The organism is Myxococcus sp. CA051A (assembly GCF_013336705.1).
In the GTDB taxonomy this organism is placed as follows: domain Bacteria; phylum Myxococcota; class Myxococcia; order Myxococcales; family Myxococcaceae; genus Myxococcus; species Myxococcus llanfairpwllgwyngyllgogerychwyrndrobwllllantysiliogogogochensis.
In genome coordinates, this window is sequence record NZ_JABUMS010000006.1 from 240,832 (window position 1) to 298,502 (window position 57,671).

A 57,671-nucleotide genomic window follows, 5' to 3' on the forward strand; every position below is an offset into this window, starting at 1 on the left:
CCGTGGCGGTGAAGACGGGCCGCAGCCACATCCTGAACCGCTACGACTTCCCCAAGGCGGGTCCGGTCGGCAAATGGCAGCTCACGGTGAACCGCATCCCCGGGACGGCGAGCCCCGCCATTCCGTACCAGCTCGCCGCCTATGTGCAGGAGAAGAGCCTCGACTTCCAGCTCTCGCTCGACAAGCTGCGCCACTCCGCCGGCCAGCCGCTCAACGTCGTCGCGCAGGTGACGTTCGACGGCAAGCCGCTGGAGAACCTCGACAACGGCGAGCTGACCGTCCTGGTGGAGACCCCGAACGGGGCGCTGGGCACGCTGATGCACGAGACGCGCGGCGAGGGACGCGGCGAGCAGAGTCCGGACCCGGTGTCGCCGTACCAGGGCAAGCTGGACACGCTGATGAAGGACCCCGAGTTCCTGAAGAAGATGGGGACCACCGTCGGCAAGGATGAGCTGGTGCTGAAGGAGACCGCGCCCGGCATCTACAAGCTGGAGTTCAAGGACACGCAGACGCCTGGCACGTACCGCTTCCATTTCCAGCTCTTGATGAAAGGCCCCAGCGGAGAGCCGCTGCGGCGCACGGAGATTCTCGAGACACAGGTGGACGTGCTGCCGTTTGGCCCGAAGACCGACGTCCAGGTGACGAAGGTCGACACGGGCAGCTACGTGCTGGTGCTGACGCCGCGTGACGCGCTGGGGAACTACGTGGGCCCGGGCTTCGAGGACCGCGTCGTCGTGCAGATCAACGGCAAGGGCCGGCAGGCCCCGGCCACCACGCCCAAGCTCGACGGCACCTACGAGGTCCGCCTGAGTGAGATTGGCGACGGCACTGAAATCATCGTGCTGGTGAACGGGACGCCCGTGGCCAAGGGGCCGGTGACGAAGCTGGAGCCGGTGGAGCCGCGGCCTCCGGACAACGGCACCGGGCGTGATGGCGGAACGGGTGGAGGGGATGGAGGCTCGGGACCTCCCGTGCCGCCTCCCGGGGAGGGCTGCCCGTGCAAGCACACGCGTCCGAGTGGTTCCACCGGTGTCCTGGGGCTCGTGGCCCTGGGGTTCCTGGCGAGCCGCCGCCGCAAGCACCACGACGGGGATTGACGTCTGGCTTCTGGGAGCCCCTGGCCACGGGGCTCCTGGCCCGGCCGGAAGCACACGCACATCACGAAGTGGAAGCGGACGCTGGTGTCGAACCCAAGAGGACGTCGCGACGATGCATGAGCAGGCGGCACGAGGCAGGACGGTCATCCAGCGGCTGCGGCTGCGCGGGGCGGAGCTGGAGCCGCTCTCGGCGCGGCTGCGGCTGGAGGCCGTGCTGGCGGGCGCCGACCTGCTTCCACCGGGGCTTCCTCCCTCCGCCACCGTGTGCATCCGCCGATTGATGGACCCGAAGCCCGGGGTGCTCCCCTTGAATCAGCAGGCCCTGCGCCCGCCCGCGGCGTGGAACGAGGCGCTGTCCTCGGTGCTGCGAGAGCAGGTGGCTCGTGCGGCGAGGCCCGCGCATGGCGTCGTTCCACCTGGCGCGGAGGCCGTGCTGTTCGCGGATCCCTCCGAGCTGCTGGCGTGTCTGGCGAGCGATGTAAGCCGGGGCCTCGCGAGCGCCCACTGGTGGTGGCGGGGATTGTTTTCCAACGCGGACCTGTCCCGCACCGTCGTCGCGGAATGGCTGCGCGCGCCCGAGTACGTCCCGAGCGCCCTGGAGTTCCTCACCCGGCGACGCGAGGTCCGTGCCGTGGTGTCGCTGTTCACGCCGCCGGAGGCCCGGGCCCTGCTCACTCGCGTGCTCCAGGTCCACGGGCTTTCCGCCGCCGCCCTCGACGCACCTTCGCGAGATGTGAGCGGTGAGCGGCCCACGGTCCCCGCGAGTCCCTCGAGCACGATGAAATCGGAGGGAACGGTGCTCGCGACAAACGCCCCATGGGAGTCGTGGGCACCTGAAGCGCGGACATTGAAGGACTCACGCGAGCACGGTGCGCTGCTCGGAGTCGCGCTCACGCTGCGTCGCGTTCCCGTGGAGGCACGTCGTTTGGAGTTCCTCCCCGCCGTGGGCATCTGGCGAGATGCTCACGAGGCGCTCGCGGTCCCCTCTCCCTTCGCACCCAACGAGGCTCGGCACGCGGCCCCGCCCGAACCTGTCGTGGCCAGCGTTCTCCCAAAGCCACACTCCGAAGCAGCTCCCGACGACACCGAATTCGCGCCCCCTGTCGACGACCTCCTGAAGAGGCCCGGTCTGGAGACATCTCCTTCCGAGGGCGCGACGACAAAGCAATCCGCATCCCGAGGCGAGGCAACGACGGCGGACGAGGGGGTCCTGGAGCGTACGGACACCCACGGCGTATCGAAGGCCATCGAGTCTCCGCCGAGCGATGAGCGCACGCTGCCTCGTCACGCCTCGCCAGCCTCCGCAACTGAAGACCTTTCGCGGTCCCCCGTGCACACCACGACACCACCGACGCCACTCCGAGAGCTCGAGCCACCCTCCGGACGCGCGTGGGGACTGCCCTTTTCCACCCGACTCGGCGGCCTCTTCTATCTGGTCAACCTGGGCCTGTTCCTGGAGCTGTACGGCGACTTCTCGATGCCGGCCCATCCGAACCTTCCCCTATCGCTCTGGGACTTCGTCACGCTCGTGGGCCGGCGCCTGTGCGTGGACCCGCGCCCCTCGGACCCGGTGTGGAAGGTGCTGGCCTTGCTCGCCGGCCGAAAGCCCGGAGCCCTTCCCGGCCAGGACTTCGCGCCTCCCGATGCGTGGCGAATCCCTCCCGCCTGGCTGCGCACGTTCCGCTCGGCGCGCGACTCCCACTGGACCTGGAGCAGTCACGAAGGACGGCTGCGCGTGAGGCACCCCGCGGGTTTCCTCGTGCTGGACGTTCCCTGTGATGAACAGGACGCGGATGTTCTCGTGAACAGCGAGCTTTCGCCCTACTCCGTCGGCTCGGCATTCACGCTCTCCCGAGGTGACGAGACAGGTCGGCTCGACACCGAGCCCCTGGAGCGCTGGCTCGGATGGCTGGTGCCGTTCTGTCGAGCCCGGCTGTGCCGCGCGCTGGGGGTGTCGTCAGAAGATGCGTCAGCCCTGGACGCGACACTGCTCGCACATGACGCGCGACTTCACGTGACGGAGGGGCATGTGGACGTGGTGCTGTTCCTGTCGCAGCTCCCGCTGGCGGTGCGCATCGCGGGCCTGGACCGCGACATCGGGTGGCTGCCCTCCGAGGGGCGACACCTCACCTTCCACTTCGAGTGAGCCCGAGGCGCGCCATGTCCATCTCCCAGCCTCCTCCCACCGAGTCCCAAGCACACGAGCACTTCAAGCTCTACTTCTTCGCCGCCGCGTCACGCGTGCTGGCCCAGGGTGCAAGCCTGTGCGGTGGCGAGGACTCCCTCCTCGCGCGTTTCCCCTTCCTGGAAGGCTACCGGGCGGAGCTCACCGAGCTGGGCATCGACCCACATGAAGTGTCGACCGGAGCAGGCCCGTGGGCCGAGGCGATCTCCGCATGGGAAGAGGACGTCACCGAACACCTCCCCCTGCGCGCGCTGCGCCGGGCCGCGCTGTTGGACCATGACACGCTGACGCTCCTGCTCGCGGTGGGCATGGTGGAAGAAGATGCCCGCTTCGGCGCGCTGTTCGCATCACTCCAGGGCACGCCCACGCTCCACCGTCCCACGCTCGGCCTGCTGAACGCGGGCTGGCGCGGCGATGAGGACCGGGGAGAGACACGCGCGCGGTTGCGCCGCTTGATGGAGCTGGGGCTCGTGGAGGTGACGGACCGCGAGGCCCCTCGCGCCGAGTGGGCGCTCCATGTCCCTGGCGCGGTCTGGGATGCGCTGCGAGGAGAGGCGCCCGACAAGCCCACGTCGTGGATGAAACACCACCCCTTGGAGCGGCTGGAACAGGACGAGCCGCTCATCATTCCAGAGTCACTCCGCGAGGCCCTGGAACGACTGCCCACGCTGCTCGGCTCCGATGAGGTGCGCGCGGTGGTGCTGCGGGGACCTCGTCACAATGGGCGGCGCACGCTGCTGCGCACCGTGGCCCGCTCGCTCGGACGCGGCGTGCTCGAGGTGGAAGGACTCCAGAAAGGCGAGGACCCGCGCTGGCGCGTCGTGGGCCCGCTGGCGACGCTGCTGCACGCGATGCCCGTGGCGGTGACGGACCCTCCTCCAGGCGAGGCCGCTGAGATTCCCGCGTTGGAGGGACTCGACGGACCGCTGGGCGTCGTGCTCGGCCGACTGGGCGGTGTCACGGGAGACGGTGTCGACCGCGCACTCACGCTGGACGTGGCGATGCCGGGCCCCGACGAACGCATGCTGCACTGGGAGCGAGGACTCGCCGGTCGCGCCTGTCCCGCCCTGGAGACGTTGAGCACGGGCTTCCGCCTCACCCGGGGACACCTCCGACGCGCGGCCCGCCTGGCCCAGGCGCACGCGGCACTCGCGGACCGAATGCATGTGGAACCCTCGGACGTGCGCGAGGCCACGCGTGCGCTCAATCGACAGGCCCTGGACACCCTCGCCGTGCGCGTGACGACGCCAGGGGATTGGAGCCAGCTCTCCGTCGCGAGCGAGACGTTGCGCGAGCTTCGCCTCCTGGAGACGCGCTGTCGCAACCGCGAGCGCATGGGCGCGGCGGTGGGAAGCGCACTGGCTCGACAGCTCACCGCGGGTGTGCGCGCCCTCTTCCAGGGCCCCAGTGGCACGGGCAAGACGCTGGCCGCGCGGCTCGTATCGGCGGCGCTCGGGCTGGACGTGTACCGGGTGGAGCTGTCCTCGGTGGTGAACAAGTACATCGGCGAGACGGAGAAGAACCTCGCGCGCATCTTCGCGCTCGCCGAGGAGCTGGACGTGGTGCTGCTCTTCGACGAGGGCGACGCGCTCTTCGCGCGGCGCACGGGCGTGGGCTCCTCCACGGACCGCTACGCCAACCTGGAGACGAACTACCTCCTCCAGCGCATCGAGTCCTACGAAGGCATCCTCATCATCACCACCAACGCAGCCGACGCCATCGACACCGCGTTCCAGCGGCGGATGGACGTGGTGGTGGACTTCCGCTCCCCGGACGCCTCCGAGCGATGGACGCTCTGGCAGCTCCACCTTCCTCCCGCGCACGCGGTGGACAGCCAGCTGCTTCGCGAGGTGGCCGCGCGCTGCCAGCTCAGCGGCGGACAGATTCGCAACGCGGTGCTGCACGCCTCATTGCTCGCGCTGGAGGAGCAGGCGCCGCTCGGCTCCGCGCACCTGGAGGCGGGCGTGACTCGCGAGTACCGCAAGGCCGGAGACGTCTGCCCACTGCGTCGGTCCACCACGCAGTCCCTGCGAGGCTGAGAGAGACCACCCATGCCTCCCGCCCGCGCACCCGCCCGAGCTGCCTCCCGCGCACCCGCGCGAGGAGCGGCGCCCGCGCGCGCGGGGGCCACGAGCGCGGCGGCACCAGGAGGCGCGGCCATCAAGGTCGGCGGTGACGCGGAGAAGGACCCGCGCTTCCGCAAGGTCATCGAGCAGCTCAAGAAGAGCTCCGACAAGACGAAGAAGCATCCCCCCGCGTCGCAGAAGGCCGCGGAGGCGCAGGCCGCCGCCGTGTCCCCGCCCACCGAGCAGCTCGCGGGGGCGAAGGGCAATCAAGTCGACGCCATGAAGGCGGCGGAAGCGCCCAAGACAGAGCCCAACGGTTTCCTCGCGATGTTGCGCGCGGAAATCGAGAAGGCGATGCCGAAGACGCTGGATGACGCCGACAGCTTCATGGAGGGCAACGAGACGGCGCAGGTGAAGGACAGCGTCGCCGGAGGCGTCAGCGAGTCGAAGCAGGCGGCCACGGGCCCCACGGAGGCCGCGACGGCGGCGGCTCCGGATCCCAGCAGCGTGCCCGCCCGGCAGTCCTCGGCGATGCCCTCCGAGCCCGCGCCCGAGTCGCTCCCGGTCAACGGCGCGGAGGCCATGCCCGCGCCCAAGCCGAACGCCACGGTGCAGGCGTTGGAGAAGGGCAAGCAGGACGCCGACCAGCAGATGAAGGACGCGGAGCTGACGCCCGACCAGCTCAAGAAGGCGAATGACCCGCGCTTCTCCAAGGTGATTTCGGAGAAGGGCCAGGCGGAGAAGACCGCCGGGGCCGCGCCCGGCAAGTACCGCGCGAGTGAGACGGGCACCCTGGGTCAGGCCAAGGCGAAGGCAGGCGGAGACGCCCGTGCCGGCGTGGCGCAGATGGCCGGCGTCCGCGTGTCTGGCAACAGCAAGGTGAAGACGCGCCAGCTCCTGGCGAAGCAGAAGGACGAGGCCCGGCGCAAGGAAGTCACCGCGAACATCGAGCGGATGTATCAGCAGACGAAGCAACGGGTGGACTCGCGGCTGTCCACGCTCGAAGCGGACGTCATGCGCATGTTCGACCTGGGCGCCGAGGCGGCCCTGGGGGACATGAAGTCCTATGCGGACCGTGAGATCGAGAAGTTCAAGGACGACCGCTACAGCGGCCTGACGGGCAAGGCGCGCTGGGTGGCGGACCTGTTCCGCCCCGTGCCCGAGGGCATCAAGGTCATCCTCGGTCAGGCCCGCGTGCGCTTCGCCTCGAAGATGGACGCGCTCGCGGTGCGCATCTCCACCGCGGTGGACAACCGGCTGGCCCAGGCCAAGGCCGACGTGGACAAGGGACAGGCCGCCATCAAGGCCTATGTCGACAGCCTCCCTCGCGACTTGCAGAGCGTGGGACAAGAAGCCCAGAAGGCGGTGGGCGAGCGCTTCGACGAGCTGAGAAGCGGCATCGACGCGAAGAAGAACGACCTGGCCCAGAAGCTGGCCCAGAAATACAAGGACGCGTTCGACAAGGCGGACGCGGCGCTCAAGAAGTTGGAGGAGGAGAACGCCGGCGCACTGAAGAAGCTGGCGGACGCCATCGGCGAGGTCATCAAGATCCTCACCGAGTTCAAGGACAAGCTGATGGCCCTGCTCCGCAAGGGCTGGGAGACCATCAAGCTCATCCTCGCGGACCCCATCGGGTTCCTGTCCAACCTCATCTCCGCCATCAAGCTGGGCGTCCAGCAGTTCCTGGGCAACATCAAGGCCCACCTGATTCGCGGCTTCATGCAGTGGCTCTTCGGAGCGCTGGCGCAGGCAGGCATCCCCATCCCCACGGACCTGACGCTGCCGAGCATCCTCAAGCTGGTGCTCGCGGTGCTGGGCATCACCTACGAGCGGATGCGCGCCAAGGCCGTGAAGCTCCTGGGCGAGCGCACCGTGGGCCTGCTGGAGAAGGTCTTCGAGTTGGTGCGCACCCTCGTCACGTCTGGCCCCGCGGCGATGTGGGAACAGATGAAGGAGAACCTCGGCAACCTGAAGGACATGGTCATCGAGGCGCTGAAGTCGTGGCTCATCGAGACCGTCGTCAAACAGGCCATCACGAAAATCATCTCCATGTTCAACCCGGCGGGCGCCATCATCCAGGCCGTCCTCGCCATCTACAACACGGTGATGTTCTTCATCGAGCGCGCCAGTCAAATCATGGCGCTCATCGAGGCCATCATCAGCTCGGTGCACGCCATCGCCACGGGAGCGATTGGCGGCGCGGCCAACTGGATTGAGCAGGCGTTGGGACGCGCGGTGCCCGTGGTCATCAGCTTCCTGGCGCGGCTCATCGGCCTGGGCGGCATCAGCGACAAGATCAAGGAGACCATCCTCAAGGTGCAGGGGATGGTGGACCGCGCCATCGACAAGGTCCTGGCGAAGCTGGTCGCCCTGGCGAAGCGGATGTTCGGGGGCGGAGGAGCCAAGGAGCAGCCTCCGGACAACAGGACACCGGCGGAGAAGCAACGCGACCTTCAGGCCGCACTGCGAGAGGCGAACGCCCTCCTCTCTCAACCCGAGGCCTCGGTCAATTCCGTCAACGGCAAGCTGCCCGGCATCAAGACGAAGTACAAACTGAAGACGCTCGAACTGAAGAAGACGGGGGGTACGAAGTACCGAGCCAAGGGCAAGGTCAATCCAGGCGACGAGACAGACGAGCACGACCTCAAGAAAGTCTCCAAATACGTCGACAAGGCGACGATGGAGATCACGCCTGGAATTGTCATCCGAGACCGGTTCTACAAGAAGAAGTTCCGGAAGCAGCCCCTGGCGAACATGCTCAGCCGCGCGCTCTCCCCGACGAAATCTCCCAGCGGAGCGCCACTCTATCGCTGCGAGAACACCGGCAAGTTGGGGCCCAACCACAAACCCCTGCTCCTCCGCTCGGAGATCGAGGTCGAGCACACCGAGCAGGTCGTGGACCAGTGGAACAAGCCCAGCGGGGGCAACGACATGCTTCAGGGCGAACGGAACAATTGGTATGACGACGACTCGCACCTCATCGTCATGTGCGGCTCTTGTAACGCGGGCAAGAACCAGGGCAGTTACAATCGTAAGGTGACGGAGCGGTTCCGTGGTCCGAAGGATCCGTAGCGCCACATAGCCGAGGGTCCCATGGAAAACTTCATTCTTTGGAATGCCGCGATGCAGGACGACGAACGGACGTTGGGCTTCGCGGTCTTCGCCACCGCCGTCAAACAACTCCACCAGGGGAGTCGGGAGATGGTGGAGCAGATGCTCAGCGACCTCGGAATACCCAACACCCCGTTCACCTCCTGGCGCGTGAGCCATTTCGCCACGAATTACCTGGCGGACGACCTCGACGCCGACGACTGGGAGGATATCTGGAACGACCACTGGCAAGTCGAGGTTCAGCTCGCGCAGCCACTCCAGCACACGTGGTCGGACTTCGAGCTGAGACGCAGCTTCGCGAGTGACTCCAGTTGGACAGGAGAGCCCTCACAGCCACCCATGGACTGTCTCGTCGTCGCGGACTTCCTGGATGGCGCGGCCATTCCCCATGCGGAGGTCGTACTCAAGCAGTTGGAGGCGCTCCGAAGTGGAGCCCTGACGCCCTCCGAGCTTCAGCGGGAGGTTGCCGAGGCCCCACCCACGCTCATCGCGGAGCTGGCCCAAGAGTTGGGGGCTTGGCCCGATGCTCGAATCGACGTGAAGCGGTGGGCCACCGAACCCGAGCGACTGCTCATCTCCCTGGGTCGATTCGACACGGACTTTTTCGAGAGCGGCGCGACCCTTGCCATCAAGGTCCAGGAACTTTGCCAGGTGCTTGGAGGTGTCACCACCTGGAGCGACCTGATGGAAACGCAGGACTAGGACCCGGGAGGTTTCCCGCATGCGAAACATCTTCGCCTGCCTTGTCCACGAGCGTCCCGACTGCGTCGTCGACCTCGTGCGCAACCTGCATCACCTGGACCCCAGCTCGCTCATCCTGCTCTACAACGGCGGGCACAACCCGAAGCTGCTCGAGGGTTTTCCCTTCGAGCACTTCAACGCCGTCATCCACCCCACCCCACGTCCGATGAAGTGGGGATGGCTGCACGACTTCGCGCTCGACTGCTTCCGCTTCGCGCGGGAGCACCATCCGTTCGACGCGATGACCATCGTCGACTCGGACCAACTGGGCCTGCGGCCCGGGTACTCCGAGCACCTGCGCGCGTTCTTCTCCGCGAATCCCGGCGCGGGCCTGCTGGGCAACGTGCAGGCGCCGCACGGCCCGGGAGCTCGCACGGCGCCCGCGGTCCATGCGCGGCGCGAAGTGGACCTGTGGCGTCCCTTCCTGCGCAGGTTTCCCAATGGCGAGTCGCAGTTCGTCCACTGGACGTTCTGGCCGTCCACCGTCTTCAGCGCCGACGCGGCCCAGGACCTCGTCTCGCTGTTCGAGCGCGACTCGCAGCTCCAGGACATCCTCCGCCGCTCGCGCATCTGGGCCACCGAAGAGGTGCTGTTCCCCACGCTTACGGCCCTGCTCGGCCACCGCGTGCTCACCAGCCCGTGTGACTACGAGGTGGTCCGCTACCGCGTCCGGTACTCCACCGCGCAGCTCGACGCCGCGATGGCCACACCCAACGTGTTCTGGGCACACCCCATCCCGCGCCAGCTCGACGACCCGCTGCGCACCCATGTGCGCGGACGCTTCGGCCGATATGAGAGCCCCTCCACGCTCGCGGGGATGCCTGACGCGAAGCCCCACGGCGAACGGAATGCCGTGCCGGACACGCGCGCCTCAAGCGAAGCCCCGGTGATGGACGCGGCACGCTCGGAGTCTTCCGGGCTGCTGCTCACGCGGCCCATCCTCGCGGAGATGCGCGAAGTCGAAGGCTGGCTCACCGACGACGAGGCAGACCTGCTCATCGCCGCCACCTCTCGCGCGCTGACCTCCTTGCCCGCGACGCATGCCGTGGTGGAGGTGGGGAGCTACTGCGGCAAGGCCACCGTCGTGCTCGGCCGCGTGGCGCAGGCGCTCGGAGTCGCGCCGCCCATCCACGCCATCGACCCGGGTGACGGTGTCGTGGGCGCTCGCGGAAGCAACCTCCAGAACATGGGCTCCACGCGCGCGAAGCTCGAACACACCCTCCAGCGGACCGGGCTCGCGGCGCGCATCCAGGTCCACCACCAACACGCGCCCACCGTGGCGTGGAACGAGCCCATCTCCCTGCTCCTGGTGGACGGGCTCCACGACTACGCCAGCGTGTCGGCCGACTTCCTCCACCTGGAGCCCTGGCTCGCCGTGGGAGGACTGGTCGCCTTCCACGACTGCGCCGACTACTTCCCCGGCGTGAAGCGGCTCGTGCGAGAGCTGCTCCATGAGGGTCGCTACCGCGCGCTCCACACCGCGGGCACCCTGGTCGTGCTCGAAAAGCGCGCCATGGCCACCCGTCAGGAAGTGGCTCCCAGCCCGACGCCACCTCCAGCGCGGACGCAAGAAGAGGCGAAGCCCACGCTCACCCTCGCTCGTGCCGCCGCCGCTCTCGGCACCGATGAGCCACGGCTCACGGTCCTCCCGTCGCGTGACGAAGCTCGGCCCACGGTGTCCTGCATCATGCCCACGTTCAACCGGCGCCAGTTCGTCCCGCTGGCGGTGCGCTGGTTCCTCGCGCAGGACTGGCCGGAGAAAGAGCTCATCATCGTCGACGATGGCACCCAGGCCGTGGAGGACTTGCTGCCCGAGGACCCGCGCATCCGCTACCTGCGACTGGAGCGCCGACACTCCGTGGGAGCCAAGCGCAACCTCGCCTGTCAGTCCGCGCGTGGAAAACTCATCGTCCACTGGGACGACGACGACTGGTCCGCCCCTCGACGCCTTCGCTATCAGGCCACGTCACTGCTCGACGCGGGCGCCTCCGTCTGCGGGCTCACGCGCGTCTACTACCACCAACCCGCGACGGACCGCTCCTGGCAGTACGTCTATCCCGCCGGCCAGCGCCCCTGGGTCTCCGGCAACACGCTCTGCTACACGAAGTCCTTCTGGAGTCGGAACCCATTCCCCGACATCAACATCGGAGAGGACGCGCGGTTCCTCTGGAGCGACCCGTCCCGCAAGCTCCTCGTGCTCGACGACCCGTCCTTCTTCGTCGCGTGCATCCATGACGCGAATGTGGACCCCAAGCGCGTTCACCATCGCTACTGGCACCCCCATCCCACCGACACGGTGCGCTCGCTGATGGGCGATGCGTTCGACGCCGTCCACGCCCTCCTCGCGGCCTGAACCCGACATGACGCCCGCCCTCAACTTCTGCTTCCACGGTGGAGCCTTCCGCCCCACCGTCGTCGCGGCCATCCGCTCGGCCATGAAGCACAATCCCCAGGCCCGGACGTTCGTCTACTGCGATGAGCAGAGCATCCACCGCTATCAACCCCTGCTCCCCGGTGCCCGCTTCGAGGACCTGGCGCAGCTCAGCGCCCAGTTGGGCACGACGCGGCCGGAGGTCGCCTCACGGCGCATGCGGGCCTTCGCGCTCCATCAGAACGGCGGTTGGTACCTGGACGCGTTCGACACCGTGACGCTGCGCCCGCTGCCCGACGTGGAGCGCTTCACGATTGGCGAGGAGTGTTGGGACTCGCGCCGCCGCTGCGCTGGGGTCTGCGCCAGTCCCCCAGGAGACGCCTTCGCCCGGCACTGGCTCTCCGCGATGATGGCCATCCCCGACGAGGCGTGGGACCACTGGACGGACCAGACGGTGTGCAACCGCCTCATCAGCACCCATCACCGCCTCGTCGAATCACTGCCCACCGGGCGACTCAACTGGCCCTCCGAGAGCGGCTTCACCGGCGAACTCCGCCTGTCCGAGGACCAGGTGGCGTGGCTCCTGGAGAATGCCTGGGTCATCCACTACTTCGGCCGAGGCGCGAGGGGCGTGCCGTACAAGGAAATGGACCTGTCCGCCTTGAGACATTGTCGCAAGCTCGGCGGATGGCTTCCCCGACTCATCCTCCATCACACCCAGGGCCTCTCCGCTCCAGCCCCCGCGGAATGAGGCCTGTGACGCGCCCTGCCTTCCCGAGACATTCACTCTGAGTGAACACGTCGGCCGTGGATTGCTCGACTGCTAAGAGGATGTGAAAGTGGGGCCTGTCGAAGAATCAGCAGGCACGCCTTCTCGACCCCCTCTCGAGGACCCACAGTGAGCGCCCCACCCGCTGTACTTGGTGTCTCCTTCGCAGTGTCCGTGGAGCAGGGAGTTCCCTCCGCGCTGCCTTCCCGGGCCATCGAAGTGGACGTGGGGGTGGCGCTGCCCACCGCCTTTGGGGGACTGAGGAAGGTCCTCCGTGCCTGCGAGGAGACCGCTCCCGAGGTCGTCCGCGCCGTGGCCGCCGCGCATCCCTCGGAGTGGAACCGGCTGTTTCCGGGCGCCATCCAGGGGGCCGCCGACCTGGGTGACCTGGCGCTCTCTCCCTCCGAGCGTCGGCTCCACCGCGAATCCGAGCAGGCGTTCTGGATTCTCACCGTCGCCGCGCGCGCCATCGTCGAGACGCTGCGCGTGAGCGGCCGTCCCCTGGTGCTCCACGGCGCTGGAGAGTGCGACCTGGTCAGCCTGCGCGCGGTGATGCGCGCGGCCGAGTGGGCACGGCTGGACGGACTGGACGGGACGCTGCTGTTCACCGGCTGGAGGATGCGGCGTCCCCATGGCGCAGCCGTCTTCGAGTCACGGCGGCAGGCCTACCTGGATGCGCTGAGCGACAGGCTGCGAGTCCCCCACGCGTCGGGCCCGGGTCCGGTGTCCTCGCGTCGGGAAGAGCCGGCGGTGGACTTGGAGGGCCGCTACCTGCGGCTCGTGGTGGATGGCTCGGAGTCGCGTGAGTCGCGCGTGGCGGCGGCCATCCTCGCCATCCGTCAGTGCTTCTTCACCACGAACTACGAAGGCGCCTTGCTGGCCGCGGAGCACGGCCTGGCGCTGCTGGACGGAGACCCGGACTCGCACCTCGCCTCGCGCGTGGCCCAGGCGTGGGACGTGCTGGACACGGGGTTCTCCACCCCCGCCATCGAAATCGACCGGAGCAGTCTGGGCGACGTGGACGAATTGAAGGCGCTGCTCCACCGCAGCATGGGCGTGGTGCATGTCTTCACCGGCGCACACGACGCGGCGATGGAGGCGTTCGGCCGAGGCCTGGAGTGCCACATCCCTCCGGAGCTGGTGGCGCGGCTGCACATGTTCCGCGCGCTGACGTTGACCAAGCGCTTCGGCCAGCTCCCCAATGCGCGCGTCGAGGTGGAAGCGGGCGTGGCCGCGCTGGCGAAGAGCACCGCGCCGGACCGCGCGCTCCAGGAGGGCTGGCTGCGCAACGTGTGCGCGCTGACGTGGTTCCAGGAGCGCAAGCTCGACAAGGCACTGGTGGAGGAGAAGCTCGCCATGCGCTGCGTGGGCGACCTGCACGACGCGAGCGCCACGCATCTGAAGATCAACCTCATCTCCAACGCCAGCTACCTCCAGGAGTCGGCGCGGCAGTTCTCCGACGCCATCGCCACGTGGCGGCGCTTCGAGGGCATCAGCGAGAAGTGGGGCGTCAACTTCTCCAAGCACCATCGCTACCGGCTGGCGGGGCTGGAGTTCGCCTCGGGAGCACGCGCGGAGGCGGTGGAGCACTTCACACAGGCGTATGCCAGCGCGGAGGCCCTGAAGGACTCCTTCCACCGACAGGTCATCGCCTCGGAGCTGGGGCGCATGTTCCTGGACGACGGGAAGATGGACTCGGCGGTGGACTGGTACGCGCGCGCGGAGCAACACGCGCGCGAAATCGGCGAGCCACTCAAGGCAGCGGAGAGCCTCGCGGGGCTGGCCCTGGCCGCCGGACGCTCGGACTGGTCCGAGGCCCTGCGCTGCGCCCGCGCCAGCTCCACGTGGCCCAAGGAGACGCAAGCCCTGGTCGACGCGCTGGGACGAGGCGACGCCGCGGCGGTGCAAGCCCTGCTGCCCCGCCCCCGGACGAAGCTGAACCGGCCTTTCGACTCGGTCAGCCTGTACTAGCGACGCTCTTCGACGACGGCGTTCAACGACGACGCCCTGCTCGGCGCGAAGGGCGCGGCGATTTCCGTTCGTCCCCACGCGACCAGCTCCACGAGCACGGTCGCCGCGTGGGCGCCGGTGAGGATGCCCTGCCCTCCCAGGCCCGTGGCGACGAAGGTGCGCTGAGTGCCCGGGTAGCGGCCCAGGTACGGGCGACCATCCGGCGTCACCGCGCGCAAGCCCGCCCAGGCGCGCACGAAGCGAGCCTCCCGCAGACGCGGCGCGAGCTTCGCCACGGTGGCGCTCAGGTGCAGCAGGCCCGCGGGCGTCACGTTCTCCACGAAGCCGACGTCCTCCTCCGTGGCGCCGACGACGATTTCTCCCGCGCGCCAGGGCGCCAGGTACGTGGGCCCGGAGACGACGCGAGAGAGGGACAGGCCCGGCTGGTGCACCACCAACATCTGCCCGCGCACCGGCTTGAGCGGCAGCGGTGGCAGCCCCGGGAAGGTCGATGACCACGGCCCCGCGCTGACGATGAGCTGGTCCGCGCGCAGCGTCTCGCGGTCGGTCCGCAGCACCACGGCGTCGGCGGTCTCCTCCACGGACCGCGCGGACTCACCGAGCCGCAGCCGCACACCCGCGCGCAGCGCCGCGCCCAGCAGCGCGTTGACGTAGCCCTCCGTGTCGACCATGTGGCCCCGCGCGGACTCGAACGCGCCCAGCAGCGGCGTTCCCTCCAGCGCGGGCTCCAGCTCCACCAATCGGGCCGCATCCACCCACGTGCCCAGTTCGTCCGGATGTCGGGCCGCGCGCTCGGCGAGCGCGTCACGCCCCTTCGCATCCGCGGCGATGCGCAGGATGCCCTGGCCCCGGCGCAGCAGGTGGCCCTCCGGAAGAGAGGCCAGTTCGTCCGCCAGCGTCGCCCTTCCCGCCTGCGAGAAAGCGAGCATGGCCGGGTCGTCGTAGAGGCGCACGGACGGAATCGCCACACCCGCGGCAGCGCGGGAACCCCTGCCGCCGGGGTCCACTGCGTCCAGCACCGTCACGCGCGCCCCGGTGGCCGCCAGCCGCCTCGCCGCCGACAGCCCCACCACACCGGCACCCAGGACCACGACATCCGAGCTGGAACTCATCCGCGAGACTCACCAAGGCAATGCGAGGGGTTGCCCCTTGAATACACGAAGGGCGCCGACCCTGCTTCAGGGTGCGGCGCCCGGGGGGGAGGGCGAAAGTGAAGTCGACCGCGTGAATCAGGCGACCGCGGTCTCGGCCATGCGCTTGGCGAACAGCTCCTGCGCGTTCTTCAGGCTCTGCTCCGACAGGCCCTTCTCCGTGTTCGCCTTCATCACGTCGGTGAGCAGGTCGGTGACCTGGCTCGGCTTGGAGACCTTGTCGAGCAGACCGCTCACCAGGCTGTTGCCGCCCATGCCCTCGAGGAGGGACTTACCGGGGAAGTTGTTCAGCAGGTTCTTCGCGACACTCGCCCCAGGGAACATGTCCATGGCGGCGCCGAGGCCGGCCTGGAGGGGGTTCTCGCCCTTCATCAGGCCGCTGACGAAGCCCGCCGCGATACCGAGCGCGGGGTTGATGGCCGTGAGGGCCGGCTTGATGATGTCCAGCGCCTTGCCGAGAACGTCCTTGAAGAGCCCCATGGTCGCTATCTCCCGAGGTCTGGCATCGCTCCGCGTCCGCCGCGAGCCAGCCTGACAGTGGAGTTATCGGTCCACCGCTCCCGAAGTTCCGTGGGGCCTGGAACAAATCCCACCGTCCGCCAAAGTCCCCGGGATTCCGTGGGTTTACATCCCACCTTGTCGGCACCCGGGGAGAAATGCCGCCGATAAATCAGGCGATCAACCCTTCCGGGGGTCCTGGGGCGGAGGCGTTCCACTGCGGGATTCCGGGGCGCCCTTGAGGACCGCGTCCGAGGCGAGCGCGGCCTTGTAGCGGTCGTCACCCTGTCCCGCGCTGAAGCCGTCCCGCATCTGCGCGCGGCTGATGATCACCTCGCCGCTGATGAGCTTGTCCAGATGGTCTTGAATCTCCGCCACGGTGGCGGCCTTGGGGTCCTTGGCCTTGAGGTCACCGTCGAGGGTGATTTGCAGCGGCATCTGCTTCTGCGGGTGCTGGGCGTAGTCGAGGATCTTCTCGACGTAGGCCTCGACGGAAATCTGGAGGAGGCGCGCCTGCTCCTTCACGTCCGCGTCGACCAGCAGCTCCGCGCGAATCTCCTCCACGGGGCGCTTCAGCTTCCGAGTCTCAGGAACGACGGTGTTCTCTCCGGACATGGGCTCTCCAGGGTGGCTGGCCGTGGCTTTGCCCCATTCTGTTCGCGGACGCGCCTCGGATGTCAAAGCGGAGGGGTGCCCTCGCTCCAGCGAGTGAACTGCATGCGCAGCTCACAGGTGTAGCGACCCCGGGCGTCCTTGAGCCAGAGCTGCGCGGGGGCCGGGTACATCTCCTCCACCGACAGCCGCTCGGCTTCGCGCGACAGGTGCGAGAGCAGGTCCAGGGCGAAGGGGCTCGCGGTGTCGATGAGGTAGGGCTTGCGCTCCTTGGAGCTGCGCATGAAGACGAAGCGAGGCCACCCGCGCGTCCGCCGCTCGCGCTGCGCGGCGAGGAAGAGGTCGAAGCCGGTGGGGCGCGCCAGCTTCTCCGAGGTCAGCTCCCAGCGTTCACGCTGGTACACCGCGCCGCCGATGCTCAGCCGCGGCAGGTGGCTGCCCTTCGTGCGCAGCGGGGCATGGAGCACCTGGGGATGCGCCAGCGCGGCGAAGGGCGGATAGGACGAGAAGTCATCCAGGGGCAGGTACAGGTGCAGCCGCTCACCCTTCCCGTCCACCAGCACCGGCCCTTGCGACGTCGGAAGAACCTTCACGTCGGCTGGCGTCATCGCGCCGTCCTCGACGTCCAGTACGTCCGACACCGCGTACACGAGGCGCCGGCCGGGAAACACGTAGAAGCCCTTGTTGCGACGGCGGATGGACAGGCCCACCAGTCCACGTGCCGCGGGGTCCGCGTCCAGCCACCGCGAGGCCACCGCCGAGTACCGCTCCCGCGACGGGAAGAAGGCGCTCAGCCAGCTTCGCAGCATCAGGTGGTGGTGCACGCGCGCGAGCATCACCTCGAACCCGGCGTCCTCCCCCTTCGACGCGAGGCAGACATCCGGCAGCGCATACCGGCCGCCCGGCGTGGACGTGCCCAGGAAGTCCACCGGCAGCGAGCGCGCCCGTGAGGAATCCTCGTCCAGCAACACCGGAGGCACGGGAGAGAAGCGGCTGCCCGTGACCTGGTCGGGACGCAGCCGGACCGCGTACTCCAGGAGGTCCACCGGCCGTTCGTCGGTGCCGAGCGCGTCGCGGACCTGCTCGCGGAAGCCCTGCTGCACGCGCTCGCCGTAGGCCGCGGACAGCTCCAGGGGACCGGTGAGCGCGGACTCGAGTTCCTCCGTGAAGCGTTGGCCGAAGCGCAGGCGAAAAGGAGAGCTGGCCTCCTCGTAGATGATGAGCCGGTCCGCGTACACTTGGCCATCACCGCGCCGCGCGGGCTTGCCCGTGGCCTCCGTGAAGAGGGCCTCCAGCTCTGGCAACAAGGCGCGACGACGCGTCAGGTTCGCGGTCTCGAACTCGGCCTTCAGACGCGAGAGTGTGTCCAACCGCGCCAACCAGAGTGCGCGGGCCTCCAGCTCCGGCAGGGCCGCGACGGAGTCACGCACGCTCTCGAAGGTGGTGAAGTCGTTGGGCCGGAACGGCAGCCCCCACAGCAGCAACGCGCCCTTCACCAGGGGCAGGGCCGCGCGCATCACCTCTTCGACCGCGAGGCCCAGCACCTGCGCGGCGGCGGCGGGTGTCGGATGCGCTCGCAGCACGGCCAGGAGCTTCTCGGCGCCCTCGGCCAGCGGAACCTCCAGTTGCAGGGCTTCGCACGCGGCGCGGCCCGGGGACACCGTGAAGAGGGGGTTGAGGCGCAGTGGCAGGTGAGGCCGCAGCGTCCGCTCGCGCCCCACCGCGCGCGCCAGCTCCGTCACCGCCCAGAAGGAGAAGAACGTCCGCCGGCTCGTGTCGCCGCTCGCCACCGTGCGCACGTCAAAGTCATCCGCGTCGGTGCGCTCGCCGTAGGAGATGGGGCCGAAGAAGCTGGTCGTCTCGTTCTTCGCGCAGAAGCGTTGGAGGTACGTGTAGACCTGTCGGTCCACGCGGCGAGCGTCGGACGTGTCCTTCTGCTCGCCCCCTCGCAGGTAGCGGGCCCAGACGTTGTCGAACATCGCCGGACTGGAGAGGAACACGGCCTCCTGGATGGCGGGGTCCGCCGCGCGCTCTCGCAGCTTCAAGCGAAGGTCCGTGCGCTCATTCGCATACCGAGTCTGAAGGGCTTCGCGCCTCACGCGATAGCGCTCCAGCGCGTCACGACTCGTCTGGCCGTGGCGGGACTTCAGCGTGGGCACGCGGCCCTGCTCGAACGAATCCTGGAGTGCCTTCGCCCCCGATTCGTCGCCCTCGGCGCGCACCGCGTCCAGGAGCGCCCGCTCGTCGTCGAGCAGCAGGTTCGCCTCGCCCAGCACCTCATCGGAGAACCCGAGCGACTCCAGCCAATCGAATGGGAAGCCGGCGTGCCGGAGCACGAACACCTCGCCCAAGGTCCAGCGCTCGCTCATCCGTGCGTCCTCTCCAGGATGGACTTCGTCACCAACGTCTCGACCAGCTTCGCTCGCTGCGCTTCCGGCACCGCGCCCAGCGCGACCGACACGGTGGTGGGCGCCGTCAGTCGGGACAGCACCGGCGCGAGGCGCGCATCCATCGCGAGCACGACACCGGTCCGCAGGTTCGCCGCGTACCACGTGGGCTTCGGGGCGCCATCGAGCGATGCCGGCAGCCGCACCACCGCGCAGTCCGCGTCCAGCCGGATGAGCGCGGCGGCTTCGTGCGCGGTATTCGTCGCGGGTGCTGGCGCTGAGGGTGTGGCAGCTCCGTGCGCGGTATTCGTCGCGGGCGCTGGCGCTGAGGGTGTGGCAGCTCCGTGCGCGGTACTCGTCGCGGGCGCTGGCGCTGAGGGTGTGGCGGCTCCGTGCGCGGTACTCGTCGCGGGCGCTGGCGCCGGAGGCGCGGCGGCTGCATGCGCGGTGTCTTTGCTTGGCACTGAAGCTGTGGGCGCGAGCATGAAGGCCGCCGCGACCCGGCCCGGACTGAGCGGGGCGCGACTCAACAGGCGGCTCGCCAACGAGGCGAGCACGGAGGGCAGGCGTGCCCCGGGAATCGTGCCGGGCTTTTCAATGGGGCGACTGCGGGACAAGTCCCGGTCCGCCGGAGGGTCACCAGGATGTCCCCACCATCGCCCCAGGTCACGAACTCGAGCGATGCGCTCCACCGACGCGTGGAACGGGCGCACCCCCGCGAGTTGGTCGAAGAAGCGCGCGCCCTCCAGCGCTGCCAGCGTGACGTCCAGGGACTCCTCGTCCACACCCGGCGCGCCCACCCACCACTCCGCGACGACCCGCACGCCCGCAGCCTTCAGGGCTTGATAGCCCTGGACGAGCTGCTCCACCGGAATGAACCGGCGGTCGATGTCCATCACCCGGCCGTTCTCGATGAGGCAGAAGCCCACCACCACCGTCTGGCAGCCGCTCTCCACGAGCACGTCAGCCGCCAGGAGTGAGCCAAGCGACACGTGGCCCGCCCAGCGTGCCCCCCCGGTGAAGGCGCGCACATCCTTCAGAAAGCAGGCACCGAGCCAGCCCGCGCTTCGCCGCGCCTCCGGTTCCGCGTCACCGGCGGGCGGTGCCTCCAGGTATGCCCAGTCCTGCTCATCGCCCCATGGGTAGGGAGCGATGACCTCCAGCCCCAGCCCATCGGGGACCCACAGGACATCGTCAGCGCCAGGGGCACCGTCCAGCGGAACCACCCGCCAGCTCAGCGGGGGCACGTGTTCTGGAAACGCGGCGCGCCGGAAGGCCGGCATCCGCGCCAGCACCTTGCGATGCGCCCAGCCGAAGGGCCCCGCGACCTCCAGGGCGACGTGGGCCGGACACGCCTGCGCGAGTGTCACCGCGGCGGGAAGCTGGAGGTCTCGCTCCAGCCACACGCGGACACACTCCGCTTCCTCGAAGCGCGCGAGGACACCCGCCACGTCATCCGAGTACGACGCGGGCAACCCCGCCACACGCTGGACATCCCCGCTCCGCTCCGTCGTGCCGGACTCCAGCTCCACATCATCCAACCGCAGGTGGACACCGTGAGGCGGGCCGGAGATGGCCGTCAGCACCGCGCCCAGGGCCCGCAGCTCCGGGATGGGGCCTCTGTCGCGAAGTCCCTGCGCGACTCGCAGCAGGAGCAGCTCGCGCATCGCCTGCGGTGACGGGGGCGACGACTCGCGGGCCAGGGCCTCCGCCTCCACCGACTCGGCGGAGAAGACCCGGCGGACGAAGTCCCTCGCCAGGTCCAATAGGTGCCACCCCTCGGGGACTTCCGGAACGAGCGTCACGTCCCGGTGTGGCGGTAGCACCAGCCACTTCATCTCCCCTCCTCCAACGTCGGAGGTGCGCCGGCCCTCGGGCCTCCCCACATCAACGTGCAGCGAAGCTCCACGGTGTGGCGCCCTCCAGGACCTCTGAGCCAGAGCTGCTCTGGCCCGGGCAACATCTCCGAGAGGATGACCTCTTCCTTCTGCTCCAGCAGGTTGAGGAAGACGCGCAGCAAGGGCGGGCTGCGCACGTCCACCAGCACGGGCTTTCGCTCCCCCTTGAACTTCGCGAAGACACACTCGGGAAGGCCCCGTGCATCCCACAGGCCCACGGCGACCCGCAGCCTCGAGCGGTCATCCTTGCACGCGAGCAACACCTCACACGCCGCTGCGTCCAGCCGCCACTGCTCACGCTGCACCACCACCCCACCGAGCGTCACGCGGGGCGTGTGCGCTCCCAGCGACACCCGCAGCGGACGGATGCGCGGGAGGGAGAACGCCGTATGCACCGCGCTCTCCAGCTCGCCGTTGTAGAGACACACCTCGGAGCCGAGCCGCTTCGACACCAGCCGCGCGCTCTTCCCGTCGCTCTCCACGAACAGGTCATCCAGGGGAATCCGCCACGCGGAAGCGCGGGAACTCACCCCGCCCAGCTCCACCACCGGCCCTGGAAACTCCGACGGCAACAGCCCCGTGCGACGCGAGGGCAGCACCGTCACCAGCGGCATCGCGCGAGGAAGCGCACCGAGCGCTCTCACCATCGCGCTCTCCACCTTGCCGCGCGCGGGATGGAACTGGAGCGCCCAGCCCCACACGAGCGCGGTGTCGTGGATATCTCCCATCACCAGCGTGTAGTCGCCCTGCCCCCACGCCTCCACGTCCTTCGCGCCAACGAGCAGATCCACCGACGTGACGAGCGGCAGTGCGCGAGCCATGTCCCAGGCGGGCGGCTCCACCGCACCCAGCTCGACGGTGCGCGCGTCCGCGCTCGGAATCGACTGAGCGAGCAACTCCGCCATGGAGGTGTCCAGCGGCACCGGCAGGTCCGCGCTGGCCGCCGCCACCTTCCAGAAGGGAACCGTGCGCGAGCCCACCTTCTGCGCCACCGCCGCGCGGGCCGCGTCTCGCGTGCGCCAGGCCGCCTCGGCCATCCACGCCAGCGCCGGCTCCATGCGGGTCCCCAGCTCCCGGGCACGCTCGCCGCCCACCTCGAGCCGCAAGTCGCCTCCGCACTCCTCCCGAAGCGCGAGCCGGTCCTGGTAGAAATTGTGCGACTCGGACGCGGGCCCTCGCTCCGTCGGAGGAGCCACGCCCCACTGCTCCTTCGCCCGCCTCGCGAAGGCATCCTGGAGCGACATCTTCCCGCTCGCGTCCGCCGCGCCGTAGCGCCCCATCAGCTCCAGCAGCGCGCTCAGTCCCTCGACGTGACGTCGGGCCCCCCCGCTCGGCAGGGCGGCGACACGTTCGGCCAGGTCATCCACGGGATGGTGCACCGCGGAGGGCACCTCGAGTTGGTGCGTGAGCAGCGACTTGTCACAGCCCAACCGCAGCGCCTCGCGGGCCAGACCGGGCGCCACGCCCAGCGACGAGGCCAGGGCCGCCAACGTGCGCGTCCCATCCGCCAGCTCCACCAACCGAGGCAGCAGCTCCTCCGCGCTCTCCGGCGTGGGGCCCGACTTGCGCGCGGGCATCTCCGCGAATGCCTTGCGGCGCGGCACCAGCCACGAAGCGATGTCGGGGTCGAACGCGATGGCTCGCACCAACCCCTGCACCAGCCACGAGGCCGCGAAGGTGTTGCGCCCCACCAGCGTCTCGGGACCGGACCAGCGCAACGTCACGCCCGTGGGAGCGGACGGGTCCACACGGCCGTAGTTGATGGGGCCAAAGAAGCCCATCGTCTCGTTCTTCGCGCACAGCCGCTGCAGATAGCTGGCGACCTGCCGTCGGAGCCGCGAGCCTTCTCGTCCCGCGAGCAGGTCCTTGGCCACCGGCGGACTGGAGCTGGCCACGGCCTCCAGGAAGCGCGGCTCGCGACACAGGGCCACGGCCTGGGCCTCCACCGCCGCAAGCTCGCGCTCCATCGCCTCCGCGAAACCCGCCTCGGCCTCCTGGGCCGCCGCCGCGCGGACATTCCACTCCGCGAAGCGCTCGGGAGACTCCAGGCCCTCCGTGTTGACGGGTCGCCCCGCCTTGAGCGCCGCCAGCAGCTCTCGCGGAGGGCGGCGCACGCGAGGCCCCTGGGCTCGCAGCGCCTCCAGCCCGCGCCGCTCCGCTTCGAGACGACGCGCCCACGCCGCCGACTCCGGGCATCCCAACCGCTCCAACCAGTCGAATGGGAAACCCGTCGTCCGCACGACGAGGTGAGGAAAGAAGGTCCAGCCCTTCATGGGTCACATGCCCTTCAACCTCGTGGGGCGCCCGAAGGCGGCCCGAGGCCAGCCGTTCAGTCGTGCTGCTGAGCCGTCAGGACAATCTCCTGCCCCGGCACCGCCAGCACCCACTGCTTGCTCGCGGCGCCAGGACAACTCACCACCACCTCCAGCTCCCTGCCGGCCTCGATGGAGGCCTTGTTCACCGGCGTGCGGTTGGGCAGCGGAGCACCATCCACCTGGACCTGGCAGCCCGGAGCGCTGCTCGCCACGCTCAGCACCCCGCGAGTCCCCGGCTGGGGCATCGCATCCGCCAGCGTGCGCACGTCGATGTCCTCGCGCAGCTGCGTGGTGCCGAACCGCCGCAGCTTGCCGTCCACCGCCGTGGCGATGAGCAACGGCCCCGAGGGCGGTGCCGGCAGCGTCTGCGCGCCAGACTCCAGGCGCACGCCGCCGACGTACACGTGCTCGCCCTCTTCCAGGTTGCGGAACATGGAGTCGGAGCCGCGCAGCAGCACGACCGCCACCACGGCCACCACCAGCAGCAGGCCGCCACCCATGGCCGCCCACTTCAGCGACGAGCGCCGCTCCGACTCGTCCGCCGCCGCGGGCACCGCGTGCACCTGTACCGGAGGTGGAGGACGCGGCGCGGCGACAGGACTCTGATGCGTCGGTGAAGAAGGCCTGGGTTGCCCGGGGCGAGGCGCCACACCCGCCGCGGGCACCGTCGTCGAGGAAGGCCGCTGGGGCGCGGGCACCGCGGTGTGTCCCGGCTGCGACGGACGCGGCGCGGGGGCCGGCCGGGCAGGCGCGGGAGGCGGCGGCACATTCCCCTGCAGCAACACCACCTCGGTCCGGTCCGAGGCATCAAGCTCCGGGAGCATCGGCAACGGCGGCGTCAGGGCTGGAGGAGGAGGCGGAGGACGATGCGCCACGGGAGGCGGCGTCGGAGGACGCGGGGCCACGGGAGGCGGCGTCGCGGGCCGGGGGGCGACAGGCGCGGGACGAGGGCCGCTGGACGAAACGGGCGGCGCGGACACATTGCCGCTGCCCGTCCCCGTCGGACGCGGGATGTTGCCGCTGCCCGCGGTCGTCGGCTTCGGGCCACTGCTCGTGCCCCGGTTCGGCGTCTTCCCATCGCTGGGGGCCACCATGTCGCCACTGCCGACGTTGCCACTGCCCGTGCCGGTGCCCGTGGGGACGGGCTTGGGATGGCTGCCCGTTCCCGACGCGGACGAGGGCGCGTACTCCACCAGCCGGTCGCCGAGCGTGTCCTTGAAGAACTGGGCCACCGCCGCCGGAGACGAGTTGAGGCGGTGATGCGCCATCACCGCTTCGATTTCCTCACGCATCGCCGCGGCGGACGGAGTGCGGCGCGCCGGGTCCTTCACGAGCGCGCGCAGGACGAGGTCGGAGACGTCCTGCGGAATCTGCGGACGCAGCTGCGAGGGGACGGGCGCGGGGTCTCGAACGATGGCGTTGAGCGTGGCCGCGTCGTGGTCCCTGCGGAACGGCAGCTGTCCGGTGAGCAGTTCGAAGAGCACGACGCCGAGCGCGAAGACGTCGTTGCGCGCGTCCAGCGTACGGCCCGACGCCGCCTCCGGGGAGATGTACGAAATCTTCCCCTTCAGCACGCCCGCCTGCGTGTTCTCCTCGCCCGCCACCTTCGCGATGCCGAAGTCACTCAGCTTGATGGCGCCGTCCAGGGAGATGAGGACGTTGTGGGGGCTGACGTCCCGGTGCACCACCGGGTGCGGAATGCCCGCCGGGTCCACATAGGCGTGCGCGTAGTGAAGCCCCGCGGCCACTTCCGCGACGATGCGCAGCGCGTGCTCCAGCGGCAGCGCCATGCCCTTGCGGCGCAGCTCATTCACCAGCCGCTTCATGTCCGGCCCGCGCACGTACTCCATCAGGATGTACGCGACGCCGTCGGACACGCCCACGTCGAAGGTCTGCACGACGTTGGGATGCGTGAGCCGCGCGTTGGCGCGGGCCTCCGCGAACAGCATGTCCACGAACTCGGGGTTCTGCGCGAACTGCGGGAGGATCTTCTTCATCACGACGAACTTCTCGAAGCCCTTCACGCCCACCTGCTTGGCGAGGAAGACCTCGGCCATGCCGCCCTGGCCCAGTCGTCGGATGATGTTGAGCTTGGTGCTGCCCAGCGAGTTGGAGATGTCGGTGGGCGAGCCCTTGTTGGCCTGCGGGTCGATGTTGGTGGACCCGAACAGGTACTGACTGAGCGCGCGCGGCTCCAACGCCTCGATGTCCTCCAGGGGCCGGTCCGTCAGCTGCACGCGCGCCAGGAACCCCTGGAGCTGTGGCATGTGCGGCACCTGGGCGCTGCCGCCGCAGATGGGGCACTCGATGGAGATGGTCGTCTGGTGCGCACGCAACTGCGCCAGGTACTCGTGCGCCTGGATGCGCTGGTGGCTCACCTGGCCGCAGTTGCGGCACTCGCACGGCAGCCACAGCGTGGCCAGCCGGCCCGGCATCAGCTTGGACGAGCGCGCCAGCACCGCCAGCACCGGCGGAGGCACGCGGCAGAGCACCACCTGGGCGCCCTGCGCCGCGGTGTCCAGCACCTGCTCCAGCTTGGGCAGCGCCTCCGGCTCCACCTTGCTGACGTGGCTGAAGTCGAACGCGGCGCGCCCCTCCAGCCCGGACGCGAGCCTGCGCACGTTGAGGTCGCCCTTGAGCGTGCTGGCCAGCGAGATGAACGTGACGTCGTCCTGGACGATTTTCAGGTGCTGCGGGAGCTCCGACTGCTCCGTCGGCATGCTCGCGCGCAGGTAGCGCATCACCACCGGGTCCACGGTGCCGAACTGCTGACGGCGCGCGTAGTCGAAGAACTCGCTCGGCAGGTCCGCGAACTCCAGCGGGTTGGAGCAGACGGGACAGGTGTGCTCGGGCGCGCGCTCCTCGGCGATGACCTGGGCCTCGTCCACCAGATTCACCACCCGCATCCGGTCTTCGTTGCAGGTGCGACAGGTGTACGGGGCGAGGACGGAGAGCACGCGTGCGACGCCCGCGAAGCCCTCCACCATGTTGAGCTGATCCACCACGACGGGGGGCGCATGAACGACGTACAGCCCCAGCGCGCCCGGAGGCAGCTTCGCGGCGAATTCAATCCACCGACGGACCCCGAAGGAGCTGATGCGCTCCACCCGGCCGAGGTCGACCACCAGGAGCCCCGTGAGCTCCGGATGGGTCGACGTCAGCGGGAAGGTCTCGTCGATGACACCAGCAATCCGGACGTGGGTGATGGTACCCACGCGGAGCCGGCTGATGATGGCGTTGGAACCCTGGCTATCCACCGGCCCTGACCTCATGCAGACAGAACATCAGTGACTTGGGCTGGGCCGCGCGGCGGCGCGCGTCTCCCAGGTCCACCACGCACACGACTCGCGACTCCCGGCCAGCGGTCACCCGGACCGCCACCGTGTCGCAGTGCTCGAGGATGCGACGCAATCCAAGACCCGCTCCACCACCAGACGCATCCACCTTCACGCGCTGTCCCCACCCTTCCAGCGCCCGGGCGAACGAGCCCGGCCGCAGGCCGCCGAAGCGGTCCGCCACTTCCAGCCACATCCGGCCGTCCTCCACCGCGAACACCAGCTCGCAGGCGTCCTCCGCCTCCACTTCGCGCACCTCGGTGCGGCGGTGCGCGTAGCGAGGCTCGCCCCGCGCATCCACCGGCGCATCCAGGAGCGCGTTGACGGCGATTTCATGCACCACGTCCGCCACCAGCCCCGCCGAGACGCGGCTGCCCTGCGCGTCGCTCACCGCCACGGCTGCCGCCGTGGCCGCCGTGTTGATGTCCACCATGCGGCGCAGCGGATGGCGCGACACCTCCGCCTGCTCCGGCAGCAGCGAGCCCTCTTTCCAGAGCGCGCCCAACAGCCGGACCTCCCACATGGAGGGCCCGCCGTCCCGCTCGCGCGTGGCCAGGAGCAGGGCGGGAGGCTCGTGCCGCAGCCATTGCGCGTGCTCGGGCTTGAGCACCCCGTCGAACAGCACCAGGGCGCCCTGCCCTCCCACCCCACCCTGTGCCAGCAGAGGCACCGCCTGCTCGAGCGCGGTGGCGGGCAGGGATGCATCGGCGATCAGCAGGAGGCCCCCGGCCTCCAGGTGGGGAGCGGTACTCAAACGCGGTGCCTAATAGCGTACCTTGACTTCACTGAAGAAGGATTGGGGCGGCGCGGGGAAGCCGTGAGACTCCTCGTAGGCCGCGTTGAAGAGGTTGGAGCCGAGGAACGACACGGCGATGCCGTCGTAGACGTTGAAGCCCACGCGGGCGCTGGCCGTGAGGTAGCTGGGCAGCTGCACGCGGGAGGTGGGCAGGCCCGTCGCCTCGTCCACCTGGAAGCCCGGGTCGAAGCGCGGCCCGACGAAGAGCGCGTACAGCTCCACGAAGGCCACCTTGCCAATGTTGGTGCGGCCACGCGCGTAGATGCGGTGCGTGGGCGCGTAGTCCAGCGGCGTCTCCGGGCTGTCGTCGAAGGGCACGTTCTTCGCGTCGAGCAGCTGGTAGGCCACGTCGAACGACGAGTTGATGGACGGAATCTGCGCCGCCGCCTCCAGCTCCAGGCCGGCGATGCGCGCGTCGCCCATGTTGCGGAACTGGGACACCGAGCCGAAGACGAGCTCCTGATTGATGAAGTTCTTGGCCACATTGTAGAAGCCCGTCGCCGTCAGGCGCACGCGCCGGTCGAAGGGCCAGAAGTCCACGGAGCCCTCGAACGTGTCCAGCGTCTCCGCGCGAAGCTCGGCGTTACCCACCAGCGTGGACGCGTACATCTGCTGGTTGATGGCCAGCTCCGCCAGGGTGGGCGCGCGGAAGGCGCGGCCGTAGTTGGTGCGCAGCGTGAGCAGCTCCGGCACCGCGTGGAAGACGATGCTGGCGCGCGGGGAGATCTGGTCGGTCCGCTCGCGCCAGACGACCTCGGGAATCTGGTAGCGGTCATACCGGGCGCCTCCGCTCAGCACCAGGCGCTCCGTCAGGCGGTACTCCGCGTCCACGAAGCCACCGAGGATGGTCTGCTTCGTGTCGTCCATGGACAGGCCCGGCAGCACGTTGGGCACGTTGACCTGGTCCAGCTTCAAGTCGCCACCGAACGTCACCGACACCGGGCCCGCCGAGTACAGCGCGCGAACCTCGCCACCCAGCCGGCGGCGCTTGCCCAGCGCGCGCGTGGGGTCGCCACCGAAGGCGTTCTCCAGCACCACGTCGCGGCGCTTGAAGAAGCCGTACGCCTGACCGAACAGGCGCAGGTTGTCCGTCACCTGCTGATCCACCTGCGCGGAGGCGTTGAAGTTCTGGACGGACTCCTCGTCGTTCGGCGTGTAGTGGCACCGGCCGCAGTTGCCCACGGTGGAGATCTGCGTGTGCGAGCCACCCGGACGGCCAATGGTCGCGTCCGTGAAGTCCGCGTCCAGCGCCAGGGGCCCCACGCGCACCTTGCCGTTCACCTGGTGCACCATCGAATCCTGGTTCGTGTCCACCAGGCCCGTGGCGGGGTCATTGAAGAGCTGAGGACCATCCGAGCCATAGCCGTAGTAGCCCAGCAGCGCCTCCACGGGGCCGCCGCGACCGGCCACGTTGCCGTGCAGGCGCCACGTCTGGTCCTGGCCCGCGAGGATGCGCGCCTCGGCGCCCACGTTGCGTCCCGGAGCGATGAGGTCCGCCGGCTGGCGCTCGATGATGTTGATGACGCCGCTGAAGGCGTTGGAGCCGTACAGCGAGGAGCCCGGGCCCCGGATGACCTCCACCTGCTTGAGGTTGACGAGCGGCGTCGTCTCGTCCGCGTAGAACTGGCCCGTCCACGGGTCCGTCAGCGGGCGGCCGTCCTTGAGCAGCAGCAGCCGGTTGGACAGGTAGTTGGAGCCCAGGCCGCGCGCGCTCACCGCCGCCTTGCGCATGGACCCGCGCCGGCACTCCATGCCGGGGAAATACTGGATGGCCTCGCACAGCGAGAACTGGCCGGTGCCCTCCAGCTCCTCGGCCGGAATCCAGGACACGGTCAGCGGCACGTCCGCGATGCGCTGCTTGCGCTTGGAGGCCGTCGACACCACCGCCTCGCTCAGCACGCGGTTGACCGACTCCTCCAGGGCATCCGCGCCGCCCAGCGGGTCCTCACCGGGCAGGCTCGCCAGTCCGGACGGGGGCGGCATGGGCCGGTCCGTGGTGGGCTGGGCGAAGGGCGCGCTGATGGGGACGTTGTCGGTGGCGACCGGCGCGTGCGGCTCGCGGGTCGTCGCGGGCAGCACCGCCCCGTGCGAAGGGGACGGGGTGCCCAGCGGATCCTGCGTGGTCGCGGTGGGGCTCGCCACCGGAGCGGCGGGAGGACTCGCTGGGGGGGACTCCACGAAGGGCGAGGGGGCGACCGGCACCGGCGGCTCCGCCGTGACGGACTCTCCACCCTGGGACGGATCATCCGTCTCGGGGCCAGCGCCCAGCACCGGAATCTCCGAGTCGGGGATCGGCGCCTCCACGGGCCTGGTGGACTTGCGCGTCTTCGGGGGCTTCTTGGCCGAGCGCGGGGGCTTCGTCGCGGGCGTCTTCGTCGCTCCTGGGACTTTCGTTCCCGGCGCGGCGACGCGCTTCTTGCGCTTCACCTTCGGCGGCGACTCGGCCGCTGCGTCGGCGGCCTGGGCCTGGGCCACGGACGGATGGGCCAGGGCCAGCGCGAAGAAGAGGACGGACACCACCATGGCGGCGCGGTTACCTTGGCGCCCCGCGTAAGCTCCCACCGCACCTCGCAGCGGATCAGCAGACACTTTCGAGTGCATCGTTCTCACATCCGCGGAATGGGAGGAGCCCCCGCGGTCCTGTTCGCCCCTGTTGGCGGGCGCGGCGCCAGGGCAATCGGTCTTTGGACGAATTCGCTCACCTGCACGCTCGCGCCGTAGGAAAACAAGCTACCCCAGAGGACCTGCTGGGCCAAGTCGGTGATTCTCATTCCCTGAAACTCAAGAGTGTTTCGGGCTGGCGCGTCCAAGGTTGCGTCAATTCAGTCATCCGGCTGTTCGGCGGCCACGGCGAGGTCGCCCGCGAAGGACGGGAGGGAGGGTCCCAGTTCCTCGGCTCGGACCAGGACTTCCGCGTCCACGCGCAGGTCCGGCGCGTCGGCGAAGACGGGCTGGCGGCGGGGCGGACCCTGGGTCACGAGACGTCGGAAGTCCTCGAAGTCCTTACCCTGGACGCGGGCGAAGGGCTCGAAAGGAGCCACGGCGCCCACGGAACCGAGGGCCGCGTCCAGCGCCGCCTTGTGGTTGCGCAGGTCGACCAGGACGGCCCCCGGAAGCCGGGCGCTGCGGAAGAGGATGCGCAGGTCCTTGTCCTTGGGGACGTGGGACATGGGCACCAGGGCTGCCTCGGCGCCCTTGGCCTCCAGCATCTTCAGGGCGGACTCCACGTTGGGGACGGGGGCGAGCTTGAAGTGCCGCTGGGCGTCCAGGTCCCCTCCCAGGACGGCGTGGGTGACGAACTTGGGATCCGCGGGCCCCGCGCCCTTCACCAACGCCAGGCGCTTGCCGGCGAGGTCCTTCACCACGCCCTTGTGGGTGGAGACGATGGCCCAGCGCTGCTGCGACTCGCCGGGACGGGACGCCCAGGCCAGCGGCGTGGCGCGGGCGCCGAGCTGCACGGCGGCCCACCCCTCCACCACGGCGAAGTCCACCAACCCATCGGCGATGGCGCGCGAGAAGTCCTCGTAGCGGCCAAAGCTCTTGGCGGCCACCGGGCGGTCCATCGCCTCGGTCAACTTCGCGGCCAGGGCCTCCGCGTACTGGAAGCGCTCCTGGCCGTCGCTCAGCGTCGTGGCCAGGAAGACGCCAAGCGTGGCCTTCTTCGGGGCCGCGCCAGCGGGGGTGACGAAGCAGAGGGCCAGCGCGAGGCTGGCCAGGACGAAGCGGAGCGTCTTCATGGGGTGGTCTCCTCCGCGGTGGCTCCGGTCGGCGCCGCGCCCGAGGGCTCGGCGAGGCCATGGAGGCTCTGCAGGCGTTCCTTCCACTCACGCACCTGGGCCTGGCGGGGGCCGGGGCCGGAGGCGAGATAGCGGCGCCAGGCATCCACGGCCTCGGCGGGTTCGTGACGGCGCTCCTGGGCGTCGATGCCCAGGTTGAGCGAGGCGACGGCGACGGCGGACTCCAGGCGACGCCACGTGGCCAGGGCCTCGGACGACTTGCCCTTGCGCCAGTCGACGCAGGCCTGGTTGTGCTGGAGCAGCACGTCCTCGGGCTCGGCGGTGAGCGCGGCCTTGAGGGCCTTCTCCGCGCCCTTCATGTTGCCGGAGGCGTAGGCCAGCGAGGCCTCGCGCCGGTGCAGCGCGCCCGTCAGCGACGCGAGCCACCGGGGCTGGCCCGGCATGGGCTTCTTGGACGCGGCGGTCAGTTGCTTGCGCGAGGCCGCCACCTGCCCCTTCTTGTAGAGGACGAAGGCCTCCGCCAGGGCGCGGGTGTTGGGCCAGGCCCAGGGCTGCGCCGGGGTGAGGGCCTTCTTCAGCGCGGCGCTGGCCTCCGCGTGGCGACCGCCCTCCGCGCGCGTCAGCCCCCGGGCGAAGAGGACCAGCTTCGTCAGGTCCGTGCGCTTGCCGGTGCCCAGCTTGTCCACCGCGTCCAGGTCCCGGTCGGCGCCTTCGACATCTCCCGTCTCCAGGCGGGCCAGCGCGCGACGCACCAGCACGCGCGGCAGGTTGGCCTGCGCCACGCTCGCGGCCGTGCGCGACGGCCCCACCTCGGTGAGCCGCTGCACGGCGGCGTCCACCTGTCCCAGCTCCACCTCCGCGAGCGCCGCGCCCACGGACGCTTCCGCCTGCTGGTCCGGCTCCTCCGTCTGCTTGCCGGCGCGACCAAAGGCCTCCAGGGCCGCCTGCGCGTCGCCGGCGCCCAGCCGCGCGTAGCCCAGCAGCAGCTGCTCCCGCCACGTCGCGCCCGGCAGCGTCGCGCCCTGCTCCATCACCTTGCGCGCATCCGCGTAGCCGCGCGTCTCCATCAACGCCGCCGTCAGCCTGCGGGCCATGAGGGCGCTGCGGTCCAGGTCGAACGCACGGCGCAGGTCGCGCACGGCGTCGTCCGCCCGCCCCGCCCCGCCCCTGTCCCGGGCACGGTGCGCGAGCGCGCGGGCCAGCCACTGCTTCGCCCCGGCGTGCGTGGGCTCCACCTGGAGCGCGTTGCCGTAGTCCTCGATGGCCTGGTCCCACTGGCCGGTGGCGAAATGGTCCGCGCCCAGCAGCATCCAGCCCAACGCCTGCCTCGGCACCATCTCCACGACGCGCCGGTGCACCTCCACCGCGCGCTGGAAGCGGCCCGCGCGGCGGTTGACGGAGCCGAGCGATGCCCACAACTCCACGCTGCTCGCGCCCGAGCGCACCGCGGCCTCCAGGAACTGGATGGCCTCCTCGTGCCGGCCCTGCGCCTGGAGCGCCTTGCCGACCGCCATCTGTCCCAGTACCAGTCCGGGCTGCAGCTCCAGCACCTTGCGGTACGCCTCTTCGGCGGCGGGGGCCTGCTTCTGCGCCAGCCGCACGTCACCGAGCAGCAGGTACGCGGAGGGCGACGCCCCCAGCTTCACCATGGCCACCGCCTGAGCCTCAGCGCGAGGCACCTCGCCCGAGGCGAGGTACAGCCGGGCCAGCTTCTCCTTCGGCTCGGCCACCTGCGGGAAGCGCGTGGTGACCCCCTCGAGCAACGTCCGCGCCTCGCCCAACTTTCCTTCCAGCTCCAGCACGCTGGCGAGCCCCTGCTGCACGGTGGGCGACTCCGGCCGGCCCGCCTGCGCCTGGGTGAAGGACGCGCGAGCGGCCACCGCGTCCCGGCGCAGCACGTGCGCCCGGCCCAGCAGCTCATGGACCTGGAAGTCGTTGCCAGCCAGCTTCGCGGGACGCAGCGTCAGATACTTCTGCAACCGTGTCACCGCCGCGTCGCCCTGCTGAGCGAAGAGGTAGTAGCTGGCCAGGTAGTAGTGGACGATGAGGTGCTCGGCCTGGTCCGCGCCGGCCACCTGCTCCAAGAGAGGCACCGCCTCCGGGAAGCGGCGCAGCTTGAAGAGGGCCACGCCCAGCGGGTACGCCAGGGACAGCTCGGACGCATTCGCCGCCTGCACGGGCTTGACCCGGTCCACAGTGCGCGCCCAGTCCTGGAGCGCGTTGGCGGCGGAGCCTACGCCCGCGGCGGCGGCGACGGAGCCCGGCTCGGCGGCCAGGGCCTGCTCGAAGAGGGCCAGGGCCTTGCGGTATTTCTCGTCCGCTTCCTTCTTGTCACCGGAGGCGCTCGCGGCGCTGGCGGACACCTGGGCCGTCTCGCCGTCCTTCACCAGCCGCTGCGACTCGGACATGGGTGGAGGGCGGTACTGCGCCAGGGCGGGAGGGCCGGCCAGCGAGGCCAGCAGAGCGAGCGCCGGGACGAGGCGTCGCATGGGGGTGTGGGGTGTGCGGCGCATGCGGGTGTCGTCCAGGGGTCAGGCGGGGCTGTACTCGGCCACGACGACGGTGATGTCATCGCGCTGGGGCTGGCCGGCGCTGTGCGCGCGGGCGTCCGCGAGCAGCGCATCACGCAGCGCCTCCGCGGACAGGTGGGCATGGGCTTGCACCGCCGCGGCCAGACGCTGGGTGCCGTACATGCGCCCCGCCCCGTCCCGCGCTTCGGTGATGCCGTCGGTGTACCAGACGATGATGTCCCCTGGCCGCAGCTGCGCCTGGCGGGACGAGAACTGCGACGTCACGGACGCGCCGAGCAGCGGCCCGCGCGCGGGCAGCGAGGCCACCTGCCCGCTGTGCTTGTTGAAGACGAGCGGGCTGGGGTGCGCGCCCGCCGCGTAGTCCACCAGGCCGTTGGACACGTCGATGACGGCCAGGGCGCTGGACATCTGGTGCTCGCCGCGGCCCACGTTGGCCAGCGTCACGTTCAGCGCGGTGATGAGCATCTGCGCGTTGACCTCGGTGGGCTCGCGCAGCGTCATCGCGGAGGCGAAGCCGCTGGTGGCGCTGGTGGCGACCAGCGAGGTGGACAGGCCGTGGCCCGTCACGTCGCCAATGCCGATGACCACCCGCTGCTCGTCCAGCACCGCGCGGAACCACCAGTCGCCACCACACGCGTCGGCGGTGACGACGAGGCCGGCGATGCGCAGCGGCCCCACCTGCACGGCATCTCGTCCGGGCAGCAGCGTCTCCTGCACCGTGCGGGCAAGGGACACCTCGCGCTCGAGCTGGGCCTTGGCGCGCACGTCGTCCAGCAACACCTTGATGCGCTCGGCCATGTGGTTGAACACCACGCCCAGCGTCTTCACCTCGCGGCCAGCGCCGGTGGCGGACTGGGTGCGCGCACCCAGGTCTCCGGCGGCCAGCTGCATCACCTTGTGGGTGAGCACGCCCAGCGGACGGGTAATCCTGCGGCTCTGGAACGCGGCGACCACGCCCGCCAGCACCACGAAACCCACCCCCAGGGCGAGCATGCGCCAGGTGTTGGTCTCCATGGTGGCGCGCTTGTCACGCTCCAGCTCCCCCAGCTGATTCTGGAGGGCGCGCAGCGAGTAGCTGATGACCACCAACCCCATGCCGCTGCTGGAGCCGTAGTTGATGGGCTCGTGAATCTCGTACACCGCCTGGTTCTGGAAGAACGCCTGCACCAGTCGCTGCTCGACGACTCGCTTGGCGGGCGCATCATCGGAAGCGCCATCGGCGGCGGGCTTGTCGGGCGCATCGGCGGCCTTCGGCTCGCTGTCCGCCATCACCACGCCCTCCGGGTCGATGATCTGCACGCGGAGGATGTTGGGGTTTGCCCCGACCATGGAGCCGGCCACGCCCTGCAGGAAGTCGTAGTTGTTGTCGCGCAGGTTGGTGACGGAGGTCAGCGCCAGCGTCCTGCCCACCGTCTGCCCCAGCTCGCGGGCCTGCTCCTGGATGCGCTCGGTGGAGCGGCGCGCGGTCTCCTCGAACTGGGACTGCGTGGAGGCAACGGACAGCGCCGCCACCATGCCGACGATGACCACCACCAACGCGGTGGTGGTGAGCAGGAGGATCTGGTCCAACCGGAGGCCACGGATGGCCGCCACATTGGGCAGCTCCCCGGCTTCCAGCGGAGCGATGAGCGTGCCCGTCGCCTCGACGTGGGGCAGGCCCACGTTGGACGTCAGCCGCGTGGCGGTGGACTCGCGGGTGCCGGTGATTTCCCGAGAGCCCGTCCGATCGGCGGGCGACAGCGTGCCGCCGGGGGACGTGCCAGGGGACGTTCCGGGCTCGGGTGTGGGGTTCAGACGCGTGTTCGTGCTGGACAAGGACACACCCGGAAGGCCACGCCAAGGCGCGGCGGGGAGCGGGAAAGAGTCGCGACTCTAGCGCACTTCTCCTGCTTCGCGAGACCTTGCCCCCCACGGCACGTCACGTCGGGCCCTCGGGCCGAGGCTTCCCACGAGGTGTGGTGCGCGGGTTGGCCTGGCGGACACTTCACATCCGGTGCGAAGCGGAGCACCGGGCCTTCACCGGGCGTCCGCTCGAAACGCCGGTTAGCATCCCGGACGCATGAAGCCCCACTTCCACGTGTCCGGGTTTCCCGTCCGCGTCCATCCGCTCTTCTTCCTCACGACCGTGGCGACGGGCTGGAGCTTCGCCTCCGGGCTGGCCCACCTGGCACTGTGGGTCGCGGTGGTGTTCGCCTCGGTGCTCCTCCACGAGCTGGGCCACGCGTGGGCGTTCCGCCACTTCGGCTCCACAGCGAGCATCTCCCTGCACGGGATGGGTGGAACCGCGCAGGGCACGGACCAGCTCACGCACCGCCAGTTCGCGTGGGTGAGCTTCGCGGGCCCCGGGGCGGGCTTCCTGCTGGGCGGGCTGGTGTGGGCGGCCTCGGTCGTCACGCCGCTGGGCGAGCAGGGCGGGCTGGTGGGCCTGGCCGTGCGGCAGCTGCTCTGGGTGAACCTCGGCTGGGGACTCTTCAACCTGCTGCCCGTGCAGCCCCTGGATGGAGGTCACCTGCTCGCGTCGCTCGTGCGAGCGCGCAAGGGGTACCGGTATGAGCGGGCCCTGCACCTCGTCGGCATCGTCACGGCGGTTGTGATGATGGGGCTCGCCGTCTGGCAGCGCACCGTCTGGGTCGGGGTGATGGCCCTGATGTTCGGGGTGATGAACCTGGAGCAACTGCGACAGCTCCCCCGCGAGGTCCGCTTCCAGCCCGCTTCACCCCCTCGCCGCGTGGCCCCGCGACGCGCGTCGACGGTGGGCGCCGTCACCCTCGACCAGTTGCTGGGTCGAAGCCCCGCCCCACCCTCCCCCACCGCCACCAACGAAACGGCCACCACCGCCGAGGCCCCCGTCCTCGCCCGACGTCCCGAGCTGGAGGACACCGGACCGGAGGCCCCGCACGACCCTGCCGCGGTGGGACAGCTGCTTTTGGAGAGCGGCCTCGCGACCCTGGCGGTGAAGCCCCTCCAGGAGGCTTTCTCCCGGACGCCCTCATCCCACACGGGACATGCCCTGGTCCTCGCGCTGCTGGAGGCCGGACGCACACCGGAGCTGACCGCGCTGCTCTCGGGGCCTCGGGCCGCGAACCTGTCCGACGAGACGCTGGAGACCATCTCCGTGCGAGCCGGCGCCGACGGGGCGCTAACGGACCGCGTCACGGCCCTGCGACGGGCCGCCACTCCTAAGTTGGATGAGCAAGGCTGATTGCCGCGCCGCGCCACCGGGCGCCCTTTGACCAGGGGGCCGACAGGAGGCCATCTGCACGCTTGAGAAAAGGGGGCGCATCCGGGTTATAGGGGCGTCCCCTCCAGCCAGAGGAAGCCCGCGCGTGTCTCGACCCAGACTCATCAAAGAATCGTCCGCGCCGCTCCCGCTCGACAGGGAGCTGCTGGTTCGTATCCACGACCTCATGGTCAAAACGCGCGTCCTCGAGGAGCGCCTCATCCAGATGTACAAGCAGGGCCACGGCTACTTCTGGATTGGCGGTCCCGGTGAGGAGGCGTTCAACGTCCCGCTCGGCCTGCTGATGAAGAAGGGCCAGGGCCCCGAGTACGACTACCTCCACGCCCACTACCGCCAGTCCGGCACGCTGCTCGCCCTGGGCGAGGAGCCCATCGGCGCGCTGCGGCAGATGAAGAACACGGCGTCGGACCCATACTCCGGCGGCCGCAACTTCGCGGGCCACTTCTCCCTGCGCAAGTACAACGTGGCCCCCGTCAGCTCGCCCATCGAGGTCCAGTACTCCATCGCACCGGGTACGGCCATGATGCAGAAGCGCGTGGGCGGTGACGCCATCACCATCGTCACCGGCGGCGACGCCGGCACGGCCGAGGGCGATTTCGCCACCTGCCTCATCTGGAGCAGCCGCCCCGCCAACCCGCTGCCGGTGCTCATCATCGTCACCAACAACAAGTGGGGCATCTCCACCTCGGCGGAGGGCCAGCACGGCGAAACGCGCGTGAGCGAGCGCGGCAAGGCGTTCAACATCCGCTCCAAGACCATCAACGGCAATGACCCGGTGGAGGCGTACACGGAGCTGAAGGAGGCGATGGAGTACGTGCGCACCGAGCGCAAGCCGTTCCTCCTGGAGGCCAACGTGTCGCGCCTGTACGGCCACTCGTCCGCGTCCGGCGCCAACTACGTGTCCGAGGAGATCGACTGCCTCAAGCAGTTCGAGACCCGGCTGGAGGCCGACGGCGTCCTGACGCGCCAGCAGATGGACGAGCTGCGCAACCGCTACACCGAGGACATGGCCGCCGCCGCCCGCATCGCCCGGGACGAGCCGCTGCCAGCCCCGGAGACCATCTGGAAGCACATCTTCGCGGAGGACAAGTAACCCATGGCCAACATGGCACAGGCCATTCGCATGGCCCTCCACTACGCCGAGGAGAACCTCGGCGTGACGGACATCTTCGGAGAGGACGTCGGCGCTCCGCTCGGCGGCGTCTTCACCTGCACGCAGGGTTTGAAGACGGCGTGGAACTCGCCCCTGGACGAGCGCGGCATCATCGGCGCGGCCATGGGAATCTCGCTGGGTGGCGGTCGGCCCGTCGCGGAGATCCAGTTCTGCGACTACGTCTACAACACCATCGACCTGCTCAAGCTGGCGGGCAACACCTGCTGGGCGAGCAACGGCGACTGGAACCTGCCCATGGTGGTGCGCACCCCGGTGGGCAGCGGCATCCGCGGGTCCATCTACCACTCGCACTCGTTCGACGCGACGATGACGCACATCCCCGGCTGGAAGGTGGTCATGCCCTCCACGCCGCTGGATGCGTACGGGCTGCTCATCTCCGCGTGCAAGGAACAGAACCCCGTCATGTTCCTGGAGCCCAAGGCGCTGTTGCGCGTGAAGGGCGACGAGCGCATCCCCGGCGAGCCGGACGACGACCGCGCGCTGTCGAAGATGATCGACGCGCCCCTGGGTGACCGCTCGCAGTGGAAGCCCCAGTGGCCCGCGGAGCTGGAGGCGTTCGCCATTCCCATTGGAAAGGGCAAGCTCCTGCGCGAGGGCACGCAGCTGACCGTCGTCAGCTACGGCCGCACCCTGCCCCTGTGCGCGCGCGCCGCGGCGACGCTCGCCGACGAGGGCATCAGCGTGGAGGTCATCGACCTGCGCTCGCTGTGGCCCTACGACTGGGAGATGATCAAGACCTCCGTCCAGAAGACGGGCCGCGTCCTGTTCGTCAACGAGGACACCGAGGTGACGAACTTCGGTGAGCACCTCTTGCGCCGCACGGTGGAGGAGCTCTTCTACTCGCTGCTCGCTCCGCCCCGCCTCGTGGCCGGCAAGTTCGTCCCCGGCATCGGCCTGGCCGACACGCTGGAGATGGCCTCCGTGCCCCAGCAGAACGACATCACCGACGCCCTGCGCTCCCTTGCTGGCGAGCAGCCGTAAGCGTCGCACCCACAAGTACGCCGTGGTTCCCGCACCACGGAAAGTTCCGGGCCGCCGTTCCTCTTTGGAGGAGCGGCGGCCCTTTCGTTAGACTCCCAACTGCCTTGTCACAGCCAATCGTCCGGACCGTCACCCCCGCGGGAACAGATGCCCCCGCCTTTCGCATTCGCCGCGCCCGTCGGGGCGACGCGGAGGCAATGGCCTTGCTGCTTCGCGAGCTGGGCTATCCCCAGGGCACGGACCAGCAGACCGTGCACTGGGTGGTGAGCCATCCGGAGATTGAAATCTTCGTCGCGGGCGACCCCCAGGACAAACCGGTGGGCATGCTGTCGTTCTCGCACCGGCCGCAGCTGCGGCTGCGCGGACGCGTGGCCACCATCGACGAGCTGGTGGTGACGGAGACCTGGCGGCGTCGGGGCGTGGGCCGCGCGCTCATCAAGCAGATCCTGGAGCGCTGCAAGGTGCTCAGCGCCCGTCAGCTCCAGCTCGTCTCGCCCATGGCCATCACCCCGGAGGCACGCAACTTCTATACGGCGTGCGGCTTCTCCGAAATCGATGCGGGCGTGTTCCGCCATGTGGAGACAGAGGGCCGCCACTAGGGCCGGCTCCATCGTGTCTCCACCGGACGTCAGCGCTTCTTGAAGCTCTCCACCACCCGGTGGAGCCGCGCGCGGTCCTCGTCGCTCACGTCCGTGAAGCGCACGCCAATGGCCTCCTCCTCATCGCGCACCCACGCGATGATGCCATTGAGGTGGAACTCCTCGCCCGCGATGTCCATGGACAGCCGCACCTGCGAACCTACGTCGTAGGCCTTGCGCGTGCGCAGGCACAGGCCGCCCGCCGACACGTTGATGGAGAACACGCGCAGCGCTCGCGCGGCGTCCTCCGTGTGCTCGAAACGAACCGCGAACTTCGCCGCCACGCGCTCATCGGTGCGACGGTTCGCGTACGCGGAAGGATCTCCTGGTGCCATCTCTGCTTCCGCCACCTTGCTAGTCATGTGCACCCGCTACCCCCTGGCCACTGCTGGCGACCCGCTGCCATCCCAACCTCAGGGATTCTGACGCGCCGAGCCACCCCTTGGGCATCGGTCATCCGGCAAGTGTCCGCTGCTTTCCAGGCACGATTCAAGTGGGCCCCCACGAATGAACTCCATCAGGTAAGTCCCCGCTGACTTCGATTCGGGAGCGTGGGATGCGCGCGTGGCTCGCGGTGTTGACGGGGACCCTCTTCCTGGCGCTCTTGGCGCCTGGATGTGATGACGATGACAACAAGCCCGCGCCCAACGGTGAAGACTCCGGGGTGCCGGGGGACCCGGATGGCGGCGGGCATCCGGGAGACGGCGGGCCGAGCCCTGACTTCGCATGCAACGTCGCAAGGCAGGAAGGCTGTGGAACGGGCCAAAGCTGCCACTTCGCGGACCTGGGGAGCGGCAAGACGGGCAGCCGGTGCTTCGCGGCGGCATGCGACGTCGTCCAGCAGAACTGTGCGCAGGGTCAGCGCTGCACATACGTGAGCGCGGGCGCGACGACGGAGCGGCGGTGCGTGGAGGCGGGTGCGAGCGCGGAGGGCGCGCGGTGCACGCTGGCGCCCACGGATGGCGGCGTCGAATACGACACGTGCGCCGCGGGCCTGTTCTGCAAGGACGAGCGGCAGGACGACGGCGGCACGGGCTTCTTCTGTCGCCGGCTGTGCCACGCGACGACGCAGTGCGGGGATGCGGGCGAGTGCAACACGGTGCTGCGGCTCGCGGGCACGTCGGAGCTGCCGCTGCTGTGCGGGCCGCGCTCGCAGGCGTGCGACCCCTTCGCCCAGGGCTGCACCGCGCCGCTGAGCTGCTATCCGGCCTCGTCGGGCCCCGTCTGTGCGGGCAGCGGCACGCGCGGCACGGGCGAGACGTGCGACTTCAGCAACCAGTGCGCGCCGGGCAGCGCGTGTGTGAATACGGGGCGTGGGCTCAACTGCCGGCCGCTGTGCCGGCCCTCGGGCACTTCCGCCTGTACCGCCGGGACGTGTCGTCCACTGAATGACAATCCCGGTGTGGGCGCATGCATCCCCTGAAGCGGAGTGCCCACGCGGGGTAACTCCGTTGCCCTGAGTGGACGCCGCGAGGCCACGCAAGGGCGGCGAATGCGCACGCGAGGGACACTCGCGGCTCCGTCTCGCCCGGAGACCAGGGAGGCGTGCGCCGCGCGCCTCGGGCCTTGCGCGTGTGTCGGGTGGTCGTCGCGGGAATGAGCGGTGAGCATCGTGCGTCCTCGGGAGGGAGCGACGATGCGAATGTGGCGGACGTGGCTCGGAGTCCTGGCGTGTGTGGGCGGTGCGCAATGGGCGTGCACTCCCAGCAACGCGGAAGACCCCGTGTGGGAAGAGCCCTCTCAGGAGCAGGATGAAACCTCGAATGCGCCGGACGCGTCCGTGGAGGTGGCACCGCCGCTGGTGCTGAACGACGAGGGGCAGGTGCGAACCGCGCCCCCACCCGCGCAACCGACACCGCCGGCCGTGAGCTTCCAGCCCGGCTTCCATCAGGCCCTGCGCTGGTCCTACTCCGTGAGCAGCGTCACCACGTTCCGCATGCGGGTGCCGGTGGCGCGGGCCGGAGAGCGAATCCAGGTGACGTTCCGCGCGGGTGACGGAGCGCTCACGCTCCAGCGCGCCACCGTGGCGCGGGCCGGCGCGGACGGCTCACTGGTGTCCACGCCCGTGGCCTTGAGCTTCGAGGGCAAGCCGGGCTTCAACGCGGGCGCTCGCGCCCTGGTGAGGTCGGACCCGCTCACCTTTCCGGTGACGTTCCGCGACGACCTGGCCATCACCTTCGAGGTTCGCGGCGCGCTGGCGGCCAGCGCCATCAACGCGTTTCCCGGCAGCTTCGCGCGGGTCGGCACGCACTCCCAGGCGTCGGAAGCGCTTGGTGGCGAGGCCTTCGAGCGCTCCGTGGGCGTGGCGACGGTGGACGTGGAGGGCCCCACGGGCCGGGCCTTCCTGGCGATGGGCGACAGCATCACCGAGGGCTATGTCGACCTGCGCAACGACACGCGCAACGCGTGGCCCGCGCTGGTGGAGTCCCAGCTGGGCGTGCCCGTGGTCAACGCGGGCGTCAGCGGCCAGGGCTTCTACGACGCGCTGATGCTGCTCGACGACGAGGTGCTCGCGGTGAAGGGCATCACCGACTGCCTGGTGCTCCTGGGCACCAATGACCTGGGCGACGAGGGCGCGGAGGAGCAGATGGAGACGCGGATGCTCCTGCTGGTGCAGCGGCTGGAGCCCTTCTGCCACGTCTGGGTGAGCACGCTGCTGCCAAAGGAGAAGACGAACTACGGCGCCTATGAGTACGTGAAGTCGCAGCGGCTCAGCTTCAACGCGTGGCTGCGCGCCGGCGGCACGGGCGCAGAGGTCATCGACCTGGAGTCGGTGATGAGGCGCACGGGCAACGTGCACCTCTACCTGGAAGGGCTGGGCGTGGACGGCATCCACCCGAGCACCGATGGCCACCGGGTGATGGCGACCGAGGTGGTGCGCACCCTGCGCGAGCGCGGCCAGTTGTAGCCGCGCGCGTCGCGGCGGCGGCTCAGCGAGGACCGAGCACGCCGTGCAGGACGAGCAGCTCCGCCAGCCCTGGCGGCAGCAGGAGCCAGTCGTTCTCCGCGGGCACCCAGCGCACCGGCGCGCCCGCGGCCTCCAGCTGTGCATTCACGCGCAGCAGCAAGGGCGCGAAGGTCTTCGCGGGCGCATCCCAGTCACCCTCGCCGACCTCGACCTCGACGGCGCCCGGGTCCACGACGAAGGCGTTGCGCCCTTGCAGCGGCTTCACGGCGAAGCCCGGGAGGTAGGGCTGCATGGCCGCCTCCAGTCGCTCCAGCAGCGCGCCGTCCTTGAACGGATGCGACAGCTCGAAGTCGAAGAACGTCGGGAGCTGGGACAAAAGCTCCTGGCGCAATGGGTCCTCTCGGCTGTCGCGCCAGTGATGCTCCGCGAGCTCCATGGCCGTGGCAGGCACCTTCAGCTCCCACGGCTCCAGCTTCGCGAGCAGCTCGCCCATGCGCTCCACCAGCTCGTAGGGAGGCTCCGCGCGCGACACCCAGGCCACGTCGGCCACGGCCTGGCCCCGGCGCAGCCCCGTCACCCGGTCTCCCTTGCGAAGCTGGAAGGGCGGCGCGCCGGACTCCGGCTCCGGATAGAGCGGCGCGTTGAAGAGCCCCTCGCCCGAGTCCGGACGCAGCCGCGCGAAGCCGTGCTTCGGGTTGACGTCCTCCACCGTGAATGTGTCCCTGGCCATCCGACGCCTCCTCCCGGAAAGACTAACCCGTGTTGCGCATGCCGGCCGCGATACCGTTGAGCGAGAGCAACAGGGGTCTGTCGCAGTCACACGCGCTCTCGCGCTTGCGGCGCATCAACTCCACCTGGAGGAAGGACATCGGGTCCACGTACGGGTTGCGCAGGGAGATGGCGCGCTGGAGCTGGGGGTTGTGGTCCAAGAGCCGGGCCTCCCCCGTCAGCCGCTTCACCTGCCGACGCGTGCGCCGATGCTCCTGTTGAATCAGCCGCCACAGCGGGCGCGTGGACGCGGAGGCGAGCGCCGCGTACCGGCCCGCGATGGCCATGTCCGACTTGGCCAGCACCATGGTGACGTTGTCGATGACGGCCTTGAAGAAGGGCCACTGGCGGTACATGCGCTTGAGCAGCGCGGGTCCACCGGGCTCCTTCGCGAACGCCTCCAGAGCGGAGCCCACGCCGTACCAGCCGGGGATGATGGCCCGGTTCTGCGTCCAGGCGAACACCCACGGAATCGCGCGCAGCGTCTCCAGTCCTCCCGCCTTGCGCTTGCTGGGGCGCGAGCCGATGGGCAACGCGGAGATCTCCTCCACCGGCGTCGCGGCGGTGAAGAGCTCCAGGAACCGGGGGTCGTCCCACACCAGGGCGCGGTACGCCTCGCGGCCCGTCTCGGCCAGCGTGTCGAACGCGGCGCGAAACTCCTTCTCGTCTTCCGGCGACGGGCGCGGCTGCGCATCCAGCAGGTGCGGCAACACCCCTCCGACGATGAGCTCCAGCGTGCGGCGTGCGAGCTCCGGGCGCGCGTACTTGTGGTCCAGCGCCTCGCCCTGCTCCGTGGCCTTGTAGCCCCCCGCCACCGCGCCAGGAGGCAGCGCGAGGATGGCCTCCTGCGCCGGGCCACCACCGCGAGCCACCGACTCACCTCGTCCATGGAACAGCCGCAGCGGGACCGCCGCCTCGCGCGCCGCCTCGGTGAGCGCCACCTGCGCGCGGTAGAGCGCGGCGCTGGCGGCCAGCAACCCCACCTCCTTGCCCGAGTCGCTGTAGCCGACCATGACCTCTTGCGCGCCCCGCGCGTCGACGTGCTTGCGGTATTCGGGATGCGCGAAGAGCGTGCGCAGCACGTCCGGTCCGGAGTCCAGCGCGCCCAGTTGCTCGAACAGGGGCACCACGTCCACGGTGGCGCAGCCCCGCCGCGCGTCCCACAGGCCCGCATGCTTGATGCAGCGGAAGGCCGCGAGCACGTCCTCGGCGGTGCTGGCCATGCTGAGGATGAGCGTGCGGCAGGCGGGCTCTCCCGCCTCGGCCTGGGCCTCGCGCAGCTTCTCCAGCACCGCGAGCAGGCGCTTTCCACCCTCCGACGGCGCGGGCCCACCTGGCTCCAGCGAGGCCGCCGCGCTCACCGCGTCCTCGGCCGGAACACGGGCCTCCAGTTCGGCCAGGGACAGGCCCAGCGCGCACACCCGCTCGCGCATGCGTCGCACCTGTCGGAGCCCCGCGTTGCCGGCCTTCGCCTCCACCAGTGAGCGCGCCAGCAGGTCCAAATCGGCGAGCAGCGACTCCGGCGTCCGGTACGCGCTCTCGGGCATCGGCCCCGCGTCGCCGGTGCGCTGGGCCAGCACATGGCGCAGCGCCTGATGCAGCCGCTCCTCCATGAAGCGCAGCTTGCGACGCCAGGGCTCGCCCACGGTGCGAGGCCCCAGGCGCTGCTCGGCCTCGGGAAGCTGCGCCGCATCGCGCTCCAGCGAGGCGAGCAGCTCCTGTGACGGCTTCGCGTGTCGGTCCGACTGGGAGAGCATCCCTCCCAGGCGCTCCAGGCCCTGCATCAAGAGACGCAGCCCGCGAGCACGGTGCGCGCGCAGCGTGTCGCCGAAGACCTCGGGCGTGACGAGCGGGTTGCCATCCATGTCCCCGCCCACCCACGAGTGGACGCGCACCGGAGTGTCCACCTGCCCGAGCGGCTCGCCGTACGCGCGCTCGAAGGCCCACTCCAGCACCTCGGGCAGCTCCGAGAGTTGCTCGGCGAGCACCTCCTCCACGTACCAGAGGATGTTCTTCACCTCGTCGCCCACGGTAGGACGCTCGCGGCGCAGCTCGTCCGTCTGCCACAGCGTGGTGATCTCCTCGCGGAGCGACTCCACGTTGTCGGCGCTCTCGCGGGGGGTCAGCTCGCAGCGGTCCCGCTCCTCCAGCAGCCCCGCCATCCGGTAGAGCTTCTCCAGCAACGTGCGGCGCACGGCCTGCGTGGGATGCGCGGTGAGCGTCAGCGTCACCTTCATCTGTCGGAGCGCTTCGCGCACGCGTGAGGCGGAAATGCCCGCGTCCTTGAGAGACAGCAGCGTCGCCTCCAGCGAGCCTCGCTGGGGACTGGGGGACTCGGCGCCAGCATGGGCGCGGGCGCGGCGGATGCGGTGGTGCTGCTCGGCCAGATTCACGAGCTGGAAGTAGACCGAGAAGGCGCGAAGCACGGGCTCGGCCTGTTCCAGGGGCAGACGTTTCAGGATGTCCGCCAGCTCGGCCGCGGAGGCACGTCGCCCCGGCACCGGGCCACGCCGCCGCTGGATGGACAGCCGGCGCACCTCTTCCTCCAGGTCGAACAGCTCCTGCCCTTCCTGCTCGACGAGCACTTCTCCCAACAGCCGCCCCAGCAGGCGGACATCACGACGGAGCGGCTGATCCACGGCGCGCATACGAGCCATATGCCGTGGACCGTAACCGCTTCCGCCAGGGTTCGCGCGGGCAATGTCCGGGGGCCCCCACTTCTCGTCCGACTCAGAACCCGAGGTACTCGAGCTCGTCATCCGTCAGCTGATGCAACGGCTGCCGGCTCTTGACCTCTCCCGTCCTGGGGTCGTTGTACAGCTCCGACTCGGGGAGGTTCCGCAGGACCAGCTCCAGCTTGCGGATTTGACCTCGCTCCGAGTCGATCATCTCCCGCTCACGGATGATGTTGGCGATGACCCCAGCGGGCACGACGGTGTCACGGGGAGAGCCGCCTTGAGCCTGGTAGGAGACGAAATCAGACTCTTTGTTCTGGTACTGGATGACCAGGGTGGCCAGACGCTCGGGGTCGATCTGGTACTCGTCGCGAATTCGCTGCAGCCGGCCTTCGCGCTCTGCGATGCGCTTCTCAAGCTCCTCGACCTTCTTCCGCATTGCCCCGCGAAGGTCGGGGGTCGTCTTGGTGTTGTAGCGAACGGACTCGAACAGCTCCGCAGGACGCTCGATGCGATAGCCCATGGTCCAGCTCCTCGTTTGATTCGTCGTATTGGGATGGCCGCGCTGAAGGCAACCTGAACCGACCCGCTGGGGGGGTCGGCCAGCGAGCCACCGCGCCGACGGCTCGGCCAGCAACGAGCTGACCAGGCTCCGTGCCAAAGGGGGGCTCTGATGCGGTCCGGCCATGAGCAGGAGCGGCGCCCCTTCACACCACCTCTCGCCCCCCACCCGACCAGGCGAGCGCCGACGATTCCAGCAGGCACATCCGGTATGGTCCCCCCGTGAGCTTGAGCCGCCCCTTCCCCCGTGGGCTCCTACCCCTCGTCCTGCTGGTGCTGTGCGTCGCGCACGTCGCGCTGGGGCTGGTGCTGCTCCCCGGGAGCATGTTCGCCAAGTACCCCGACAGTGCTCGCCTGCTGATGACGGACCGGATGCTCCCCGAGCAGGGCGCGGACTTCAGCCCGCTCTACCTGCTCCTCAACGTCGCGCTGTCCCCCACTGCGCTGCGGTGGGTCCAGAGCCTCGCGGGCGCCCTCGGACTCATCGCCGTCTATGTGCTCGGCGCCCGACTGCTGTCGCGAGCCGTGGGCCTGCTCGCCGCCGCGCTCGTCGCGGTGACGACGCCGGTGCTGCTTTATGAGGCCACCCTGGAGCCGGACCTCCTGGTGATGGTGCTCAACCTGGGCGCGCTCGCGCTGCTCGCCCACGCGAGGCCTGGCTTCCGGACACGTTGGCTGGTGGGCACGGGCGTCCTGCTCGGACTCTCCGCGGCGACGCGCCCCACGGGGCTCGCCATCCTCGTCCTCGCCACGGGCTGGGTGCTATGGGAGACCCGGCACGCGGCGCGACGCACCGGCCTCAAGGTGGCCGGAGTGCTGCTCGTCACGGGGCTGTTCTCCTCCTGGCTGCCCGCGCAGGTCATCCGCGCGACGGTGGGCTCGCATCTCGGCGCGACCATGAGCGCGGGCGCGGTGCTGCACATGGGCAACCGGCCCGAGGGCACCGGCCTGGGCGCCCAGCCCCCCACGCTCATCAAGCAGTACGAGGCCCAGCTCCGCTCTCCCGAGCGGCCTGACCACGCCCACAGCCTCTACCGCCAGTTCGCTCGCGCGGAGGCAGGTGAAGACCTCTCCCCCACTCGCACCGAGTTGTACTGGATGCGCAAGACGCTGAACTTCGCGCTGGAGGAACCGGGCACCTTCCTGGGCCTCTTCGGTCGCAAGCTGGCGTTCTTCCTCTTCGGCCCGGAGGGACACGACCTGGTCGAAGTGCGCCGGGCCGAGGCGGGACTCGCGGGCCTGCCGCTCCTGAATGCCCAGGTCCTCGGGCTGCTGGGACTCGCGGGGCTGGGCGTGATGTTCGCGCGGCGACGGCCCATCGGTCTCGTCGTGCTGTACCTCGCGGCGAGCACCGCGCTGGCCGTGGGCTTCTACGTGGTGAGTCGTTATCGGGTGGCCGCCCTACCCGCGTGGGCACTGCTCGCGAGCGCCCTCGCCGTCGCGATGTTCGAATCGCGACGTCAGCCTCGCGTGTTGAGCGCCAGCGTGGCGGCCTTGGCGCTGTGCCTGGCGCTGCCGTCATTCTTTCCCTTCGTCCGTGACGTGGACCGGATGTTGGAACGCACCGAGGCGGTCGGCAGCCCGGGCACCGCGCTGAACGAGGCCCTGCGCGCGGGCCACTATGACGAAGCAACGCGGGCCTTCGAACAGCTCCAGGCAGCGCATCCGTTCACCGCGCTCAGCCGAGCCTTGCGCGGTGTCCCCTTCGAGTCACCCGCCGTCGCCGAGCGTTCCGGAGCGCTGTCCGTGGAGAAGCTCGGGCTCGATACGCCCATGGACCTCTACTTCGCCTCGGAGCTGGCGCGGCGAGCGGGCCACTGTGAGCAGGCGCTCGACGCGGCGAGGGCGGCACAGGCCGCGGGCTATCGGGGCGCTCTCTATGACACGTCGCTGGATCCGGCCCTCGTCGTGGCGGACTGCCTGCTCACACAGGGCGACCGCGCGGGGGCACTCAAGGCAGCGGCGGCGTCCCTGGAGCAGCGAGGCGGAACGCTGGATGCGCTGGCCTTCGCGGTCGTGGGAGCCGAGGTATTGCCCGAGGCAGCGGGCGAGCAACGCGCGCGCTGGGAGGCAAGGCTCTTCGCGATGCACGACCTGTTGAGCGCACGACATGCGCGAGGACTGGCGCGCGTGCGGTGGGGTTTGTATGCGGGCGCGCTGGAGGATGCGGACGCGGTGCTCGCCGCCGTTCCCGACCTCGCCGTCACCCACCATCTGCGGGCCGTGGCACTCACGGGCCTGGGCCGATACGCCGACGCGCTGCGAGCCTATGCGCGGGCGCTGCAGGCCCTGCCGGGCTTCAACTTCGCGACCGCACCCCTGGAGAAAGCCGTGGCGGCGGGACTCGCGGCGGCCCCCAAGGCGCCAGCCATGCTGAACGTGGCCGCCGAGCATCACCTCCGCGCGGGACGCCTGGAGCTGGCACGCGAGCTGGCGACACGCGCGAGTACCCTCGCCCCGAATGACGAGGGCCTCGCGTGGCTCGCCAAGGAGCTGGCCGAGGCGCGCTCCTCCGAAGTCCCCATCCCGCCCCCGCCCGCCCCGCCGCAGCTCCGCTCCACGACGACCCCTTGAATCAGAGCGAAGCGCCCGCAGGTCACCGCGCGCGGAACCACGGGAGCGGACTGAACGCCCCCCCAGACACAGGCTCACCGCTGTGTCTCCGCGCCCGCACGCAGGCCCGGTCCGCGCCTTGCAGAACCCCTGTGCACGAGACGCGGCCAACAGCGCCGCTCAGGAGCACAAGGTCATGTGGATGACACGGTGTTGGAAGGTGGCGGCGATGTGCGGCTTTCTGGCCGCGCCCGGGGCCCTGGCGAAGCCGACGACGCTCGCTCAGCCCCCCGAGCGGACAGACACGACTCCCCTCCTCTTCGACGCGGGGATGCCGGAGCGCGAGGACCTCTTCGAGGGCGCGCCGGACGAGATGGCCCCGCCCCGCCTGCGCCACGCGGAGCCCGTGTCCTGCATCGCCGCGCCGGAGGGCCGCCTGTGGGTCGCCTCCACCGAGGAGTGCGGCGACACCGAGTGCATCGACAAGATGACGGTGTGGGTCGGCTCGTGGACCGTCGAGGACGTGGCGGTCGACGTCCAGTGCGACGCCGAGCACGTCATCCTCTCCACCCACGACTGGCGGATGGTCCTCATCTCCGACGGCAAGGGCGACTTCGACGTCGAGGAGTCCACCCTGGGCGAAGAAGAAGCCCCGCTGGCCGGAGGCGAGCTGACGACGCCCGCCTCCGAGAGCTGAACGTCACGGACCGATGCGGCGCAGGATGAGGATGGGGCCTTCGTCCAGCCGCCTGTCCCGCAGGTCAATCTCGCAGTCGATCATCCAGTCACCATGGCCCTCGGGGTCCATGATGCGCTGCTGGACCTCCCAGAGCCGCTGTCCCGACTCCTTCAGGAACGTGTTGGCCGGCTTGCGAGCCTGGGGCGTGAGCACCACGATTTTGTGCTCCTCGTGGTACGGCACCATGGCCTGCTCCAGCTTCGGCGCGGTCCACTCGCCCAGGGCGTTGTCCAGGAGCGACAGCGCATCCGAGTAGCGCTTCTGCCCCAGCGCGCGCAGCAGCCGGTGCAGCTCCTCGCGCACGCGGGCCGCGAAGGCGCGAGGGTCCTCGGTGAGTTCCTTCGGCTTGAGCTCCACGGCCGGCTTCGCCTCGACGACGGCGCCCGGGTTCTTCATCCGCTCCCACTCGTCCACGAGGCTGGAGTCCACCTGACGAATGGTGGCCCGCAGGTGGTCGATGATGTCCTCCACCTCCTCCGTGCGGAAGCGCTCCGGCACCGTCTGCGACAGCGTCTTGTACACGTCGCTGACGTAGCGCAGCAGCACGCCTTCGCTGCGCTGCAGCCCGTACTCCCGCACGTAGTCGTGGAAGGACATGAAGCGCTCGAACATGTCGCGCACCACGGCCTTGGGCCGGATGTTCTCCTCGCCCACCCACGGATGCTTGCGCGCGAAGGCGTTGAAGGTGCCGTAGATGAACTCGCGGTTCGGCTTCGGCCACTCCAGCTTCTCCAGCTCCTCCATGCGGTCGTCGTATTCGACGCCGCGCGCCTTCATCTCTTGAATCTTCTCGCCCTTGAGCTGGTGCAGCTGCGCGTAGAGCACCACCTCCGGGTTCTCCAGGATGGACTCCACCAGCGTCACCACGTCCAGCGCGTACGTCTCCGTGGTGGGGTCCAACAGCTCCAGCGTCTCCAGCAGGTACAGCGACAGCGTGTGGTTGAGGCTGAAGTCGTACTGGAGCTCCTGCGCCACCTTCACCGTGGCCCCCGAGCCGCCCTCGCCGCGCGTCACCTCCACGATTCCCGCGCCGCGCAGCGTGCGGAAGTCCCGCGCCGCCTCCTTCAAGTGTCGCCGCTTCAGGAAGTCCGAGTCATGGCAGCGCTGGATGAGCTGCACCAACCGGTGGTAGCCCCCGGTGCCCCGGATGTGGTCGCTCTGGAGCAGGTTGAGAATCATGCCGTGGGACACGGCGAAGCGGGACTCCAGCGGCTCGGGCATGCCCGTCTGGAGCCGCTCGAAGGTGCTCTTGTCGTACTGGACGAAGTTCTTCTGCGGCGGCTTCGCCTTGGGCGTCTTCTTCTTGCCCGCGGCTTCCTTGGCGGCCTGCTTGACGTTCTCGACGACATACTCGGGCGCCTGGGCGACGACGCTGCCCTCGTTGTCGAACCCCTTGCGACCCGCGCGACCTGAAATCTGCAGGAAGTCGCGCACGCTCAGCGTGGTGAGCTTCTCGCCGTTGAACTTGAAGAGCTGCGTGAAGAGCACCGTGCGGATGGGGATGTTCACGCCCACGCCCAGGGTGTCCGTGCCGCTGATGACCTTGAGGTGGCCGCCCTGGGCCAGCTTCTCCACCAGCAGGCGATACTTGGGCAACAGGCCCGCGTGGTGCATGCCGATGCCGTGGCGCAGATAGCGCTGGAAGTCCTTGCCGTACGGCGTGTCGAAGGGCGCGTCCATCAGCGCGAGGCGGATGGCCTCCTTCTCCTCCTTGGTGGAGAAGTCCACGCTCATGAGGTTCTGCGCCTGCTCGGCGGCGGCGCGCTGCGTGAAGTTCACCAGGTAGATGGGGTACTTCTTGCGCGCGATGAGGTCCTCAATCGTCTCGTGCAGCGCGGACTCGCGGTAGTCGAAGTCCAGCGGCACCGGGCGCTGGGTGCTGCGCACGGTGGCGACCTCCCGGCCGGTGAGCTTCTGGAGGCTCTCTTCGATGATGTGCGTGGGCCCCAGCGTGGCCGACATCAGGAGGAACGTCGCCTGGGGCAGCGCGATGAGCGGAATCTGCCACGCCACGCCACGGTCCCTGTCCGAGTAGTAGTGGAACTCGTCCATCACCACGTAGTCCACCCGGGCGCCCGCGTCGCGCAGCGCCAGGTTGGAGAGGATTTCGGCGGTGCAGCAGATGATGGGCGCGTCGCGGTTGATGCTCGCGTCGCCGGTGAGCATGCCCACGTTCTCCGCGCCGAAGGCATCACAGAGCGCGAAGAACTTCTCGTTCACCAGCGCCTTGATGGGGCAGGTGTAGAAGGAGACCTTGCCCTCGGCCATGGCCTTGAAGTGGAGGGCGGTGGCCACCAGGGACTTGCCGGAGCCGGTGGGTGTCTTGAGGAACAGGTGCTTGCCCGCCAGCAGCTCCAGGATGGCTTCCTCCTGGGCCGGGTAGAGGCTGAGGCCGTTCGTGGAGACGTAGCCGACGAAGCGGTCCAGGATGCTGTCAGCGTCGAGCGGGGGCTCGCCCTTCTTGGGAAGCAGGGCGGCGAGCGGCGCTTGGGACTCAGGGGTGTCCATCACCCGGCGGACTCTAGAGCAGCCACCGTTTCGAGTCCGCTGGGAAATCAGACACCCGTGTCCCACGAACGGTCCTGACCCGGACGCGGGCGCCGGGATTCGGTCCACCCCGCGTCATTGTCCACGCACGCCGGAACGATGTGGCTCGCAGGGCCCGTGCCTACCGTTGCGCGACCTTTCGACCAACAAAGGGGCAGCCTGATGTTCCATCCGTGGCGTCTTGCCTTTCTCGCTGCCTGGGCCTCGTTATCGGTCGCCCAGGCACAACCCGCCTCCGTGGGACAATGGACCGCCGTCCAGAAATGGCCGTACTCGGCGGTCCACACCCACCTGCTGCCCACGGGCAAGGTGATGTTCTTCTCCGAATTCGGAGACGGCGACACCCCCACGCTCTGGGACCCGCAGACCAACGTCCTCACCACGCTGCCCAAGGCGGGCTTCAACATCTTCTGCGCGGGCCACGCCTTCATGCCGGACGGTCGGCTGTTCGTGGCGGGGGGCCACATCGACAATGACTCCGGCCTGCCCTACGCCGCCACCTTCGACCCCTTCAAGCTCACCTGGACGCGGCTGCCGAACATGAACGCCGGCCGCTGGTACCCCACCGTCACCACGCTCGCCAACGGGGACATGCTGGTGATTGGCGGCGCGAAGGAGGACAGGACCAAGAACCTGATTCCTCAAGTCTGGCAGACGTCGAAGAACTCCTGGCGCAACCTGACGGGCGCGAGCCTGGACCTCATGTACTACCCGTGGATGTTCGTGACGAACACGGGAAAGACGCTCATGGCGGGGTACTGGAAGCCCGCGCGCTTCCTCGACACGGATGGCACCGGCTCCTGGACCTCCGGGCCTCGCACCAGCTACGCCCACAGCCGCAACGCGGGCAGCGCGGTGATGTATGACGACGGCAAGGTGCTGGTCACCGGTGGCGACAATCCCCCCACCAACAACGTGGAGATTCTGGAGCTCAACGCCACGAAGCCCACCTGGCGCACGGTGCCGCCCATGCGCTACGTGCGCCGCCAGCACAACAGCACCGTGCTCCCGGACGGCACGGTGCTCATCACCGGCGGCCACAGCGGCCCCGGCACCGACAACCCCAAGTACCCCCGCCTGGAGACGGAGCTGTGGAACCCCGTCACCGAGCAGTGGTCGGTGCTCGCGCCCGCGTCGGCCTATCGCGGCTACCACTCCACCACCCTGCTGTTGCCGGACGGGCGCGTGCTCTCCGCGGGCAGCCGCAACGTCAAGACGATGCAGGTCTTCTCCCCGCCGTACCTCTTCAATGGCCCGCGCCCCACCATCGCCTCCGCGCCCGCGTCCATCGCCTACGGAGAGACCTTCCGCGTCAACACCCCCGAGGCGGCCAGCATCACCATGGCATCGTGGGTTCGCCTGGGCTCCGTCACCCACGCCTTCGACGAGAACCAGCGCTTCATGAAGCTGCGCTTCACCGCCAGCGGAGGAGGGATCAACGTCGTCGCGCCGCCCAACCCGAACGTGGCGCCGCCCGGGCACTACATGCTGTTCCTGCTCAACTCGAAGAAGGTGCCGTCGGTCGCGAAGATCATCCGCATTGGCGGAGGAGGCACGACGCCGCCCCCGACCGACCCTCCTCCCAACACCGGCTACACCGCGGTGGCATTCGGCTCCGAGTGGAAGTACGACGACCGCAACGTCGACCCGGGCTCCGCCTGGACGTCCCCTGGCTTCAGCGACGCGTCCTGGAAGAAGGGCCTGGCCCAGCTCGGCTATGGCGAGACGGACGAGGAGACGAAGATGACGAAGACGACGCCGGCGCAGCCCACCGTCTACTTCCGCCGCAAGTTCACCGTCCACGGCATGGTGGAGCAGGCCACGCTCCAGGTGATTCACGACGACGGCGTGGCGGTGTTCCTCAATGGTACCCAGGTGTTCTCCAAGTACGTCGGCTCCACCGCGCACTCGGCCTATGCCTCCGGCACCGCCTCCGACAACAGCCTGAGCGAGACAACCATCCCCGGCTCTCGCTTCTTGATGGGAGAGAACACGCTGGCCGTCATGGTGAAGCAGGCGAACGCCACCTCCAGTGATTTGTCCTTCGACCTGGAGCTGAAGGTGGCCACCGACGGCATGCAGCACGATGCCCTCATCATGGAGAGCCCCAACGGCGGCGAGACGCTGCGCCCGGGCAACGTCCAGATGCTCCAGTGGATGACCCACGGCGCGGGTGTCGACAACGTGAGGGTGCAGTTCTCGCCCGACGACGGGGCCAACTGGACCACGGTCGACCAGGGTATCCCGAACATCGGTTTCTATGAGTGGGCGGTGCCGGGCACCGAGACGGCCAAGGGCGTGCTGCGAATCTCGGACGCCTCGCGGCCGGACATCGATGATCGCACGGACCTGCCCTTCACCATCTCCCGGACGCCCCAGTTCCAGGCCATCGCCTTCGGCGAGTACTGGAATTTCGATGACCGCAACGTGAACCCGGGCACGCAGTGGACGTCGCTCAACTTCGACGACGGCGCGTGGCGCTCGGGCCCCGCGAAGCTCGGCTACGGCGACGGGGACGAGCACACCGTGATCACCAAGACGACGCCCCTCCAACCGAGCGTCTACTTCCGCAAGAAGCTCACGCTCGGCGAGGCCATCCGCACCGCCAACCTCCGCGTCCTGCATGACGACGGCGTGGCCATCTGGGTGAACGGGAAGCTCGTCTACTCGCGGTACGCCGACAACGGCCTCGGCCATGGCACCTTCGCCAGCGGCGTGTTGAAGGACGCCGTCATCAGCACGGCCAGCTTCGACGGTTCGGCCTTCGTCGTGGGGGAGAACATCATCGCGGTGATGGTGAAGCAGGCCAACGCGGAGTCGAGCGACGTGGCGTTCGACCTCGAGCTGAACCTCGAAGCGAAGTAGCCACCTGGCGGCCCCGGATGTGACTCAGAGCACCTTCACCGCTTTGACCATGTCCGGGGCCAGCTCCTCGTGGGGGAGGATGGAGAACCCCAGCCGCTTGCTGACGTTCTGCATGGCGCGGTTGCCCGCGAGGATGTCCGCGACGATGCGCTGCATGCCCCACGCGCGGCCCACCTCCACCAGTCGCCGCAGCATCTCCGAGCCCAGGCCCTGGTGCTGCACCTCGTCGCTGATGAGGATGGCGAACTCCGCGTCCCGAGTCCCCCTCAGCCGCGTCAGCCGCCCCACCCCCAGAATCTCTCCGCCGCGCCGCTCGGCCACCAGCGCCATCTCCCGCGCGTAGTCGTTGAAGCAGATGCGCGCCAGCCGCTCGTGCGCCACGCGCGTGCTCAACTGCATCAGCCCCGCGTAGCGCAGGAACACCGTCTGCTCGGAGAGCGTCCGGTGAAAGCGCTCCATCTTCGGCTCGTCCTCCGGACGGATGGGCCGCAGCAACAGCTCCTCGCCGCTCTTCATCTTGAACGGGGACACGTACTGCTGCGGATAGGGCTCGATGGCGAGCCTGGGCAGCTCCGCTTCCGTCACGTCGGGCGGGTGCAGCACCACACGCGCGTCCAGCGCGAGCAATCGCTCCGGTGAGGCCAGCAAGGGGTTGATGTCCACCTCCTTCACCAGGCGCTGCTCGACGACGAGCTGACCGAAGCGCACGAGCAGCCGCTCCAGCGCCGGCAGGTCCACCGGCTTCGCCCCGCGCACCCCGCGCAGCGCCTGGAGGATGCGCGTCTGCTCCATCATCCGCCGCGCGAGCGTCGTGTTCAGCGGAGGCAGCCCCAGCGCCCGGTCCTTGAACACCTCCACCAGCGTCCCGCCCGCGCCGAAGAGCAGCACCGGACCGAACTGCGGGTCCAGGCTGCTGCCCACGATGAGCTCGTAGCCACCCAGCTTCACCATGGGCTGGACGGTGACACCGTCGAAGGCCTCCCCCTGCCCCAGTTCCACCAGTCGCTCGCGGATGCCTCGGAACGCGGCGCGCACCGCCTCCGCGTCCGGAAGGTCGAGCCGCACGCCGCCCACGTCCGTCTTGTGCGTCACCGTGAAGGAGTGGAGCTTGAGGACCACGGGATATCCGAGCGCCTGCGCCTGGACCACCGCGCCCTCCTCCGTGGTGGCGAGCCGCGTCTCCACGGTGGGGATGCCATAGGCGGCCAACAACTGCTTGGACTCGTGCTCCGTCAGGAGCGTGCGCCCTTGCGCGCGCGCGGCGTCCACCAGTCGCCGCGCCGCGTCCCTCCCGCCCGTGGGCTCCTCGGCCAGCGTCGGCGTCTCGTACAGGCCCGCGAGGTTGTACGAGTAGCGCCACATGTAATTGAAGATGCGCGCGGCCGTGTCGGGATAGCCGAACGTGGGAATGCCCGCGTCGTTGAGGATGCGCTCGCCCGCGACGACCTCCGAGCCGCCCATCCAGCTCGCCAGCACCGGCTTGCCGGAGAGCTTCGCGTAGGGCTTGAGCCGGTCCGCCGTCTGCGTGGGCTCCGTCATGTCCTGCGGCGTGAGGATGACCAACAGCCCGTCACTGTTCGGGTCCTTCCCCGCGACCTCCAGGGCCTTCGCGTAACGCTCCGGGTCCGCGTCGCCCAGCACGTCCACCGGATTGCCGTGGCTCCACTGGGGCGGCAGAAAGCCGTCCAGCGCCTTCCGCGTCTCGTCGCCGAGCACCGCCAGCTCCCCGCCCCCCGACACCAGCGCGTCCGTGGCGAGCACGCCGGGCCCGCCCGCGTTGGTGAGGACGGTGAGGCGACGACCCGCCGGGCGCGGCTGCTTCGCCAGCGTCTCCGCCATGTAGAAGAGGTCGGAGATGGACTCCACGCGCAGCACACCGGTGCGACGGAACGCGGCGGTGAGCACCTCGTCGCTGCCCGTCAACGTGCCCGTGTGGGACGCGGCGGCCTGCGCGGCCTGCGCGGTGCGCCCCGCCTTGATGACGATGATGGGCTTGGTGAGCGCCAGCTCGCGCGCGGCGGAGAGGAAGGCTCGCGCATCCCCGATGGACTCCATGTAGATGAGGATGGAGCGCGTCATCGGGTCATCGGCCAGGTAGTCGATGAGGTCGCCCCAGCCGACGTCCAGCATGGAACCCACGGAGACGAAGGCGCTGAAGCCCACTGACTCACGCAGGCTCCAGTCGAGGATGGCGGTGAGCAGCGCGCCACTCTGGCTGATGAAGGCCACGTTGCCCGGGCGCGCCATCGACCCGGCGAATGTCGCGTTGAAGCCCGTGGGCGGACGCATCACTCCCAGACAGTTGGGGCCGATGATGCGCATCCGCGCCGCCTGGGCAATCTGGAGGATTTCCCGCTCCAACCGCGCGCCCGCCTCGCCCGTCTCCTTGAAGCCCGCGGAGATGATGATGGCGCCCTGGACGCCCAGCTCCGCGCACTCGCGGATGACAT

At 69.6% G+C, this 57,671-nt stretch carries 35 protein-coding genes (2 of these 35 only partly in view); 17 read left to right on the top strand and 18 right to left on the bottom strand.

Features of this window, described 5'->3' with window-relative positions:
- The 8 genes from HUA74_RS19445 to HUA74_RS19480 form a co-directional block, all read left to right on the top strand.
- Window positions 1-1,097 carry the 3' end of a hypothetical protein gene (locus HUA74_RS19445; RefSeq protein WP_174455692.1) on the top strand. 1,402 nt of this gene lie to the left of the window's left edge, so 1,097 of the gene's 2,499 nt are visible here — the last part of the coding sequence; its start codon lies off the left edge, out of view; it ends in the stop codon at window positions 1,095-1,097.
- Window positions 1,098-1,209: 112 nt separating this feature from the next.
- The gene (locus HUA74_RS19450; protein ID WP_174455693.1) at window positions 1,210-3,243 is read left to right on the top strand and encodes a hypothetical protein; all 2,034 of its coding nucleotides are present in this window, start codon (window positions 1,210-1,212) and stop codon (window positions 3,241-3,243) included.
- 14 nt (window positions 3,244-3,257) lie between these two features.
- A complete protein-coding gene (locus HUA74_RS19455) occupies window positions 3,258-5,321 on the top strand; it encodes an ATP-binding protein (protein WP_174455694.1) in 2,064 nt (687 codons plus the stop codon).
- Between the two features lie 12 nt (window positions 5,322-5,333).
- Window positions 5,334-8,420: a hypothetical protein gene (locus HUA74_RS19460; protein WP_174455695.1), complete on the top strand. Its 3,087-nt coding sequence runs from the start codon at window positions 5,334-5,336 to the stop codon at window positions 8,418-8,420.
- Between the two features lie 21 nt (window positions 8,421-8,441).
- Complete coding sequence (locus tag HUA74_RS19465; RefSeq protein WP_174455696.1) at window positions 8,442-9,161, top strand: hypothetical protein; 720 nt, start codon at window positions 8,442-8,444, stop codon at window positions 9,159-9,161.
- 19 nt (window positions 9,162-9,180) lie between these two features.
- Entirely contained in the window at window positions 9,181-11,553 is a 2,373-nt protein-coding gene (locus HUA74_RS19470; protein ID WP_174455697.1) for a glycosyltransferase, read from the top strand.
- A gap of 7 nt (window positions 11,554-11,560) precedes the next feature.
- Entirely contained in the window at window positions 11,561-12,322 is a 762-nt protein-coding gene (locus HUA74_RS19475) for a hypothetical protein (protein WP_174455698.1), read from the top strand.
- 186 nt (window positions 12,323-12,508) lie between these two features.
- Complete coding sequence (locus tag HUA74_RS19480; RefSeq protein ID WP_246137251.1) at window positions 12,509-14,311, top strand: lipopolysaccharide assembly protein LapB; 1,803 nt, start codon at window positions 12,509-12,511, stop codon at window positions 14,309-14,311.
- Here the strand turns inward: HUA74_RS19480 and HUA74_RS19485 are convergent.
- From HUA74_RS19485 to HUA74_RS19540, 12 genes are all read right to left on the bottom strand, one after another.
- A complete protein-coding gene (locus tag HUA74_RS19485; RefSeq protein ID WP_174455699.1) occupies window positions 14,308-15,423 on the bottom strand; it encodes an FAD-binding oxidoreductase in 1,116 nt (371 codons plus the stop codon). The two genes, HUA74_RS19480 and HUA74_RS19485, sit on opposite strands and share 4 nt — an antisense overlap.
- Before the next feature lie 117 nt (window positions 15,424-15,540).
- Window positions 15,541-15,942, bottom strand: coding sequence for a hypothetical protein (locus HUA74_RS19490; protein WP_141643576.1), 402 nt, complete (start codon window positions 15,940-15,942; stop codon window positions 15,541-15,543).
- Between the two features lie 198 nt (window positions 15,943-16,140).
- Entirely contained in the window at window positions 16,141-16,575 is a 435-nt protein-coding gene (locus tag HUA74_RS19495) for a hypothetical protein (protein ID WP_174455700.1), read from the bottom strand.
- Window positions 16,576-16,637: 62 nt separating this feature from the next.
- Window positions 16,638-18,941, bottom strand: a complete 2,304-nt coding sequence (locus HUA74_RS19500; protein WP_174455701.1) for a lantibiotic dehydratase — start codon at window positions 18,939-18,941, stop codon at window positions 16,638-16,640.
- Complete coding sequence (locus HUA74_RS19505; protein ID WP_174455702.1) at window positions 18,938-20,797, bottom strand: hypothetical protein; 1,860 nt, start codon at window positions 20,795-20,797, stop codon at window positions 18,938-18,940. The genes HUA74_RS19500 and HUA74_RS19505 overlap by 4 nt, the downstream gene beginning before the upstream one ends.
- On the bottom strand, window positions 20,794-23,130 hold the full coding sequence (locus HUA74_RS19510; protein ID WP_174455703.1) for a lantibiotic dehydratase: 2,337 nt from the start codon (window positions 23,128-23,130) through the stop codon (window positions 20,794-20,796). The genes HUA74_RS19505 and HUA74_RS19510 overlap by 4 nt, the downstream gene beginning before the upstream one ends.
- Window positions 23,131-23,186: 56 nt before the next feature.
- Complete coding sequence (locus tag HUA74_RS19515; protein ID WP_174455704.1) at window positions 23,187-26,429, bottom strand: serine/threonine-protein kinase; 3,243 nt, start codon at window positions 26,427-26,429, stop codon at window positions 23,187-23,189.
- The gene (locus HUA74_RS19520) at window positions 26,422-27,261 is read right to left on the bottom strand and encodes a hypothetical protein (RefSeq protein WP_174455705.1); all 840 of its coding nucleotides are present in this window, start codon (window positions 27,259-27,261) and stop codon (window positions 26,422-26,424) included. The genes HUA74_RS19515 and HUA74_RS19520 overlap by 8 nt, the downstream gene beginning before the upstream one ends.
- A gap of 9 nt (window positions 27,262-27,270) precedes the next feature.
- On the bottom strand, window positions 27,271-29,826 hold the full coding sequence (locus HUA74_RS19525) for a TonB-dependent siderophore receptor (RefSeq protein WP_254625137.1): 2,556 nt from the start codon (window positions 29,824-29,826) through the stop codon (window positions 27,271-27,273).
- A 299-nt stretch (window positions 29,827-30,125) separates the two neighbouring features.
- The gene (locus HUA74_RS19530) at window positions 30,126-31,040 is read right to left on the bottom strand and encodes a PhnD/SsuA/transferrin family substrate-binding protein (protein ID WP_174455707.1); all 915 of its coding nucleotides are present in this window, start codon (window positions 31,038-31,040) and stop codon (window positions 30,126-30,128) included.
- Window positions 31,037-33,553: a tetratricopeptide repeat protein gene (locus HUA74_RS19535; RefSeq protein WP_174455708.1), complete on the bottom strand. Its 2,517-nt coding sequence runs from the start codon at window positions 33,551-33,553 to the stop codon at window positions 31,037-31,039. Before HUA74_RS19535 ends, HUA74_RS19530 begins: the two co-directional genes overlap by 4 nt.
- An 18-nt stretch (window positions 33,554-33,571) precedes the next feature.
- Entirely contained in the window at window positions 33,572-35,386 is a 1,815-nt protein-coding gene (locus tag HUA74_RS19540; RefSeq protein ID WP_174455709.1) for a SpoIIE family protein phosphatase, read from the bottom strand.
- A 244-nt stretch (window positions 35,387-35,630) separates the two neighbouring features.
- Between HUA74_RS19540 and HUA74_RS19545 the strand changes: the two genes are divergently transcribed.
- The 4 genes from HUA74_RS19545 (at window position 35,631) to HUA74_RS19560 (ending at window position 39,566) form a co-directional block, all read left to right on the top strand.
- On the top strand, window positions 35,631-36,773 hold the full coding sequence (locus HUA74_RS19545) for a M50 family metallopeptidase (protein WP_174455710.1): 1,143 nt from the start codon (window positions 35,631-35,633) through the stop codon (window positions 36,771-36,773).
- Between the two features lie 124 nt (window positions 36,774-36,897).
- Complete coding sequence (locus HUA74_RS19550) at window positions 36,898-37,905, top strand: thiamine pyrophosphate-dependent dehydrogenase E1 component subunit alpha (RefSeq protein ID WP_141648393.1); 1,008 nt, start codon at window positions 36,898-36,900, stop codon at window positions 37,903-37,905.
- Between the two features lie 3 nt (window positions 37,906-37,908).
- Entirely contained in the window at window positions 37,909-38,967 is a 1,059-nt protein-coding gene (locus tag HUA74_RS19555) for an alpha-ketoacid dehydrogenase subunit beta (protein ID WP_174455711.1), read from the top strand.
- Window positions 38,968-39,164: 197 nt separating this feature from the next.
- Entirely contained in the window at window positions 39,165-39,566 is a 402-nt protein-coding gene (locus HUA74_RS19560; protein WP_246137774.1) for a GNAT family N-acetyltransferase, read from the top strand.
- 29 nt (window positions 39,567-39,595) lie between these two features.
- Here the strand turns inward: HUA74_RS19560 and HUA74_RS19565 are convergent, their stop codons facing one another.
- The gene (locus tag HUA74_RS19565; protein WP_141648396.1) at window positions 39,596-39,967 is read right to left on the bottom strand and encodes a TIGR02266 family protein; all 372 of its coding nucleotides are present in this window, start codon (window positions 39,965-39,967) and stop codon (window positions 39,596-39,598) included.
- A gap of 194 nt (window positions 39,968-40,161) precedes the next feature.
- Here HUA74_RS19565 and HUA74_RS19570 point away from each other — a divergent pair, with 194 nt between their 5' ends.
- Together HUA74_RS19570 and HUA74_RS19575 are read left to right on the top strand one after the other, a co-directional pair.
- Entirely contained in the window at window positions 40,162-41,028 is an 867-nt protein-coding gene (locus HUA74_RS19570; protein ID WP_174455712.1) for a hypothetical protein, read from the top strand.
- 213 nt (window positions 41,029-41,241) lie between these two features.
- The gene (locus HUA74_RS19575) at window positions 41,242-42,513 is read left to right on the top strand and encodes a GDSL-type esterase/lipase family protein (RefSeq protein ID WP_174455713.1); all 1,272 of its coding nucleotides are present in this window, start codon (window positions 41,242-41,244) and stop codon (window positions 42,511-42,513) included.
- A 22-nt stretch (window positions 42,514-42,535) separates the two neighbouring features.
- Here HUA74_RS19575 and HUA74_RS19580 read toward each other — a convergent pair whose 3' ends face one another.
- From HUA74_RS19580 to HUA74_RS19590, 3 genes are all read right to left on the bottom strand, one after another.
- A complete protein-coding gene (locus HUA74_RS19580) occupies window positions 42,536-43,243 on the bottom strand; it encodes a hypothetical protein (protein ID WP_141648399.1) in 708 nt (235 codons plus the stop codon).
- Window positions 43,244-43,265: 22 nt separating this feature from the next.
- Window positions 43,266-45,938, bottom strand: a complete 2,673-nt coding sequence (locus HUA74_RS19585; RefSeq protein WP_174455714.1) for a phosphoenolpyruvate carboxylase — start codon at window positions 45,936-45,938, stop codon at window positions 43,266-43,268.
- 73 nt (window positions 45,939-46,011) lie between these two features.
- Window positions 46,012-46,479, bottom strand: a complete 468-nt coding sequence (locus tag HUA74_RS19590) for a hypothetical protein (RefSeq protein ID WP_174455715.1) — start codon at window positions 46,477-46,479, stop codon at window positions 46,012-46,014.
- A 260-nt stretch (window positions 46,480-46,739) separates the two neighbouring features.
- Between HUA74_RS19590 and HUA74_RS19595 the strand changes: the two genes are divergently transcribed.
- Window positions 46,740-49,091, top strand: a complete 2,352-nt coding sequence (locus HUA74_RS19595) for a glycosyltransferase family 39 protein (RefSeq protein ID WP_174455716.1) — start codon at window positions 46,740-46,742, stop codon at window positions 49,089-49,091.
- A gap of 181 nt (window positions 49,092-49,272) precedes the next feature.
- Window positions 49,273-49,767 carry a hypothetical protein gene (locus HUA74_RS19600; RefSeq protein ID WP_174455717.1) on the top strand — a complete coding sequence of 165 codons (495 nt, stop codon included), beginning with the start codon at window positions 49,273-49,275 and terminating at the stop codon, window positions 49,765-49,767.
- 3 nt (window positions 49,768-49,770) lie between these two features.
- Here HUA74_RS19600 and HUA74_RS19605 read toward each other — a convergent pair whose 3' ends face one another.
- Window positions 49,771-52,317 carry an RNA helicase gene (locus HUA74_RS19605; protein ID WP_174455718.1) on the bottom strand — a complete coding sequence of 849 codons (2,547 nt, stop codon included), beginning with the start codon at window positions 52,315-52,317 and terminating at the stop codon, window positions 49,771-49,773.
- Window positions 52,318-52,593: 276 nt separating this feature from the next.
- On the opposite strand from HUA74_RS19605, the gene HUA74_RS19610 reads away from it, so the two are divergent.
- Window positions 52,594-55,221, top strand: coding sequence for a galactose oxidase-like domain-containing protein (locus tag HUA74_RS19610; RefSeq protein WP_371817267.1), 2,628 nt, complete (start codon window positions 52,594-52,596; stop codon window positions 55,219-55,221).
- A gap of 24 nt (window positions 55,222-55,245) precedes the next feature.
- Here the strand turns inward: HUA74_RS19610 and HUA74_RS19615 are convergent, their stop codons facing one another.
- Window positions 55,246-57,671 carry the 3' portion of a bifunctional acetate--CoA ligase family protein/GNAT family N-acetyltransferase gene (locus HUA74_RS19615; protein ID WP_174455719.1) on the bottom strand. Its footprint extends 313 nt past the window's final position, so only the last 2,426 of its 2,739 coding nucleotides appear in the window; its start codon lies beyond the right edge, outside the window; its stop codon occupies window positions 55,246-55,248.

Bases quoted from the DNA above. Each gene is read 5' to 3' on its own strand.
- HUA74_RS19450 (WP_174455693.1), top strand. From the start codon at position 1,210: ATGCATGAGCAGGCGGCACGAGGCAGGACGGTCATCCAGCGGCTGCGG.
- HUA74_RS19495 (WP_174455700.1), bottom strand. From the start codon at position 16,575: ATGTCCGGAGAGAACACCGTCGTTCCTGAGACTCGGAAGCTGAAGCGC.
- HUA74_RS19475 (WP_174455698.1), top strand. From the start codon at position 11,561: ATGACGCCCGCCCTCAACTTCTGCTTCCACGGTGGAGCCTTCCGCCCC.
- HUA74_RS19490 (WP_141643576.1), bottom strand. From the start codon at position 15,942: ATGGGGCTCTTCAAGGACGTTCTCGGCAAGGCGCTGGACATCATCAAG.
- HUA74_RS19580 (WP_141648399.1), bottom strand. From the start codon at position 43,243: ATGGCCAGGGACACATTCACGGTGGAGGACGTCAACCCGAAGCACGGC.
- HUA74_RS19485 (WP_174455699.1), bottom strand. From the start codon at position 15,423: ATGAGTTCCAGCTCGGATGTCGTGGTCCTGGGTGCCGGTGTGGTGGGG.
- HUA74_RS19505 (WP_174455702.1), bottom strand. From the start codon at position 20,797: ATGAAGTGGCTGGTGCTACCGCCACACCGGGACGTGACGCTCGTTCCG.
- HUA74_RS19500 (WP_174455701.1), bottom strand. From the start codon at position 18,941: ATGAGCGAGCGCTGGACCTTGGGCGAGGTGTTCGTGCTCCGGCACGCC.
- HUA74_RS19560 (WP_246137774.1), top strand. From the start codon at position 39,165: ATGGCCTTGCTGCTTCGCGAGCTGGGCTATCCCCAGGGCACGGACCAG.
- HUA74_RS19575 (WP_174455713.1), top strand. From the start codon at position 41,242: ATGCGAATGTGGCGGACGTGGCTCGGAGTCCTGGCGTGTGTGGGCGGT.
- HUA74_RS19470 (WP_174455697.1), top strand. From the start codon at position 9,181: ATGCGAAACATCTTCGCCTGCCTTGTCCACGAGCGTCCCGACTGCGTC.
- HUA74_RS19605 (WP_174455718.1), bottom strand. From the start codon at position 52,317: ATGGACACCCCTGAGTCCCAAGCGCCGCTCGCCGCCCTGCTTCCCAAG.
- HUA74_RS19455 (WP_174455694.1), top strand. From the start codon at position 3,258: ATGTCCATCTCCCAGCCTCCTCCCACCGAGTCCCAAGCACACGAGCAC.
- HUA74_RS19460 (WP_174455695.1), top strand. From the start codon at position 5,334: ATGCCTCCCGCCCGCGCACCCGCCCGAGCTGCCTCCCGCGCACCCGCG.
- HUA74_RS19525 (WP_254625137.1), bottom strand. From the start codon at position 29,826: ATGGTGGTGTCCGTCCTCTTCTTCGCGCTGGCCCTGGCCCATCCGTCC.
- HUA74_RS19555 (WP_174455711.1), top strand. From the start codon at position 37,909: ATGGCCAACATGGCACAGGCCATTCGCATGGCCCTCCACTACGCCGAG.
- HUA74_RS19545 (WP_174455710.1), top strand. From the start codon at position 35,631: ATGAAGCCCCACTTCCACGTGTCCGGGTTTCCCGTCCGCGTCCATCCG.
- HUA74_RS19530 (WP_174455707.1), bottom strand. From the start codon at position 31,040: ATGAAGACGCTCCGCTTCGTCCTGGCCAGCCTCGCGCTGGCCCTCTGC.
- HUA74_RS19535 (WP_174455708.1), bottom strand. From the start codon at position 33,553: ATGCGCCGCACACCCCACACCCCCATGCGACGCCTCGTCCCGGCGCTC.
- HUA74_RS19565 (WP_141648396.1), bottom strand. From the start codon at position 39,967: ATGACTAGCAAGGTGGCGGAAGCAGAGATGGCACCAGGAGATCCTTCC.
- HUA74_RS19510 (WP_174455703.1), bottom strand. From the start codon at position 23,130: ATGAAGGGCTGGACCTTCTTTCCTCACCTCGTCGTGCGGACGACGGGT.
- HUA74_RS19600 (WP_174455717.1), top strand. From the start codon at position 49,273: ATGACACGGTGTTGGAAGGTGGCGGCGATGTGCGGCTTTCTGGCCGCG.
- HUA74_RS19465 (WP_174455696.1), top strand. From the start codon at position 8,442: ATGGAAAACTTCATTCTTTGGAATGCCGCGATGCAGGACGACGAACGG.
- HUA74_RS19590 (WP_174455715.1), bottom strand. From the start codon at position 46,479: ATGGGCTATCGCATCGAGCGTCCTGCGGAGCTGTTCGAGTCCGTTCGC.
- HUA74_RS19585 (WP_174455714.1), bottom strand. From the start codon at position 45,938: ATGGCTCGTATGCGCGCCGTGGATCAGCCGCTCCGTCGTGATGTCCGC.
- HUA74_RS19570 (WP_174455712.1), top strand. From the start codon at position 40,162: ATGCGCGCGTGGCTCGCGGTGTTGACGGGGACCCTCTTCCTGGCGCTC.